Source organism: Ruegeria sp. D7 (genome assembly GCF_056534355.1).
In genome coordinates, this window is the sequence record NZ_JBQFPG010000009.1 from 57,194 (window position 1) to 111,174 (window position 53,981).

61 protein-coding genes (1 of these 61 cut by a window edge) are annotated in these 53,981 nt (G+C 57.7%); 34 read left to right on the top strand and 27 right to left on the bottom strand.

From position 1 onward, the window contains the following. The first annotated feature begins 96 nt into the window (after positions 1 to 96). Entirely contained in the window at positions 97 to 639 is a 543-nt protein-coding gene (gene idi, locus ACRZ9U_RS13650) for an isopentenyl-diphosphate Delta-isomerase (protein ID WP_170394917.1), read from the top strand. A gap of 44 nt (positions 640 to 683) precedes the next feature. Beyond that, positions 684 to 1,166, top strand: a complete 483-nt coding sequence (gene smpB, locus ACRZ9U_RS13655) for an SsrA-binding protein SmpB (RefSeq protein ID WP_170394914.1) — start codon at positions 684 to 686, stop codon at positions 1,164 to 1,166. On the opposite strand, the gene glpK is transcribed toward smpB, so the two are convergent. The 3 genes from glpK to panB form a co-directional block, all read right to left on the bottom strand. Next, positions 1,163 to 2,641, bottom strand: coding sequence for a glycerol kinase GlpK (gene glpK, locus ACRZ9U_RS13660; protein WP_170408561.1), 1,479 nt, complete (start codon positions 2,639 to 2,641; stop codon positions 1,163 to 1,165). The two genes, smpB and glpK, sit on opposite strands and share 4 nt — an antisense overlap. A gap of 70 nt (positions 2,642 to 2,711) precedes the next feature. Further along, positions 2,712 to 3,563, bottom strand: coding sequence for a pantoate--beta-alanine ligase (panC, locus tag ACRZ9U_RS13665; RefSeq protein ID WP_170408560.1), 852 nt, complete (start codon positions 3,561 to 3,563; stop codon positions 2,712 to 2,714). Further along, entirely contained in the window at positions 3,560 to 4,399 is an 840-nt protein-coding gene (gene panB, locus ACRZ9U_RS13670) for a 3-methyl-2-oxobutanoate hydroxymethyltransferase (protein WP_170408559.1), read from the bottom strand. Before panB ends, panC begins: the two co-directional genes overlap by 4 nt. Before the next feature lie 171 nt (positions 4,400 to 4,570). Here panB and ACRZ9U_RS13675 point away from each other — a divergent pair, with 171 nt between their 5' ends. The 5 genes from ACRZ9U_RS13675 (at position 4,571) to ACRZ9U_RS13695 (ending at position 11,056) form a co-directional block, all read left to right on the top strand. Then, complete coding sequence (locus ACRZ9U_RS13675) at positions 4,571 to 6,058, top strand: ABC transporter substrate-binding protein (RefSeq protein WP_170408558.1); 1,488 nt, start codon at positions 4,571 to 4,573, stop codon at positions 6,056 to 6,058. A gap of 155 nt (positions 6,059 to 6,213) precedes the next feature. After that, positions 6,214 to 7,161, top strand: coding sequence for an ABC transporter permease (locus ACRZ9U_RS13680; protein ID WP_170408557.1), 948 nt, complete (start codon positions 6,214 to 6,216; stop codon positions 7,159 to 7,161). Further along, positions 7,158 to 7,973: an ABC transporter permease gene (locus tag ACRZ9U_RS13685; protein ID WP_170408556.1), complete on the top strand. Its 816-nt coding sequence runs from the start codon at positions 7,158 to 7,160 to the stop codon at positions 7,971 to 7,973. The genes ACRZ9U_RS13680 and ACRZ9U_RS13685 overlap by 4 nt, the downstream gene beginning before the upstream one ends. After that, positions 7,970 to 9,568, top strand: coding sequence for an ABC transporter ATP-binding protein (locus ACRZ9U_RS13690; protein ID WP_480887490.1), 1,599 nt, complete (start codon positions 7,970 to 7,972; stop codon positions 9,566 to 9,568). Before ACRZ9U_RS13685 ends, ACRZ9U_RS13690 begins: the two co-directional genes overlap by 4 nt. 36 nt (positions 9,569 to 9,604) lie before the next feature. After that, positions 9,605 to 11,056 (top strand): aldehyde dehydrogenase family protein, encoded by a 1,452-nt coding sequence (locus ACRZ9U_RS13695; RefSeq protein ID WP_170408554.1) that lies wholly within the window; start codon positions 9,605 to 9,607, stop codon positions 11,054 to 11,056. Here ACRZ9U_RS13695 and pncB read toward each other — a convergent pair. From pncB to pncA, 3 genes are all read right to left on the bottom strand, one after another. Next, positions 11,053 to 12,345 carry a nicotinate phosphoribosyltransferase gene (pncB, locus tag ACRZ9U_RS13700; protein WP_170394888.1) on the bottom strand — a complete coding sequence of 431 codons (1,293 nt, stop codon included), beginning with the start codon at positions 12,343 to 12,345 and terminating at the stop codon, positions 11,053 to 11,055. The genes ACRZ9U_RS13695 and pncB overlap by 4 nt on opposite strands. Before the next feature lie 338 nt (positions 12,346 to 12,683). After that, a complete protein-coding gene (locus ACRZ9U_RS13705) occupies positions 12,684 to 12,854 on the bottom strand; it encodes a hypothetical protein (RefSeq protein WP_480887488.1) in 171 nt (56 codons plus the stop codon). A gap of 189 nt (positions 12,855 to 13,043) precedes the next feature. Then, entirely contained in the window at positions 13,044 to 13,637 is a 594-nt protein-coding gene (pncA, locus tag ACRZ9U_RS13710; protein WP_170408552.1) for a bifunctional nicotinamidase/pyrazinamidase, read from the bottom strand. Between the two features lie 96 nt (positions 13,638 to 13,733). Here pncA and trhO point away from each other — a divergent pair, with 96 nt between their 5' ends. Further along, positions 13,734 to 14,639: an oxygen-dependent tRNA uridine(34) hydroxylase TrhO gene (gene trhO / locus ACRZ9U_RS13715; RefSeq protein WP_170408551.1), complete on the top strand. Its 906-nt coding sequence runs from the start codon at positions 13,734 to 13,736 to the stop codon at positions 14,637 to 14,639. Between the two features lie 64 nt (positions 14,640 to 14,703). Beyond that, entirely contained in the window at positions 14,704 to 15,204 is a 501-nt protein-coding gene (locus ACRZ9U_RS13720; RefSeq protein ID WP_170394876.1) for a potassium channel family protein, read from the top strand. 6 nt (positions 15,205 to 15,210) lie between these two features. Here ACRZ9U_RS13720 and ACRZ9U_RS13725 read toward each other — a convergent pair whose 3' ends face one another. Next, the gene (locus ACRZ9U_RS13725; protein ID WP_170394874.1) at positions 15,211 to 15,540 is read right to left on the bottom strand and encodes a hypothetical protein; all 330 of its coding nucleotides are present in this window, start codon (positions 15,538 to 15,540) and stop codon (positions 15,211 to 15,213) included. 191 nt (positions 15,541 to 15,731) lie between these two features. Between ACRZ9U_RS13725 and betB the strand changes: the two genes are divergently transcribed. Beyond that, positions 15,732 to 17,186, top strand: a complete 1,455-nt coding sequence (gene betB, locus ACRZ9U_RS13730; RefSeq protein ID WP_170408550.1) for a betaine-aldehyde dehydrogenase — start codon at positions 15,732 to 15,734, stop codon at positions 17,184 to 17,186. 680 nt (positions 17,187 to 17,866) lie between these two features. Here betB and ACRZ9U_RS13735 read toward each other — a convergent pair. Genes ACRZ9U_RS13735 through ACRZ9U_RS13755 form a run of 5 tightly spaced genes read right to left on the bottom strand, consistent with a single transcriptional unit; the run spans position 17,867 to position 22,536 of the window. Continuing rightward, positions 17,867 to 20,014: a hypothetical protein gene (locus ACRZ9U_RS13735; RefSeq protein WP_170408549.1), complete on the bottom strand. Its 2,148-nt coding sequence runs from the start codon at positions 20,012 to 20,014 to the stop codon at positions 17,867 to 17,869. Further along, positions 20,011 to 20,880: a flagellar motor stator protein MotA gene (gene motA, locus ACRZ9U_RS13740; RefSeq protein ID WP_170408548.1), complete on the bottom strand. Its 870-nt coding sequence runs from the start codon at positions 20,878 to 20,880 to the stop codon at positions 20,011 to 20,013. Before motA ends, ACRZ9U_RS13735 begins: the two co-directional genes overlap by 4 nt. A 46-nt stretch (positions 20,881 to 20,926) precedes the next feature. After that, positions 20,927 to 21,520 (bottom strand): MotE family protein, encoded by a 594-nt coding sequence (locus ACRZ9U_RS13745; protein ID WP_170408547.1) that lies wholly within the window; start codon positions 21,518 to 21,520, stop codon positions 20,927 to 20,929. After that, positions 21,517 to 22,029 carry a hypothetical protein gene (locus ACRZ9U_RS13750; RefSeq protein ID WP_170408546.1) on the bottom strand — a complete coding sequence of 171 codons (513 nt, stop codon included), beginning with the start codon at positions 22,027 to 22,029 and terminating at the stop codon, positions 21,517 to 21,519. The genes ACRZ9U_RS13745 and ACRZ9U_RS13750 overlap by 4 nt, the downstream gene beginning before the upstream one ends. Positions 22,030 to 22,038: 9 nt before the next feature. Beyond that, entirely contained in the window at positions 22,039 to 22,536 is a 498-nt protein-coding gene (locus tag ACRZ9U_RS13755) for a flagellar basal body-associated FliL family protein (protein WP_170408545.1), read from the bottom strand. Positions 22,537 to 22,655: 119 nt separating this feature from the next. Between ACRZ9U_RS13755 and fliF the strand changes: the two genes are divergently transcribed. The 4 genes from fliF to fliP are packed head-to-tail and all read left to right on the top strand — an operon-like array spanning position 22,656 to position 25,846. Next, the gene (fliF, locus tag ACRZ9U_RS13760) at positions 22,656 to 24,245 is read left to right on the top strand and encodes a flagellar basal-body MS-ring/collar protein FliF (protein WP_170408544.1); all 1,590 of its coding nucleotides are present in this window, start codon (positions 22,656 to 22,658) and stop codon (positions 24,243 to 24,245) included. Next, entirely contained in the window at positions 24,245 to 24,841 is a 597-nt protein-coding gene (locus ACRZ9U_RS13765) for an ABC transporter ATP-binding protein (protein ID WP_170408543.1), read from the top strand. Before fliF ends, ACRZ9U_RS13765 begins: the two co-directional genes overlap by 1 nt. Beyond that, positions 24,834 to 25,121, top strand: a complete 288-nt coding sequence (locus ACRZ9U_RS13770; RefSeq protein WP_170394848.1) for a FliM/FliN family flagellar motor switch protein — start codon at positions 24,834 to 24,836, stop codon at positions 25,119 to 25,121. Before ACRZ9U_RS13765 ends, ACRZ9U_RS13770 begins: the two co-directional genes overlap by 8 nt. After that, positions 25,118 to 25,846 carry a flagellar type III secretion system pore protein FliP gene (gene fliP, locus ACRZ9U_RS13775; RefSeq protein WP_170408542.1) on the top strand — a complete coding sequence of 243 codons (729 nt, stop codon included), beginning with the start codon at positions 25,118 to 25,120 and terminating at the stop codon, positions 25,844 to 25,846. The genes ACRZ9U_RS13770 and fliP overlap by 4 nt, the downstream gene beginning before the upstream one ends. On the opposite strand, the gene ACRZ9U_RS13780 is transcribed toward fliP, so the two are convergent. Together ACRZ9U_RS13780 and ACRZ9U_RS13785 are read right to left on the bottom strand one after the other, a co-directional pair. Continuing rightward, a complete protein-coding gene (locus ACRZ9U_RS13780; protein WP_170408541.1) occupies positions 25,847 to 27,289 on the bottom strand; it encodes a sensor histidine kinase in 1,443 nt (480 codons plus the stop codon). It abuts the gene before it with no gap. Continuing rightward, positions 27,286 to 28,023, bottom strand: coding sequence for a response regulator transcription factor (locus ACRZ9U_RS13785; protein WP_170408540.1), 738 nt, complete (start codon positions 28,021 to 28,023; stop codon positions 27,286 to 27,288). The genes ACRZ9U_RS13780 and ACRZ9U_RS13785 overlap by 4 nt, the downstream gene beginning before the upstream one ends. A 217-nt stretch (positions 28,024 to 28,240) precedes the next feature. Between ACRZ9U_RS13785 and ACRZ9U_RS13790 the strand changes: the two genes are divergently transcribed. The 5 genes from ACRZ9U_RS13790 to ACRZ9U_RS13810 all read left to right on the top strand — a co-directional run bounded on the left by ACRZ9U_RS13790 (position 28,241) and on the right by ACRZ9U_RS13810 (position 33,328). Next, positions 28,241 to 29,485 carry an ABC transporter substrate-binding protein gene (locus ACRZ9U_RS13790; protein ID WP_170408539.1) on the top strand — a complete coding sequence of 415 codons (1,245 nt, stop codon included), beginning with the start codon at positions 28,241 to 28,243 and terminating at the stop codon, positions 29,483 to 29,485. Between the two features lie 57 nt (positions 29,486 to 29,542). Next, positions 29,543 to 30,415 (top strand): carbohydrate ABC transporter permease, encoded by an 873-nt coding sequence (locus ACRZ9U_RS13795; protein WP_170408538.1) that lies wholly within the window; start codon positions 29,543 to 29,545, stop codon positions 30,413 to 30,415. Continuing rightward, positions 30,408 to 31,307, top strand: coding sequence for a carbohydrate ABC transporter permease (locus ACRZ9U_RS13800; protein WP_170408537.1), 900 nt, complete (start codon positions 30,408 to 30,410; stop codon positions 31,305 to 31,307). Before ACRZ9U_RS13795 ends, ACRZ9U_RS13800 begins: the two co-directional genes overlap by 8 nt. A gap of 5 nt (positions 31,308 to 31,312) precedes the next feature. Further along, complete coding sequence (locus ACRZ9U_RS13805) at positions 31,313 to 32,410, top strand: ABC transporter ATP-binding protein (protein ID WP_170408536.1); 1,098 nt, start codon at positions 31,313 to 31,315, stop codon at positions 32,408 to 32,410. Between the two features lie 108 nt (positions 32,411 to 32,518). Further along, positions 32,519 to 33,328: a methyltransferase domain-containing protein gene (locus tag ACRZ9U_RS13810; protein ID WP_170408535.1), complete on the top strand. Its 810-nt coding sequence runs from the start codon at positions 32,519 to 32,521 to the stop codon at positions 33,326 to 33,328. A 59-nt stretch (positions 33,329 to 33,387) separates the two neighbouring features. Here the strand turns inward: ACRZ9U_RS13810 and ACRZ9U_RS13815 are convergent, their stop codons facing one another. After that, on the bottom strand, positions 33,388 to 33,996 hold the full coding sequence (locus tag ACRZ9U_RS13815; RefSeq protein ID WP_170408534.1) for an MlaC/ttg2D family ABC transporter substrate-binding protein: 609 nt from the start codon (positions 33,994 to 33,996) through the stop codon (positions 33,388 to 33,390). Then, positions 33,986 to 34,801, bottom strand: a complete 816-nt coding sequence (locus ACRZ9U_RS13820; protein ID WP_170408533.1) for an MlaA family lipoprotein — start codon at positions 34,799 to 34,801, stop codon at positions 33,986 to 33,988. Before ACRZ9U_RS13820 ends, ACRZ9U_RS13815 begins: the two co-directional genes overlap by 11 nt. 297 nt (positions 34,802 to 35,098) lie before the next feature. Here ACRZ9U_RS13820 and ACRZ9U_RS13825 point away from each other — a divergent pair, with 297 nt between their 5' ends. Genes ACRZ9U_RS13825 through ACRZ9U_RS13840 form a run of 4 tightly spaced genes read left to right on the top strand, consistent with a single transcriptional unit; the run spans position 35,099 to position 37,856 of the window. Beyond that, positions 35,099 to 35,554, top strand: coding sequence for a RidA family protein (locus tag ACRZ9U_RS13825; protein ID WP_170394820.1), 456 nt, complete (start codon positions 35,099 to 35,101; stop codon positions 35,552 to 35,554). Beyond that, entirely contained in the window at positions 35,551 to 36,321 is a 771-nt protein-coding gene (locus tag ACRZ9U_RS13830) for a glycerophosphodiester phosphodiesterase family protein (RefSeq protein WP_170408532.1), read from the top strand. Before ACRZ9U_RS13825 ends, ACRZ9U_RS13830 begins: the two co-directional genes overlap by 4 nt. Positions 36,322 to 36,366: 45 nt before the next feature. Further along, on the top strand, positions 36,367 to 37,554 hold the full coding sequence (locus tag ACRZ9U_RS13835; protein WP_480902096.1) for a GNAT family N-acetyltransferase: 1,188 nt from the start codon (positions 36,367 to 36,369) through the stop codon (positions 37,552 to 37,554). Next, a complete protein-coding gene (locus ACRZ9U_RS13840) occupies positions 37,551 to 37,856 on the top strand; it encodes a 4a-hydroxytetrahydrobiopterin dehydratase (RefSeq protein WP_170394812.1) in 306 nt (101 codons plus the stop codon). The genes ACRZ9U_RS13835 and ACRZ9U_RS13840 overlap by 4 nt, the downstream gene beginning before the upstream one ends. Here ACRZ9U_RS13840 and ACRZ9U_RS13845 read toward each other — a convergent pair. The 4 genes from ACRZ9U_RS13845 to ACRZ9U_RS13860 all read right to left on the bottom strand — a co-directional run bounded on the left by ACRZ9U_RS13845 (position 37,839) and on the right by ACRZ9U_RS13860 (position 39,369). Beyond that, on the bottom strand, positions 37,839 to 38,147 hold the full coding sequence (locus ACRZ9U_RS13845) for a hypothetical protein (protein WP_170408530.1): 309 nt from the start codon (positions 38,145 to 38,147) through the stop codon (positions 37,839 to 37,841). The two genes, ACRZ9U_RS13840 and ACRZ9U_RS13845, sit on opposite strands and share 18 nt — an antisense overlap. 28 nt (positions 38,148 to 38,175) lie before the next feature. Continuing rightward, a complete protein-coding gene (locus tag ACRZ9U_RS13850) occupies positions 38,176 to 38,523 on the bottom strand; it encodes an EF-hand domain-containing protein (RefSeq protein WP_170394805.1) in 348 nt (115 codons plus the stop codon). Between the two features lie 11 nt (positions 38,524 to 38,534). Further along, positions 38,535 to 38,780, bottom strand: coding sequence for a glycine zipper 2TM domain-containing protein (locus ACRZ9U_RS13855; protein ID WP_170394802.1), 246 nt, complete (start codon positions 38,778 to 38,780; stop codon positions 38,535 to 38,537). 103 nt (positions 38,781 to 38,883) lie between these two features. Continuing rightward, positions 38,884 to 39,369 carry a peroxiredoxin family protein gene (locus tag ACRZ9U_RS13860; RefSeq protein ID WP_170408529.1) on the bottom strand — a complete coding sequence of 162 codons (486 nt, stop codon included), beginning with the start codon at positions 39,367 to 39,369 and terminating at the stop codon, positions 38,884 to 38,886. A 99-nt stretch (positions 39,370 to 39,468) separates the two neighbouring features. Between ACRZ9U_RS13860 and ACRZ9U_RS13865 the strand changes: the two genes are divergently transcribed. Genes ACRZ9U_RS13865 through ACRZ9U_RS13880 form a run of 4 tightly spaced genes read left to right on the top strand, consistent with a single transcriptional unit; the run spans position 39,469 to position 42,076 of the window. Continuing rightward, positions 39,469 to 40,680, top strand: coding sequence for an FAD-dependent oxidoreductase (locus tag ACRZ9U_RS13865; protein ID WP_170408528.1), 1,212 nt, complete (start codon positions 39,469 to 39,471; stop codon positions 40,678 to 40,680). Further along, entirely contained in the window at positions 40,677 to 41,234 is a 558-nt protein-coding gene (rsmD, locus tag ACRZ9U_RS13870) for a 16S rRNA (guanine(966)-N(2))-methyltransferase RsmD (RefSeq protein WP_170408527.1), read from the top strand. The genes ACRZ9U_RS13865 and rsmD overlap by 4 nt, the downstream gene beginning before the upstream one ends. A 1-nt stretch (position 41,235) precedes the next feature. Beyond that, entirely contained in the window at positions 41,236 to 41,871 is a 636-nt protein-coding gene (locus tag ACRZ9U_RS13875) for an HAD family hydrolase (RefSeq protein ID WP_170408526.1), read from the top strand. A 25-nt stretch (positions 41,872 to 41,896) separates the two neighbouring features. Further along, positions 41,897 to 42,076, top strand: coding sequence for a hypothetical protein (locus ACRZ9U_RS13880; protein ID WP_170394788.1), 180 nt, complete (start codon positions 41,897 to 41,899; stop codon positions 42,074 to 42,076). Here the strand turns inward: ACRZ9U_RS13880 and map are convergent. Together map and sfsA are read right to left on the bottom strand one after the other, a co-directional pair. Next, a complete protein-coding gene (gene map, locus ACRZ9U_RS13885) occupies positions 42,064 to 42,876 on the bottom strand; it encodes a type I methionyl aminopeptidase (protein ID WP_170408525.1) in 813 nt (270 codons plus the stop codon). The two genes, ACRZ9U_RS13880 and map, sit on opposite strands and share 13 nt — an antisense overlap. 109 nt (positions 42,877 to 42,985) lie before the next feature. Then, entirely contained in the window at positions 42,986 to 43,687 is a 702-nt protein-coding gene (gene sfsA, locus ACRZ9U_RS13890; protein WP_170408524.1) for a DNA/RNA nuclease SfsA, read from the bottom strand. A gap of 51 nt (positions 43,688 to 43,738) precedes the next feature. Here sfsA and ACRZ9U_RS13895 point away from each other — a divergent pair, with 51 nt between their 5' ends. The 5 genes from ACRZ9U_RS13895 (at position 43,739) to ACRZ9U_RS13915 (ending at position 47,611) form a co-directional block, all read left to right on the top strand. Then, positions 43,739 to 44,461 (top strand): molybdopterin-binding protein, encoded by a 723-nt coding sequence (locus ACRZ9U_RS13895; RefSeq protein ID WP_170394779.1) that lies wholly within the window; start codon positions 43,739 to 43,741, stop codon positions 44,459 to 44,461. Then, positions 44,458 to 45,168 (top strand): GNAT family N-acetyltransferase, encoded by a 711-nt coding sequence (locus ACRZ9U_RS13900; protein WP_170408523.1) that lies wholly within the window; start codon positions 44,458 to 44,460, stop codon positions 45,166 to 45,168. The genes ACRZ9U_RS13895 and ACRZ9U_RS13900 overlap by 4 nt, the downstream gene beginning before the upstream one ends. A 25-nt stretch (positions 45,169 to 45,193) precedes the next feature. After that, a complete protein-coding gene (locus ACRZ9U_RS13905; protein ID WP_480887475.1) occupies positions 45,194 to 45,751 on the top strand; it encodes a peroxidase-related enzyme in 558 nt (185 codons plus the stop codon). After that, positions 45,748 to 46,647 (top strand): OmpA family protein, encoded by a 900-nt coding sequence (locus ACRZ9U_RS13910; protein WP_170394770.1) that lies wholly within the window; start codon positions 45,748 to 45,750, stop codon positions 46,645 to 46,647. The genes ACRZ9U_RS13905 and ACRZ9U_RS13910 overlap by 4 nt, the downstream gene beginning before the upstream one ends. A 148-nt stretch (positions 46,648 to 46,795) precedes the next feature. Then, positions 46,796 to 47,611: a DUF2189 domain-containing protein gene (locus tag ACRZ9U_RS13915; protein WP_170408521.1), complete on the top strand. Its 816-nt coding sequence runs from the start codon at positions 46,796 to 46,798 to the stop codon at positions 47,609 to 47,611. A gap of 67 nt (positions 47,612 to 47,678) precedes the next feature. Here ACRZ9U_RS13915 and ACRZ9U_RS13920 read toward each other — a convergent pair whose 3' ends face one another. Next, positions 47,679 to 48,584, bottom strand: coding sequence for a LysR family transcriptional regulator (locus tag ACRZ9U_RS13920; protein WP_170394766.1), 906 nt, complete (start codon positions 48,582 to 48,584; stop codon positions 47,679 to 47,681). Between the two features lie 228 nt (positions 48,585 to 48,812). Between ACRZ9U_RS13920 and ACRZ9U_RS13925 the strand changes: the two genes are divergently transcribed. Then, positions 48,813 to 49,253, top strand: a complete 441-nt coding sequence (locus tag ACRZ9U_RS13925) for a DUF4399 domain-containing protein (protein ID WP_170408520.1) — start codon at positions 48,813 to 48,815, stop codon at positions 49,251 to 49,253. A gap of 26 nt (positions 49,254 to 49,279) precedes the next feature. Here ACRZ9U_RS13925 and ACRZ9U_RS13930 read toward each other — a convergent pair whose 3' ends face one another. The 3 genes from ACRZ9U_RS13930 to ACRZ9U_RS13940 all read right to left on the bottom strand — a co-directional run bounded on the left by ACRZ9U_RS13930 (position 49,280) and on the right by ACRZ9U_RS13940 (position 52,041). Further along, positions 49,280 to 49,669 carry a hypothetical protein gene (locus ACRZ9U_RS13930; RefSeq protein WP_170408519.1) on the bottom strand — a complete coding sequence of 130 codons (390 nt, stop codon included), beginning with the start codon at positions 49,667 to 49,669 and terminating at the stop codon, positions 49,280 to 49,282. Then, positions 49,666 to 49,917, bottom strand: coding sequence for a hypothetical protein (locus ACRZ9U_RS13935; RefSeq protein WP_170408518.1), 252 nt, complete (start codon positions 49,915 to 49,917; stop codon positions 49,666 to 49,668). The genes ACRZ9U_RS13930 and ACRZ9U_RS13935 overlap by 4 nt, the downstream gene beginning before the upstream one ends. Before the next feature lie 96 nt (positions 49,918 to 50,013). Beyond that, complete coding sequence (locus ACRZ9U_RS13940; protein ID WP_170408517.1) at positions 50,014 to 52,041, bottom strand: NADPH-dependent 2,4-dienoyl-CoA reductase; 2,028 nt, start codon at positions 52,039 to 52,041, stop codon at positions 50,014 to 50,016. Positions 52,042 to 52,178: 137 nt separating this feature from the next. Between ACRZ9U_RS13940 and ACRZ9U_RS13945 the strand changes: the two genes are divergently transcribed. After that, complete coding sequence (locus ACRZ9U_RS13945; protein ID WP_170408516.1) at positions 52,179 to 52,664, top strand: RNA pyrophosphohydrolase; 486 nt, start codon at positions 52,179 to 52,181, stop codon at positions 52,662 to 52,664. Positions 52,665 to 52,670: 6 nt separating this feature from the next. Here ACRZ9U_RS13945 and ACRZ9U_RS13950 read toward each other — a convergent pair whose 3' ends face one another. Continuing rightward, on the bottom strand, positions 52,671 to 53,981 hold the 3' portion of the coding sequence (locus ACRZ9U_RS13950; protein ID WP_170408515.1) for a serine hydrolase domain-containing protein. It continues 27 nt past the right edge of the window; 1,311 of the gene's 1,338 nt are visible here — the last part of the coding sequence; its start codon lies off the right edge, out of view — the gene reads right to left on this strand; the stop codon is at positions 52,671 to 52,673.

The window sequence follows — 53,981 nt, forward strand, 5'->3', positions numbered from 1 at the left end:
GGCCTTTCGTGCGATTGATTGACATTGTAATCAGCGCCACTTTGGGGAAAACCGGTAAGGCCATGTGCACCGGAGATCGCCAACAGGAGACGACAGATGGGAATCTTGATCCCGGCTTGGGTTGAGGGCGAACTGACACCCGTCGACAAGCTGGAGGCGCATGAAAAGGGGCTGCGACACAAGGCTGTGTCCGTGTTTGCCGTGCGCGGGACCGAGATATTGCTGCAACGCCGGGCGATGGGCAAATACCACACGCCGGGTCTATGGGCGAATACCTGTTGTACGCATCCGGATTGGGACGAAAGCGCTTCGCATTGTGCCGTCCGGCGCCTGCGCGAAGAATTGGGCATCACCGGACTTTACCCCGAATACCGGCATCGATTGGAGTATCACGCCGATGTCGGCAACGGAATGGTCGAGAACGAGGTGGTCGACGTCTTTCTGGCCCATGTGCGTGGAGCCTTGAAAATCGAGCCTAACCCGGAAGAAGTGATGGATATCCGCTGGGTCGATTACCACGATCTGCTGGCCGAGGTGAAGCGGCACCCCGACCGTTTTACCCCGTGGCTCAAGATTTATCTGCACAATCACGCTGACACGATATTTGGACCTGACCTGATAATCTCGGCCAATTCATAACCCTGCCTTGCAAGGCGGACGCAAGCGGCATACATCAACGCGTCATGGCCAAGCAGAAGCAGAACACTGACCCGAATTACAAAGTGATCGCCGAAAACCGGCGTGCGCGCTTCGATTATGCGATCGAAGACGATCTCGAATGCGGTATTGTCCTGGAAGGGTCCGAGGTCAAATCCCTGCGTGCCGGTGGGTCGAACATTGCTGAAAGCTATGCGTCGGTTGATGACGGAGAGCTATGGCTGATCAACAGCTATATCGCGCCCTATGAGCAGGCCAAGGTCTTCAAACATGAAGAACGCCGCCGCCGTAAACTGCTGGTGTCACGCAAGGAACTGTCGAACCTGTGGAACGCGACCCAACGCAAAGGCATGACGCTGGTGCCGCTGGTGCTTTACTTTAATCACAAGGGTCGGGCGAAGCTGAAGATCGGCATCGCCAAAGGTAAGAAGCTGCACGACAAGCGCGAAACGCAGGCCAAGCGCGACTGGTCACGGCAGAAACAGCGCTTGATGAAGGACCACAGTTAGAACGCCATGGCCGCCTGAACCGCGCGTTGCCAGCGCGAATAGGCCGCGTCTCGGTCAGCAACGGGTTTTGCAGGCTCAAACCGCCGGTCCAGATCCCAGGTTTCGGCGAATCCGGCCTGATCCGGGTAGACACCCGCTTTCATGCCCGCCAGCCATGCGGCACCAAGCGCGGTGGTTTCCTGCATCACCGGGCGGTCGACTGGGGCGCCCAGAATGTCGGAAAGCCCCTGCATGGCCCAGTCCGAGGCGCTCATTCCGCCGTCGACGCGCAGGATCACGTCAGTCTCTGCGCCCCAATCGCCCTGCATGGCGTGCCACAGGTCGCGGGTCTGGAACGCGATGCTTTCCAGCGTGGCGCGCGTGATTTCGGCGCGGCCTGAATTGCGAGTCAGGCCAAAGATTGCGCCCCGGCAATCGGGTTTCCAATAAGGCGCGCCCAGCCCAGTAAAGGCAGGGACGAGAACAACGTGCTGGTTTGGATCAGCTTTGGCGGCCAGTTCACCGCTTTGCGGTGCGGTTTCGATGATTTGCAACGCATCGCGCAGCCATTGCACCGCCGCACCGGCAATGAAAATCGAGCCTTCAAGCGCATAGGTTTTCTGCCCGTCCAACTGATAGGCAATTGTCGTTAGCAGCCGGTTTTTCGATTCAACTGGCTGCGTACCGGTGTTGAGTAGTGCGAAACAGCCCGTGCCATAGGTGGATTTCATCATGCCCGGCTGGAAACAGGCCTGTCCGATGGTGGCAGCTTGCTGATCCCCCGCCACGCCGAGAATTGGAGTGTTACCGCCAAACAGTGAGGTCGATCCGAAGTCTGCGGCGCAATCGCGCACGTCGGGCAACAAAGCTTGGGGGATGTCCAGCAAGTCGCAGATCTCGGTACTCCATTCCCCTTTGTGAATATCGAATAGCAATGTGCGGGCCGCATTGGTGGCATCGGTGGCGTGCACGCGCCCTTCTGTCAGTCGCCAGATCAGGAAGGTATCGATTGTGCCGAACAGCAGCTCTCCGGCGGCGGCACGGTCGCGTGCGCCGGGGACGGTATCAAGCAACCATTTGACCTTGGTGCCTGAAAAATAAGGATCTAGCAGCAGACCGGTCTGGGCAGTTACGTCATCCTCGCATCCCGCTTTGCGAAGACGCTCGCAAATCTCAGCGGTGCGACGGTCCTGCCAGACGACTGCGTTGTGAATGGGGGTCCCGGTGGCGCGATCCCAGATGACAGTGGTTTCGCGTTGGTTGGTAATCCCGATACCAGCGATCTGTGCCGCGGATACACCTGTCGTTTGCATCACTTCACGGCAAACCGTCAGAACGCTGTCCCATATCTCCTCGGCATCATGCTCAACCCAGCCTTCCTGTGGGAAATGCTGTGTAAACTCGTGCTGCGCAGTGCCGACGCGCTGCATTTGCGCGTCGAACAGGATTGCACGAGACGATGTGGTGCCCTGATCGATTGCCAGTATATAGGTCATTCCTGCGCCCCTCCCGCTTTGGTTTTGCAGGACTTTAGCGCAAACACAACCAAACGTACCAGAGGGGAAATCAGACCGGAGACACCGGTAGATTGTCGATCAGCCGCACGCCGTCGACCAAGGCTGCCGCAAACAGTCGTGCGGGTCGTTTGGCATGGGTCATAGGCTCCAGCGTTTCAGCGCAGCGTAGTTGCAGATACTCCACTTCGTTGAAGCCGGCGGCCAAAAGATCGGCCTGTGCCTGAGAAGCCAAAGCTTCGAATTCTTCGCCGTTTTCCAGCGCCTGAACAACTGCACGCATGATACGATGTTTTTCGGCTGCGATGGCCAGACCATCCTCGGATAGCCTTTGATTGCGCGAAGACATTGCGAGGCCCGAAGGTTCACGCACCGTGGGGCAACCAATCACCTCGATCGGAATATCGAGGTCGCGGGCCATCCGGCGGACGATCATAAGCTGCTGATAGTCTTTTTCCCCGAAATAGGCTCGATCCGCTTGCGTTTGCAGGAACAGCTTGGCGACAACTGTTGCCACACCATCGAAATGACCCGGGCGGAATTCTCCCTCCATCGCGACGGTCAGTCCCGAGACCGAGACTGTGGTGGCGAAGCCATCTGGGTAAATCTCATCCGGGTCGGGCGTGTAAATCGCATCGACGTTGTAAGGCGTGAGTTTTTTTGCGTCTTCTTGTTCGGTGCGCGGATAGTTGGCGAGGTCTTCGGGGTTGTTGAACTGCTTGGGGTTTACAAAGATCGTCACGATCACCCGGTCGCAAGCCGTCTTCGCGGCTTCGGCCAGCGACAGATGCCCCTGGTGCAGCGCACCCATGGTGGGGACAATTCCGATCACCTCACCATTCAGATGCCAATCACGAGTCAGCGCACGCAAGTCTGCCAGTCGACGCAGAATAGGCGCGGTCATGACTTGGGTCCTTTGACGGGTACGGCATCGGCAAAGACATGTTCGTCTGCCGGGAAGCTTCGCGCACGAACCTCGGCTGCGTATTCAGCAATGGCGGCTTCGGCCAACGGGCCAAGATCAGCATAGCGTTTGACGAATTTCGGTTTGAAGGCGGTGAAAAAGCCAAGCATATCGTCCACCACCAGAATTTGCCCGTCGCACCCGGCCGAGGCACCAATGCCAATTGTGGGGATCGCAATCTCAGCGGTAATTCGGTTTGCCAAACCCTGCGGAACTTTCTCTAACACGACCGAAAACGCGCCTGCTTCGGCGACGGCCCGGGCGTCGGCCAATACGGCATCGGCCTGTTCGTCGCGCCCTTGTACCTTATAGCCACCCAAAGTGTTTATCGACTGCGGTGTCAGGCCAATATGTGCCATCACCGGGATCCCGCGTTTGACCAGAAACCGGATGGTTTCAGCCATCTCGAAGCCACCTTCCAGCTTAACCGCCCCAGCTCCTGTTTCCGACATCAGCCGGGCTGCATTGCGGAATGCCTGAGCCGGGTCATGCTCGTAGCTGGCGAAAGGCATGTCGATCACCATCATTGCCTTGTCCAGACCACGGGCAACGGCCTGGCCGTGCATGATCATCATCTCCATCGTCACACCAAGAGTCGACGTCAACCCGTGCAACACCATGCCGACGCTGTCACCGACCAGAACGAAGTCACAATGCGCATCCATCAACTGCGCCATCGGTGTTGTGTAGGCGGTCAACGAGACCAGAGGATCAGTACCTTTCCGGGCGCGGATATCCTCGGCGTTCGGGGCTTTCTTGCGGGCGGTGGCGCTCATGCTCGCTCCTCGCAGGTTTCATGTTGCAGCGCGGCATAGCAGATGCGGCAGGCGCAAAGAAACCCCGGTTGCGCCAACAATTCCTTGATTGACCTCGGGTTTGCGAGGACATTGGTCGCAGATCGGCCCGAAAAAAGCAGGGCTAGCCAATTTCAGTGGGGAGAGATTTTCATGACAAAGCAGCGCTTTCGCTCGTTCGCGTCGGCCCTGGTCCTTGGCGCGGGCCTGTTTGCCACGCAGGCCATGGCCAAATCTGACATCACCATCGCCATGCAGCTTGAGCCACCGCATCTGGACCCGACCAGCGCTGCGGCGCAGGCTATCGATTCGGTTGTCTACACCAATATCTTCGAAGGCCTGACCCGGTTCATGGGGGATGGCTCGGTGGTGCCGGGGCTGGCCGAAAGCTGGGAAATCTCGGATGACGGTACCGTTTACACATTCAAGCTGCGCGACGGTGTGACATTTCACGATGGCACAACGATGGATGCCGAGGACGTCAAGTTCACCCTTGATCGCGCCACGGCAGAAGACAGCGCCAACGCGCAGAAGGCTTTGTTTGCGGGCATTAAAAGTGTCGAGGTGGTGGACCCCCTGACCGTTCAGGTGACGTTGAATGAGCCGAACGGGAACTTCCTTTTCAATCTCGCCTGGGGTGACGCGGTGATCGTTGCGCCCGAAAGCATCGAGAATATCAAGACCAATCCGGTTGGCACGGGGGCCTTCACCTTCTCTGACTGGCTGCAGGGTGACAGCATCATCCTGAATCGCAACCCCGACTATTGGGGCGAACAGCCCGCGTTAGAGACCGCAACGTTTAAGTTTATCTCGGATCCGACCGCCGCCTTTGCCGCCATGATGGCCGAGGATGTAGACGTGTTCGACAACTTCCCCGCACCCGAGAATCTGCCGCAATTCGAGGCTGATCCGCGCTTTCAGGTTCTTGTCGGCTCGACCGAGGGGGAAACCATTCTGTCGACCAACAACAAACAAGCCCCGTTTGATGACATATTGGTCCGACAGGCATTGGCCCACGCGATTGACAGGCAGGCCATCATTGATGGGGCTATGTTCGGCTATGGCACACCCATCGGTACGCATTTTGCTCCGCATAATCCGGCTTACGTCGATCTGACCGGCAATTCGGCCTATGACCCGGAAAAAGCCAAGGCGCTGCTGGCCGAGGCCGGGTATCCCGATGGGTTCGAGACCACGCTGCACTTGCCGCCGCCTTCCTACGCCCGACGCGGGGGTGAAATCATCGCTGCCCAACTGGCCGATATTGGCATCACCGCCGAGATCATCAATGTGGAATGGGCGCAGTGGCTGGAAAGCGTGTTCAAGGGCAAGGAGTTTGGCCTGACCATCGTCAGCCATACCGAGCCGATGGATATCGGTATTTATGCCCGGCCCGACTATTACTTCCAATATGACAGCACCGACTTTCAGGCATTGATGGACACGCTGAATTCGACCACGGACCCTGATGAGCGCACACGTTTGCTGGGTGAGGCACAGCGCTTGATTTCGACCGATTACGTCAACGGGTACCTGTTTCAACTTGCCAAGCTTGGCGTGGCCAAGGCCGGTGTTGAGGGGCTATGGGAAAACGCACCCACGGCAGCGATCGATCTGACCGGGATCAGTTGGTCCGAATAGAAGAACAGAGTTGGACCGGGGCGATGGCCAGCGCCCCGGCGCGAACTGTTGCACCATGAAACCCACAAGGATTCTGGTTTGGCGGGTTTCTTTTTGTCTATCTTCTCGTGCCTTAGGCGCTGGACCCTCACGGGATGTGACCCTAACGTTTCCAAATGCTCCGCTACGCCCTCAAACGTCTGCTGTCGCTGATCCTGAGCCTGGCCGTCGCCTCGGTTGTCATCTTTGCAGTGATCGAGGTCGCGCCCGGCGATCCGGCGTCGTTCATGCTGGGCGTGAATGCGCAGGCCGATACATTGACTGCGCTGAGAGCTGAACTGGGCCTCGATGTCTCGAAGATCGAGCGGTACTTCAACTGGGTCGGCGGGATGTTGGTTGGGGATTTTGGTACGTCCTACACCTATCGCACACCCGTGTCGCAGATGATCGCAGATCGATTGTGGGTGTCATTGCCGCTGGCTTTATACGCGCTGACCCTGTCCACGCTGATTGCTTTCCCCGCCGGTATCTACGCAGCCTCACGGCGGGGCAAACCGGGTGATCTGACCGTGATGTGTGCGACTCAGCTTGGTATCGCGGTGCCGAATTTCTGGTTCGCGATGATGCTGGTGCTGGTCTTTGCCATCAATTTGCGCTGGTTCAATGCCGGCGGTTTCGCGGGTTGGGAGAACGGCATTTGGACCGGTCTACATTCACTGACCCTTCCAGCCATTGCATTGGCCCTGCCGCAAGCGGCGATCCTTGCGCGGGTTATGCGCTCGGCTCTGTTGGATATTCTGGCCGAGGATTTTATGCGCACTGCACGCGCCAAGGGCCTTTCGCGTCGGCAGGCGCTTTGGCGACACGGAGTGCGGAATGCTCTGATCCCAGTACTGACGATCATTGGACTCCAATTTTCCTTCCTGCTGGCGGGTTCGATCATCATCGAACAGGTGTTTTATCTACCCGGCCTCGGGCGGCTGGTTTTTCAGGCCATATCGGCGCGCGATCTGATCGTCGTGGAATCGGTCGTTATGCTGCTGGTCTTTGCCGTCATCATGGTGAACTTTTTTGTCGATCTGGCCTATGCCGCAGTCGATCCAAGGCTGAGGAGCAGGACATGAGCCGCAACCTGATCCTTGGCGCGACGCTGTCCTCACTGGTGGTGCTGGCAGCGCTGGTGTCCTTTGTCTGGACCCCATACGACCACGCCGCGCTGAGCATTCCGGCCAAGCTGCAGCCACCCAGCGCACAGCACTGGTTCGGTACCGATCATTTCGGACGCGACATGTTCTCGATGATCATGGTTGGTGCGCGCACCTCGATTGCGGTGGCGCTGGTCGCGGTCGGGATTGGCATGGCGCTGGGCGTTCCCTTGGGTCTGGCTGCCGCTGCGCGCAGTGGATCGTGGCTAGATGAATTCATCATGCGCGGCAATGATCTGGTCTTTGCATTCCCCTCTCTCGTCATCGCCATTCTGATCACCGCCGTCTTTGGTGCCGGGGCCATAAACGCGATCATCGCCATCGGTATCTTCAACATCCCCGTTTTTGCCCGCATCACCCGAGGCGCAGCTTTGTCTCTTTGGGAGCGCGAGTTTATCCTTGCCGCCCGCGTGTCAGGCAAAGGCGCGGCACGGATATCGGCTGAACATATCCTGCCCAATGTCGCCAATCTGCTGATTGTTCAGGGAACAATCCAGTTCTCACTTGGCATTCTGGCCGAGGCTGGGCTGTCCTATGTCGGTCTTGGTGCGCAACCCCCTACGCCAAGCTGGGGCAGAATGCTGGCCGATGCGCAGACGATGGTTAGTTTTGCCCCGCATTTGGCTCTGATTCCAGGTCTTGCCATCATCGTGACGGTTCTGGGCCTGAACCTTCTGGGAGATGGCTTGCGCGATTGGTTGGACCCTCGGATACGGGTGGCCCGCGCATGAGTCTTTTGCAAATCAAGGACCTCTCGTTGGCTATCCATGGCACGCCGATTTTAAAGAAGATCAACCTGTCGATTGCCCCTGGGCAGATCGTGGCTGTGACCGGAGAAAGCGGTTCGGGCAAATCAATGACAGCCTTTGCCGTGATGCAGTTGCTGCCAAACGATGCCGAAGTAGATGGGGTGCTAGAGTTAGAGGGCCAGAACCTACTGAACCGGTCTGAGGCCGAGATTTGTGCGTTGCGGGGCGCTGCGATCGGAATGGTTTTCCAAGAGCCGATGACTGCCCTGAACCCGGTGAAGACCATCGGCGATCAAGTTATGGAGACTATCCTGATCCACAAGGCCATGCCCCCGGCCAAAGCGCGCGCTCGGGCCGAAGAGGTTCTGGCCCGGGTTGGATTGCCAACCGACAGGTTTCCGTTGAAGCGTTATCCTCACGAACTGTCAGGCGGTCAGCGCCAGCGAGTGGTGATCGCCATGGCGATTGCACTGCGCCCCCGACTGTTGATCGCGGATGAGCCGACAACGGCGCTTGATGTGACCACGCAGGCGCAAATCCTTGATCTGCTTAAAGGGCTCGTGTCGGAGTATGGCATGGGTCTGCTGATGATCACGCATGATTTGGCGGTGGTTGCAGACATGGCGGATCAGATTGTGGTCATGCGGCATGGGGAGGTTGTTGAAACGGGCGCAACAGATCATCTCCTGCGCCATATGCAGCACCCTTACACCCGTATGCTGTTCGAAGCTTCGGGGCATCAAGTCAACCTGCCGACCTCTCCTGCACCGCGAGCGTTGCTTGAGGTCGAGAACGTGGTGCGGGACTACCGTCTGCCCCGAACGCGCCTGTTTGCCACGCCCGGTCATCATCGGGCCGTCGATCAGGTCAGCTTTACCCTGAATCGGGGGGAGCGTTTAGGGCTGGTTGGAGAGTCCGGTTGTGGAAAATCGACCCTAACACGAGCCATTTTAGGCTTGGAGGAGGTGCAGCAAGGCCGCATTTCCCTTGATGGCCAGCCTGTTTTCACCGGCCACAAACCCAATCTGGCAGTGCGACGCAAGATGCAGGTGGTGTTTCAGGACCCCTATGGCAGCTTCAATCCTCGCCACCGGGTCGCGCGCCTGATCACCGAGCCATTTCATTTGCTGGACACCCCGCCAACCGGTTCTGAACGGCAGGATCGCGTCGCTGAGATGCTTACCGCCGTTGGCCTAAGCCCCGATGATGCGGGCCGCTACATTCACGAATTCTCGGGTGGGCAGCGGCAACGTATCGCTATTGCGCGCGCTCTGATTATTCGACCCGAGTTGATCCTGTTTGATGAGGCTGTCTCGGCGCTGGATGTCTCGGTCCGCGCCCAAATTCTCGACCTGCTGGCCGAGCTTTGTGCGGCTTACGATCTGACTTACCTGTTCATCAGCCATGACCTGAGCGTGGTTCGAACCATCACCGATCGTGTGCTGGTGATGCAGGCCGGCAAGATTGTGGAACAGGGTGAAACCGAGCAAGTCTTCACAGAGCCTCAGCATCCTTACACACGAACTCTGATCAATGCGGCGCCGAAATTGCCGGAGACAGGACGAGGCGCTGCATGAAAAACCCCCGTATAGAGCCTGATATTGGAGCTTCCGATGACTAACCCCCTCTGGTTCGATCCCAACCTTTGCCTGATCGGCGGAGAATGGAAAATGCCCGCATCAGGTCAAACCTTGCTGCTGGTGAATCCCTCGGACGGTTCCGAGATCTGCCAGATCGCTCGAGGTGGCCAAACCGATATCGACGCTGCGGTGCGGGCCGCCCGATCCGCGTGCGATGGCGATTGGGGTCGCATGACGGCCCTGGAGCGAGGGCGTATCCTCACCCGGCTGGGGCAACTGGTTCTAGACCGAGTGGATGATCTGGCACAGCTAGAGGCGATGGATGTCGGCAAACCGCTGACCCAAGCGCGGGCAGATGCGGTAGCATTGGCGCGGTATTGCGAATTTTATGGTGGTGCTGCGGATAAAGTGATGGGCGAGACCATTCCCTATCTGGATGGCTATACCGTCTACACGTTGCGCGAGCCGCATGGTGTGACCGGCCACATCGTGCCGTGGAATTATCCGATGCAGATCATTGGCCGTTCTGTCGGGGCGGCGCTGGCAATGGGTAACGCCTGTGTTCTGAAACCGGCGGAAGAGGCCTGCCTGACCGCACTGGCCTTCGCGCATCTGGCGATACAGGCGGGCCTTCCGCTTGGCGCCCTGAATGTGGTGCCTGGCCTGGGGGCTGAGGCGGGCGCGGCCCTGTCGGAACACCCGGGTGTGGATCACATCTCATTCACCGGTTCGGTCGCGACAGGCGCGTTGGTTCAGCAGGCGGCGGGACGAAACGTTGTTCCAGTGACACTGGAACTGGGCGGCAAGTCGCCGCAACTGGTTTTCGATGATGCCGATCTGGATGCCGCGCTGCCGTATCTGGTGAATGCGGGTATACAGAATGCGGGCCAGACCTGCTCGGCCTCTTCGCGCATTCTGGTGCAGCGCGGTGTTTATGATGCGGTGAAATCCCGTATGGCGACTGCCTATCAAGAACTCACCGTTGGACCGGCGGTCCAGGACTTGCGCGTTGGTCCGCTGATCTCAACACGGCAAAAAGAAATCGTGACCGGTTTCCTTCACCAAGGCTCGGACTTGGCGATTGCCGCCGAGGGCCAGATTGCGGCTGGCGCACCCGAATCCGGCGCATATGTCAGGCCCACATTGTTCTCGGATGTGCCGCCCGATCATGCCTTGGCGCGGGATGAGATCTTTGGCCCCGTACAGGTTCTGATCCCGTTTGACACCGAAGAACAGGCTCTAACCATAGCAAATAGCACCGAATATGGCCTTGTTGCCAGCGTCTGGACCCGAGATGGTGGGCGTCAAATGCGGCTGGCTAAGGGTTTGCGTTCGGGGCAGGTGTTCATTAACAACTACGGCGCGGGCGGAGGTGTCGAGCTGCCTTTTGGCGGCGTTGGAAAATCCGGCCATGGCCGCGAAAAAGGGTTCGAGGCGCTTTATGGGTTCTCGCAGCTTAAGACGGTTGCGGCCTACCACGGCTAAACGATCACTTCGATCGGCTCCTGCGCTCCAACGCCAAAGACGCGCTTGTACCGCTCAATCTGCTCGGCGGGTCCCATCGCCTTTTCCGGGTTGTCAGATAGTTTGACCGTCGGGTAGCCATTGGCCGAGACCGCCTTGCAGACTAGCGAAAAGGGAGCCAATGCGTCATTCGGTACAAGTTCGCGGAAGTCATTGGTCAGCAACGTACCCCAGCCGAACGAGACATTGGTTTGATCCGCGAACTGAGCGTGCAATTCGCGTATCTTGTCCACATCTAACCCGTCCGAGAAAATAACCCGCTTCTGCGTCGGGTCTTCGCCGCGTGATTTCCACCAGTCTATTGCGATTTTTGCGCCAGTTGCGGGGTCGCCGCTGTCAACGCGAATGCCGGTCCAGCCTGCCAGCCAGTCAGGCGCGCGGTCCAGAAACCCTTTGGTGCCATACGTGTCGGGCAGAATGATCCGCAGATTTCCATCATGTTCCTCGTGCCAGTCGCTGAGGACGTCATAGGGCGCCTGCGCAAGCGCGGCGTCGTCTTCGGCGAGCGCAGAATACACCATAGGTAGTTCATGTGCGTTGGTGCCAATAGCCTCAACTTCGCGTCGCATTGCGATCAGACAGTTGGACGTTCCGGTAAAGGACGAGCCCAAACCTTCAATCATGGCCTGCACACACCAGTCCTGCCAAAGGAAGGAATGCCGCCGCCGCGTACCGAAATCCGCGATCCCAAGCCCCTCAATAGTGCGAAGCTGGGCTATCTTTTCCCATACGCGTGTCATTGCACGGGCATAGAGCACCTGTAGTTCGAACCGGCGCATATCGTTCAGAACCGCGCGTGAGCGTAATTCCATCAGTACGGCCAGCGCCGGGATCTCCCATAGCATGACCTCGTGCCACTTGCCCTCAAAGGTCAGCTCATACTGATCACCCTTACGCTCCAGATGGTAAGGGGGCAGGCGCAGGTTCTCGAACCATTCCATGAAATCCGGGCGGAACATCTGACGCTTGCCGTAGAATGTATTGCCCCGCAACCACGTGCTTTCCCCACGACTCAGACTTAGCGAGCGGATGTGATCCAACTGCTCGCGCAGTTCGCCTTCATCGATCAAACGGGCCAATGGCACGTGATTCGACCGGTTGATCAGCGAAAACACCACATCGGTTTGGGGCTTATTTCGAAACACTGACTGGCACATCAGCAGTTTGTAGAAATCTGTGTCGATCAATGACCGGATTATCGGGTCAATCTTCCATTTATGATTGTAGACCCGCGTCGCGATATCGACCATGGGGACCTCCTGCAATTTCCGTTGTTAGATCAATCGGAGCACGAAATGGCAAGAGTCGCGGAATTGGGAACAATGCCCACGACAGAACACATTACGGGCTTATTGTGGGTTTCCTTCACGCTTTAGTGAGGGGTGGGGATGGAACTGAAGGTTGAAGTTAGTGAATGAGTCTCGAGTACGATTTTGACATTGTTGCAATAGCTCCGGATGAGGTTGATCCTGAGCATGGGCAAACATCGATAACTGGGCGGCCCCCGGTGCGGGCGCGGTTCAGGGATATCAAGACGGCAGACGCTTTGCGCGCTGCATCGCCCAAGATTCGCAGAATATTTCTGGAATCAGGATTTAGCCTGGATGAGTCGGATGGGCATCTTGCCCGAGGTTATTTTCGGCCAGAAGAGGCTGAAGATCGCCTCCTGATCATAAAGCGGCTTTTTGCGAATATCCGGAATATGGGTGTCCAGGGAGAGTATAGTGGTGAGTTCGATTTCCATCACTTCTTGGGCCATATCAGGACCGCAAAGCCCGGGACCGTGAACCGGAAAATGCCCGAGCGACCATTGCAAGCGCCACGCCCAAGACCAGTGCGTCCAAAGCGTCGCACGGTTTCTGGGCGTATCGGTTTCGCGTTAGGTCTTGCCGTGATCCTGTTTGTGTTTCTGAAACTGCTGGCCGAGCACGGTGCCGCGCTTTGATCCTTAGGCCAGTGTCACACCTGCTGCGCGCATGGCCTGCTCTGCGACAGCCAAAGATCCGTCCATATCAATGGCGCGGCACAAGTTGCTTAAGACAGTGACATCAAACCCCAGCTGTGCCGCATCTACCGCCGAATAATGCACGCAGAAATCTGTCGCCAAACCGACCATGGTCAGCTGCGTGATCCCGCGCGTCTCAAGATAGCCTTTTAGACCAGTGGGCGTGGAATGGTCGTTTTCGAAAAACGCGCTATAGCTGTCGATAGCGCTGCGAAATCCCTTGCGGATGATCAGATCGCCATCTGTTCGCAAATCCGGATGGAAGTTCGCGCCTGCGCTGCTCTGAACACAGTGATCGGGCCACAAGACCTGAGGGCCATAAGGCATGTCGATCATCTCGAACGGCGCTTTGCCAGTATGAGAACTGGCGAATGAAGAATGCCCCGCCGGGTGCCAATCCTGTGTCAGGATCACCGTATCGAACGTATCCATGATCGCATTGATCGGTGCGACGATCTCGTCCCCTCCGGCAACGGCAAGCGCGCCGCCGGGGCAGAAGTCATTTTGAACATCGATAACGAGCAGGGCGTGGGACATGCTGGCCTCCTAAAGTCGTGTTATCGGTATGGTGCGCAGCGGGTATCGTCAATGCGGTCTCTTGTGTGTTTTTGCCAAGGGCATTAGATCGCCCACATGTACACAATCGCTGCCCTCTATCATTTCACGCGTTTTCCCGACCCCGATGCGCTACGCCCGGCTTTGCACGAGCTTTGCCGCGCGCAGTCGGTGAAAGGCACCTTGCTGCTGGCGCAAGAAGGGATCAATGGCACCATCGCCGGACCCCGCGCAGGTATCGATGCGGTTCTGGCGCATATCCGTGCGTTGCCAGGATGCAGTGATCTTGAGTGGAAAGAGGCGACCTCGGACAATCCGCCCTTCGGCAAGATGAAGGTGCGGTTGAAGAAAGAGATCGTGACGATGGGCCAGCCCGATGTCGATCCCCGCGCAAATGTCGGGAATTACGTCGAGCCTGAGGACTGGAACGCGCTGATCCGATCAGATGATGTGGTGTTGATCGACACCCGCAACGATTACGAGGTGGCGATTGGCACATTCGAGGGTGCAATAGACCCTAATACAGCCAGTTTTCGCGATTTCCCGGCGTGGTGGGAACAGAACAAGGAGCGCTTTCACAACAAACGCGTTGCCATGTTCTGCACCGGTGGCATCCGGTGCGAAAAATCCACCAACTACCTGCTGGGGCAAGGGGTCGAGGATGTCTATCACCTGAAAGGTGGCATCCTGCGGTATCTGGAAGAAACGCCACCCGAAGACAGCACTTGGCAGGGTGAGTGTTTTGTCTTCGACAACCGCGTTTCAGTTGGTCACGGGCTGGTCGAAGGCCCACACAAGCTGTGCCATGGTTGCCGTCGCCCGATCCTGCCCGAAGATGTGAAACGCCCTGAATACGAGCATGGCGTATCCTGCCATCGGTGTATCAATGAGACTTCAGAACAGGACAAGTCGCGGTTTCGCGAGCGGCAAAAGCAGATACAGCTGGCCCGCGCGCGGGGCGAGGAACATCTGGGCTCTGACTGAAATCAGCTTGCAGGCCGCGTTTGAAATCGGATGATTGTGCGCAAGCCCAACCGACGGAGCGCTCATGACCCACGAACCCAGAACCCTGGAAGAATGGAAATCAACTTTGCTGGCGGCGCTTGGGCTGGTCTTGGCAAGCTTTCTTGCGTGGTACGGTCTGTCGCGCCTGAACGAAGCTACTGCAGGCGACACCATTGGCACGCTTTCCTCGGTAGGCCTTCTAATCTGGATCGCCTCGCAGTCTTGGTACTACATGACCCAGGTGAAATCCCCCCGGAGGTTGTTGTTCCTGATGGGGGTGTCCTTCATTCAGGTCGTGCCATTCCTGTTCGCAGCCGTCTACGGCGCGTTTGGATATAACGATCATTGTGTGATCGGCGCTGAAGGGCCAGCCGATATTCTGTATTTCTCATACGTCACCTTCACAACGGTCGGATATGGGGACATGTCCCCAACTGGCTTTTGCCGTGGGCTGGCTGTGGCCGAGGCTGTGACGGGTTACATCCTGTTGGGCATGTTTGTGGCCGCCGCCGTCGCGCTATACGCGCGCAACCACGGCAAATAGAGCGATCTATTTATTATGATCGATCCAGCGCGACATCATTTGTTTGTCGCGGAAACATTCGGACGGGATCGGGCGGCGCTTGCTACGCGAGATACGTTCGGCAAAAGCAACCTGCTTACCTGTTGGGTAGTTTGCAAAGGGCGACGGATCATGCGGCTTATGGGCTGAAATCCAGTCCGACAGGGATTTGCGGTCACGCTGCGCCTCGACCGGAATCTCAAGCGCTGATTGTTGCGCGATGGCGCGGGCAAAGCGCATCTGCCGATCTGTAACTGGCAGCAGGTGATAGTCGTTTGTCGGGCCGCTCAGGGCGGAATTTCGCATGTTCTGGGCCATCGGGTAATCCTCTGACTGTGCAGAACATAAATAGAACATTAACCTTTCGTTTCAAGGGAAGACCCTTTGTATTAGGCGAGATCCTGCCAATTTGCGACTTGATTGACTGATCAGTCAATAATCGATAGTTCGATCCTCAACGTACGCGATCTCTTTGCCTAAAGAGATTTCTGAACACAAAGGGAACCGGCATGAAGTTTCAACCCAAGGCCAGCCACTTCATCAATGGCGAGTATGTCGAGGACACCAATGGCGCGCCCATCGACGTTATCTACCCCGCCACCGGAGAGGTCATCGCACGGCTGCATTCCGCCACGCCTGAGATTGTTGAAAAGGCTCTAAACAGTGCAAAATCGGCCCAAGCGGCCTGGGCTGCCCTATCGGGCACCGAGCGAGGCCGTGTGCTGCGACGCGCGGCCGACATCATGCGGGATCGCAATCGTGACTTATCGATTATCGAAACCCATGATACCGGCAAACCTCTGCAGGAAACGCTGGTGGCCGACGCTACCAGCGGCGCGGATGCGCTGGAGTATTTTGGCGGTCTGGCGGCCTCGCTGACCGGCGAACATATCCCTCTGGCAGACGGGGATTTTGTCTATACCGTCCGCGAGGCGCTGGGCGTTTGTGTGGGCATTGGGGCATGGAACTACCCGACGCAGATCGCTTGCTGGAAGGGTGCCCCGGCGTTGGCGTGCGGAAACACAATGATCTTCAAGCCTTCCGAGACTACTCCGCTGTCGGCATTGCAAGTAGCCGAGATTTTGATCGAGGCAGGTGCACCCAAAGGCGTCTATAACGTTGTTCAGGGCTACGGTGATGTAGGCGCCAGCCTGGTGACCGACCCCCGAGTGGCCAAGGTCTCGCTAACAGGGTCGGTTCCAACGGGTCGCAAGGTGTACGCTGCTGCCGCCGATGGCATGAAACATGTCACCATGGAATTGGGTGGCAAGTCCCCGATGATCGTGTTCGACGACGCCGACATCGAAAATGCCGTGTCAGGCGCCATTCTGGGAAATTTCTATTCCTCGGGACAGGTCTGTTCCAACGGCACTCGAGTTTTTGTGCAAAAGGGAATCAAGGAAGCGTTCCTTAAGCGCCTGTCTGAACGCCTTGCTACGGCGAAAATCGGCGACCCGATGGATGAAGAGGTCAACTTTGGCCCGATGGTCAGCGAAAACCAGATGAATATCGCGCTTGGCTATGTCGAAAAGGGTAAGGCTGAAGGCGCGCGGCTGATCTATGGCGGCGAACGGGTCCAAGGCGATGGTTTCTACATGCAGCCCACGGTTTTTGCCGATGTTAAGGACGATATGACAATCGCGCGCGAAGAGATTTTCGGCCCGGTGATGTCGGTGCTGGACTTCGACACCGAAGAAGAGGTTTTGGCCCGTGCCAATGACACTGAATTCGGTCTGGCCGCCGGCGTCTTCACCAACGACCTAACCCGCGCCCACCGCATCGTGGCAGGTTTTGAGGCGGGGACTTGTTACATCAACACTTATAACCTGGCCCCGGTTGAGGCACCGTTCGGCGGATCTAAGATGTCGGGCGTCGGTCGCGAGAACTCGAAACTGGCAATCAACCACTTCAGCGAGATGAAGACAGTCTACGTCTCGATGAATGATGTGGAGGCCCCATACTGAATAAATCCGGTTGAATAGTCTCTGTTCTTGATGGTTCACGTCGGGGGCAGAGCACATGCCGGCTCGTACATATGACTAAATTCCTCAAGACGCCTCCTCCGCAAACCGGAGATCAGCCTGTGAAAACACACGCCCAAGCTTATGTGATCGGTGCAGTTTGATCCTTTATCAACTGGCCAAGTTTGGTTGGATTGACGTGGCGATGCTGGAAAGGGCGAGCTAACTTGGGGCCAACCCCAGACCATGTCCCCGGCACAATACGCAATGCCAATTGTAGCGGCTGTTTTGGCGGTGCATGTTCACATCTGGGCTGAACAAATCTCTGGGGCGGGTCTGCAGGATCCCGATGTGGCAACCGTAATGCCCTGGAATACGGTTTCAGAAAGTCTGAGTCACTCGGCCTGGATTACCAAGGGCAGATGTGGTGATCGTAATTTCAGATAGAGTTGTCCAAGAACCAGCACACTTGAACGCGTGCGGTGGTCCTGAATGATCATTGAGCCAGCTGTAGATCTTCGACACGTTCACTGAGTTTACCGCCACTGTCCCATGGGCATCATGGATTAACGCATAGGAAGTCCAAATGAATTCAATACCTTTGTTAGAGGCTGATTTTGGCGTCTATCAGCCTACAGGCCAAATCAGTTACACCTGTCCCTGCAAGAACAGACTTCCAAGGTTCAGTTCGGGTCAATTGTGCGCACTGTCTCAAGCATTTCAATGATCTGCGCGCGTGCGATGGTGCTGTCCTGTATTAGCATTGCGGCGTCCGACAACGGCTTGTCCGGCTGCCGCGCAACGGGCTTGATCAGGGACGTTCGGATGCGGGACAAATCGGTGAAGGTGTTTGACCTCTCTTCATCCGCACCGCCGGAGCCCGCCAACCAGTTGTATCGATCGGCCATCTCGTGCTTCCCGCCTGCCTGCAATGCGCGCGCGGCGGCATCGAAATCCTGTGTTTGCATCATGGCCTGGGCGCGCAACTCTTGCGCTGTGTCCGAGGAATCGTCCGCGATTTCCAGCAGCGCCTGACGGGGACGGTTGCCCAACAGAGCCGCCTTTGCCCGAAGCCGAGCACGATCACGGCTGCGTTCCCGATCTTGCGGTCGGTTTGCCAGCGCGTAAGCCTGCGCTGAAAACCCAAGGTCAGCCAATCGCTCTGCCATGGACACGGCAGTTTCGACCGCCAGCGCGTTGCGTCGCTTGTCCTTCAATTCCATCACATGGCGCAGGAAAGTAATGTCGTCCGCCCGCTCCGCCAGCAATTGGAATACCTGATCTCGTGTCCTCTGCCATTCGTCGGAATCCGAGACATCCTCAAAACTGGCAAGAGCTCCGGTAAAATCCTGCGACAAAGCCATCGCCAAAGCGTGTGCACGCGCCAACATCGGGCCAAGATCGGACTTCCGAAGCTCGCGCGCATAACTTGCAGCTAAATCGAGGTCGCGGGGCGAGACCGTACCCCGGTCCGACCACCGCTTTTCGATCAACCGCGCAAGTGCCAACGGCGCATCGGTCGCGGCATCGGGCGCCGATATGACCTCGGTCAACAGCGTTTCTGCGGTATCGGTATCCCCTGCAGCATCCGCGATTTTGGCTTGGGCAAAGGTTACATCAGCGGGTTCGTCCTCTAAGACCCGTTCGACCGCACGCAAGATCCGGCGCGATACTTCAAGTCGGCCTGCCGAGACAAACATCTCGGCGATATCCGGGCCGAGATGTTGCCTGAGATGCCACGGCAGCCGACCAAAACTGCGTTCGATCGCCTTCACATGCGCATCGGATTGAAGTTTACCCTTACTCAAAAGCGCCCAGAGTGCGGCGGCACCATCACATCTTTGCTGTCCTTCCAAAGGGTTCGGCGTCGGCGCAGGCAACCCGTCCATCACTGATGCGATGGCCGCTACTCTGCGCTGCTCAACCGAGGTCTCCGACAACAAAGACAGGGCTTGGTGCGCTTCTACACCGAACCCGAAATACGTATAGAGCTTCGCCAAATCCATTGCATGCGCCTGGTCGACACGATCGAATTCCTGAAATAGCCCGACCCGCAATTCGGCCACATCCTCGGAAAATGATCGAGCGCCCGACCATGTCCCAAAACCCAGTTCGCTGTCCGTGATACATTCCGGTTTGCTATCAATCTGAGGAACTGCCAGATTGCCTAGCCCCGAAACCTCATCGAGCACCGAAGACAGTCGCAGATTTGGTACCAGCTTTTCCGAAGATCGCAGCGACCCAAAACTGGACGATTCCCTGCTTCCGACACCTGCCAGTTCAAGATCAACAACCTCTCGATCAGCGCTTTGCAATATACGTGATGCCAACTGCTCCTCAAAATTTCGTTGATTTAATTGCAGCAAAGGCAAGGCCAGTTCGGTGGCTGGAATATCAGTAGGTAAGGGTTTTGGGGCCGGGATACTTGCAGTCCTGGGAAGCGCCTCTGGCTCTACCGGGTCATTTGCAGGTGTACCCTGGTCGGGTGCGATATCTATGACCACCATAGTTTGGCGATGCAGAAATGCCGTTGCCACGCAGTCGCACCCAAATGTCATCTCCAACGCTGCACCTGGCCCGGCCTGTTGAAGCGATTGCAGACGGTTCCCCGACAGGCGGTCGAAGACAGCTGCAGTGTTGAATGTCGCATTATCGATGCCAATGCTCAGCCGCGCGCCGTTCTCGACCGGATCCAACATCCAACCGGTGCCAGAGGGGACCTGTACCACCAGTCGCGTGTATCCCTCATGCTCGCCCGATCGCACGGTCAAAGCCTGTGCTGACGCGCTTGTGCCCCATGCGAGCAAGACCAAAGACAATGCGCGGATCATGCTGCAGCCTGCTTGAGTTCCTTAAGCGCGTCTTCAAGTTCCGAGAAACCGGGCCGGTTGTGGGTCGGTGTGTTCTGGCGGCCGACCTCTATACACATGGCCGCGTTGTGGTTGTGAAGATTAGCCACCAGAACCTCTTTGATGAGTTGGTAAAAGTGGTTGTCTTCTTCAACAACAGATTTCAGCTTGCCCGCGAAAGGACCCACCAATCCATAAGCCAGAAAAACCCCCAGAAACGTCCCAACCAACGCGCCGCCGATCAGCTTACCCAGAACTTCCGGTGGTTGGTCGATTGATCCCATCGTCTTGATCACACCCAGAACGGCGGCCACGATCCCCAAGGCGGGCAACCCGTCAGCAACGGTTTGCAGCGCGTGGCTTGAATGCATGGCATGGTGGAAGTTCGCCTCCATCCGCTTTTCCAGCACCTCCTCAACCTGGTGCGGGTCGTCATAGTTCATCGCCGCCGAGCGCATGGTGTCACAGATCAGGTCCACCGCTTCTTTGTCGGCTTGAATCTTGGGATATGCGGAAAATAGCGATGAGCTTCCTGGCTCTTCAATGTGCTGCTCTACCTCGACCGGGTTCGCGCGTGCGATCCGGATCAGAGAGAATAACAAGCACAACAGATCGCGATAATCCTCGGGCTTCCATTTGGGTCCTTTAAAAACTTTCGCGATATCCTTGGCAGTGTGTTTTACGCCGCCGATATCATTGCTGATCAGAAATGCGCCGACTGCGGCCCCTCCGATCATCATCATCTCGAAGGGCAGTGATTTCATAATGATGGCCATCTTGCCGCCTGCGGCAAGGTAGCCGCCGAATACCATGACAAAGATGACGGCAATTCCGATGAGCCCGATCATGAAAGGTCTCCAGCGTTGAGGGTGCAGATAGATATGGCCATGAGGGTCATTCCTGTGGGGCACGTGCATTGCGCCCGGCCATGATCACGCTGATGGTGTAAGCAGCCTCGGGGCTGAGACCGGCCATAACTTCAGCGGCAGCTTCAGGTGGCATGCGAGACAGGAAGCCAGCGGCGAATACCGCGTCCATCGTTTCGAACAACGCGGCGGCATCTTTGGGCTTCATGCTCTGATACACGTCAGTCAGTTGTGTCAGATCGTTTTCGGCGGCCTTTTCGGCAATCGCCACCGTTTCACGCAGAGCGTTCTCGGCGTCCTCCAGCATGGTGAGCCGGGTTTCGATGGCCTGATCGGCAATGTCGAGCGCCCGTTCCCGGTCCAAAATCGTGCTTTCACGCTGGTTTAGAGTCTTTTCACGGCGCAATAGTTCCGTAAGCAGCAATTGTAGATCTGCCGCATTCGCCTCTTTGCGTTCACCACCGACGGGCGAGGCCATGTTTGGTTCCGCGCCGCGGGCAAGTGCAGGCCCGGCCTCAAGCCCGATGCGAATAATCGCAGAGCCGACCATCAGCAAGGAAATGACGGTCAGAACACCGCCGCGCGCTCGGCGATCAGGCGCTTTTGCCCGGTTGCGACTCATTTCGCTGCTCCGTCAGATGGTGCGGCGTGCCGAAAGAACATCAGGCCTTCTGGTTTCTTTGCGGGCGGCTCTGGTGGTGCTTCCGATGGCTCAGTCGAGACCTCAGTTGGTTCACCAGACGGATCGGATACAGTTTCTTTTGCTTCGCCGGGCTGCTCAGACCTGCCCTCAGCAGGTGCGTCATCTGGCTGATCCATGGGAACTTCCGGCTCAGAGGGCTCTTCCTGAACGACGTCGTGCATCGAGGCCATCATAAGCTCCAACCGTTGTGCGACGGTTTCCGCCCGTTCGGTCAGCGTCTGCATCGCGGTGCCGGAATCATCCGAAGCCTGACGCGCGCTATCCAGCGATTTTCGCAACTCTTCTGCTTGCGAGGACAGCACGGAAACGGCGCCACCCACACCCTTCTCAAGATCGGTAAACCGCTTCAGGCGTCGCGACAGAACGAAACAATACAGACCAGCCCCAAGAGCGCCCGCAACCAGAAGAATATCGGCAATCAACTCCACCATCGCCTCCTAATTCAGTACAAATTCCATGACCAGAACGTCACGCACGCGGCCTTCGCCCACGACGATCCCAATGCGTCGTAGCAGGTGTCCGCGGATCCTCATCAAAGCCAGAGAATCTTCCAGATCGGTTAACTCAAGGGCGCGCAAATAGCTGTTCAGAACGTCCATGATTCGCGGCTGCATCTTTTCAACCTCGGCGGCGTAGCCCGCGTTCACTTCAAGCTGCGCGTGAAATTTCAAATGTCGCGAATCATCTGACTTGACCGAGATGATCACCGGCGGAAGATCGACAAATTTCACATCGGGAAGTGCCTTTACGGAAGCGTCTTCGCCTTTCTTTTTGGCCTCTTTCACCATCTCGGACCCACCTATGGGAAGCAGGCCGGATGCAGTTATGAAATAGCCACCAACACCGCCCGCGATAGCCAGAATCAGTCCAAGCAGAAGGCCCTTTTTCCCTGATTTTTTAGGGGCTTCCGCCTCATCTGCAGTTGCGTCGGTCATGCGGTCCTCATGAATCTGTTCGGCAACCGTCATAACCCCTCAGGGACTAACCGATTGTTAAGGGCAATCGTCCAAACAAGGGCAGAGCCGCACAGAATGTCGGTGAGTCGGAGGTAAGCGTGCAGCAGATCGGAACTGTCTGGGCAAGTTTGGACAGGCGCAAACAAATTATCGTGGCCGGTGCCGTGGCACTGGTGTTTCTGGGTGTGCTTGCGATGTCACGGATTGTGACAGCGCCGTCGATGACGCTGCTTTATGCGGGGCTCGAAAGCGGTGCAGCCGGGGATATCGTGCGGGCGCTGGACCAGCGTGGTGTGAACTATGAAATAAGGGGTGGCTCGATCTACGTCCCCGGCGTTCAGCGGGATGAGTTGCGGATGACTTTGGCTAGCGAGGGCCTGCCTGCGAACGGCAATCGCGGTTACGAACTGCTGGATTCGCTCAGCGGCTTTGGCACTACGTCGCAGATGTTTGATGCCGCCTATTGGCGCGCAAAAGAAGGAGAGCTGGCGCGCACGATTGTGGGCAGCCCGCATGTCAGCAAGGCCCGGGTGCACATCGCCAACAGCTCCTCCAACCCGTTTCAGCGCAGCATAGCGCCAACCGCTTCGGTTTATCTGGTCCCGTCGGGTGCACCGATTAACGGAGATCAGGCAAAGGCGATCCGGTTTTTAGTGGCGTCGGCGGTTAGCGGGCTGGCACCGGAAAACGTCACTGTGATTGATTCGAACGGGGCTGTGATTGGCGCGCAGGACACGGCGGTGGCAGCCGATACTGCAGATGATAAGGCGCGCCAATTGCGTGAGAAAGTTCTACGTCTGGTCGAAGCCCGGGTCGGGGCCGGCAACGCGGTGGTTGAGGTCAGCGTAGATACGGTGACCGAAACCGAGTCTATACGGGAACGTCGCTTTGACCCCAAAGGCCGTGTTGCGATCAGCACAGATGTTGAAGAACGGTCGGACAGTGCGCGTAATCAGTCAGCGGATGTGACAGTGGCGTCGAATCTGCCGGATGGCGACGGGGCAGGAGGCGATGAATCCAATTCGAATGCCACTCAGACCCGCGAACGGGTGAATTATGAGGTGTCAGAGACCGAGTTGGAAGTTCATCGCGCGCCAGGTGCGATCAAACGTCTGACTGTCGCGGTGCTGGTCAATGGTGTTCGAGCGGCAGGCACAGATGGCGTCGAGATTTTTGAACCCATGCCGCAGCCCGAGCTTGATGCACTGCAAGAGCTTGTGGCTTCTGCGGTCGGGTTTGATGCTGAACGCGGCGACGTCATCACACTGAAATCGCTCGACTTGCCCATGGTTGAACCCCAGGGCGAGTTGGTGTCCGGGTCGATCTGGCAGAACATGCATATCGACGCTATGTCGCTAATCCAGATGGTGGTTTTGGCGCTGGTTTCCCTTGTTTTGGGTCTGTTTGTCATACGGCCAATTCTGACGAAATCTGCGGCATCGGCGCTGCTGCCAGCAGGTGCACCGGTCGAGGTCGCCCCAGCGCCTTCCCTGACCGGGGAAATTGCGACCGCAGATGCGCCGGACTTTGCACCGCTCGCGGATGCGGCGCAGCCGAATGTTCCGGCGATTGCCGCTGCGCGAGGGGAAGATCCTGTCGACCGTTTGCGCGCCATGATCGGCGACAAGCAGGAAGAGACGGTAGAGATCCTGCGCAGCTGGCTCGAAGAAGGCGAGGAGAAGGTGTGATGTCGATCGCTCATCTTCTTGAAGACTTCACCGCCCCTGCGGCTGGGGTGGCCGTACATCTACTGGATGAAGACGCACTGGAAGAACAGCGGCTTGCTGCATTTGAACAAGGCTATGGGGCGGGCTGGGAAGATGCGGTTCAGGCGCAGGAACAGACTGGCACACAGCTAAGCTCCGATCTGTCGGCGACGTTATCCGACCTGTCCTTTACCTATCAAGAAGCATTGACCCGCATGACCCTGTCGCTGGAACCGATGTTCCAAAGCCTGGTTCAGACTATTCTGCCTGAGACGATCGAGCATGGCTTTGCGAAGCGATTGACCGAGCAGCTTTGCGACATGGCGCGTGAGCAGGTCGACCAGCCACTGCAGCTGACTGTTCCGGCGGGTACTTCGGATCAGGTCGAGGCGATGCTGCCGCAGGATATCTCGCCGCGTCCCCAGGTTATCGAGGATGTCTCGCTCCAGCCGGGACAGGCGCGATTGCAGGTGGGGATCGCCCAACGCGAGGTGGACTGCGCTGCCTTGCTCTCATCCATTGCTGCAGCGTTCGACGCATATCTGTTTGAAGCAAAAGAGGCTTTGTCAAATGAGTGATCCTCAACCACCGAAACCCGAAAAACCCAACCCGTTCGAGACTGTTCCGATCGAAGTCACCGTCTCGGTCGGGCGTGCGCGGCCTTTGATCCGTGACCTGTTGAGCATGGGCGAAAATGCCGTACTGACACTGGACAAGCGGATCGAGGATCCGGTTGACCTCTATGTCGGGGACCAATTGGTCGCGCGCGGTTTGTTGGAAGAGATGGAGGGCGATCAGTCCGGGCAACTGGCTGTACGGCTGACCGAAATCTCGGATCTGCAGAACGGGATCGGATGATGCGCCACCTTTTTTGGCTGGCATTTTTGCTGGTCATACCCTCCGGTGGCGCGGCGCAAGAACTGTCGCTGTCCCTGGGCGAAGGCGGGTCGATCTCGGCCCGGACCATACAGTTGATTTTGCTGATCACGGTGCTCAGCCTGGCACCGGGACTGGCGATCATGATCACCTGTTTCCCGTTTTTGATCACGGTTTTGGCGATCCTGCGGCAAGGAATCGGCTTGCAGCAGTCACCGCCAAATATGTTGATCGTCAGTCTGGCGCTGTTTCTGACCTATTTCGTCATGGAGCCGGTTTTTACCGAGGCGTGGGAGACCGGGATTCAGCCGATGGTCGAGGAAACGCTTGACCTAGAGCCTGCGCTGGAACGCGCGCTGGTGCCGTTTCGCAGTTTTATGGCAGCGCGTATTGATGCCGACACGTTTCAGGCCATGGCAGACCTGCGCCCGGATGGTGCTGCGATTCAACTATCGCCCGAGGCCCCGTTATCCGTGCTGATGCCGTCTTTCATGTTGTCGGAAATCGCGCGGGCCTTTCAGATCGGGTTCCTGATTTTCCTGCCTTTCCTGATTATCGATCTCGTTGTCGCAGCGGTTTTGATGTCGATGGGAATGATGATGGTGCCTCCGGCTACGGTCTCGCTGCCGTTCAAATTGGCGTTTTTCGTCATCGCTGATGGCTGGGCCTTGATCGCCAGCGCCTTGGTGCGCAGCTATGCGCCATGACTATTGCCGTGTGATCTGTAGTCGCGCGCGCAGACCCTGATCTCCGGCCTCGAAACTCAGCGTTCCGCCATGTTGTTCGGCAACGGTGCTGACAATTGTCAGGCCCAATCCGAACCCGTCCGAAGATCCGATGTTTGATCCGCGCTGGAACGGTGCCAACAGCGCCTCGATATCCGCGACCGATAGGTCGGTGCCCTTGTCTTCGACGATGATCGTGGCGGTCTGAGCATCAGTTTCCAGTTCAACCTCGGCGTGACGACCGTATTTCAGCGCATTGTCGATCAGATTGGACAACGCTCGTTTCAATGCGATCGGTTGACCCGTCACCAGGATGCGCCGCGTTTCCGGCAGCGACGCATGCCCACGGCGTGACATGAAAACAGACGACGCGCTTTCGACGACAACGGGATCAACGGCTTTCAACGACACAGGCCGGTCCATATCCTGATAATCGGCCACAAGCGACTCAACCAGCGAGGTCAGCGATATCTGGCGCGGTTCCTCGACGCTGAGTTCCGATCGCGTGTAAGTAAGCACGCTTTCGATCATGCCGGTCATCTGGTCCACATCGGCCTCGAGCTTTTCGCGCAACTCTCCATCGGGAATCAGCGCCGCACGCAGCCGGACGCGGGTTGCAGGTGTCCCCAGATCGTGGCTGACACCCGACAGTACAATGGCGCGTTTCTCAAGCTGCGCACGTTCGGCATCGAGGTGATCATTCACCGCAGTCACGATATCGCGCAGCTCTTCGGGCCCGTCCGCGTCATAGCTTTGCGGCCCGCCGCGACGTCGGCGGTCGCCTAGTGCCTGAGCAAAGCGTGCGAAACTGTCAGAAACATTCCCGACCGAGGTCAGAAGCACCGCCAAGGACACAATGCCCAGTAATATCGCGGGCAAACGCAGATCAACCGGCGCAGCCTTACAGCCCCAGATTTCGGTGCCGTCGACTTGCTGCCAAACTCCGCGCCCGAATTGCGCGATCAGGATAGGTTCGCTGCAATATGTGGCCAACAGACGGGTCAGGTTCCCCATCTTCTCGGGGCCGGTCTGATCGCTGCCGGAGACGATGTCTGAAACCGGATAGACCAGTCGATCCGATAACACCGCAAGCGTCAATTCGCGGCCACTCAAGGGAGCTGAACTGTCGGTCAGGATCGACAGATTGGTGACAAAGCGGCGATCCGCAAAGCCGGGCATTTGCTGGAACGCTCCCCTGTCAGCAAGAGCGGCTGCCTCGGTTGGCAATGGGTTGATCAACAGGCCGGGTGGCGGCGCCATCCCCGCTCGCAAATCTTCGTATATGGTGAAACCAGCAACAAATGCTGCGGTCTGGTACCGGTTCCACGCCTGTGCCGAGGTGAACCACATCCCGGCAGCGACCAGCCCCGCGACAAAGGCGGACAGGGTCCAGAGCCAGCCAAAACTGCGCAGGCGCAGGGTCATGCGTCCTCATCCACCATAACGTCAGCGGTAAACAGATAGCCAACACCGCGCTCGGTGCGCAGCATCTGGGGGTCTTTTGGATTGGCCTCGATTTTCGACCGCAACCGCCCCACCAGCATATCTATGGCACGGCCTTGCGCCTCGGGCTTGTCGGCCTCACCGGTTACATCCAGTGCGGCGGCGATCTCATCACGGGTCAGCGGAATATGCGGGTTCGCCAGCAAAACCTTCAGCAGGGCGGTCTCCCGTTGGGACAGGGAAACCAGATAGCCTTCGGGCGAATGCACCTCGTCCCGTTTGCCGTCAAAGACCCAGCCGTCAAAGTGAAAGGTGCGCGTGCGGCGGCGGTATGCCAGCGAAGGCGTGCGTCGGGCGCGTTGCATCACCGCACGGACGCGGGCCAGCAACAGTTGCGGGTTGAATGGTTTGGCGATGTAATCGTCTGCTCCAACCTCATATCCTGCCATGCGCTGATGATCCGCCGACAGGGCCGAGACCAGAATGATCGGTACATCCTGTTCGGCCCGCAACCGGGCACAGATCTCGACGCCGTTTTCATCGCCCAGCATCACGTCCAACAGGATCAGGTCGATCCGCCCCGACGTTAGATGCGTGCGTATTTCACTTTCGGAACTGGCAGGCAGAGCAATATACCCGTTCTGCTGAAAGAACTGGGTCATCATCGACCGCATCTCCGAATCGTCGTCCACCACCAGGAGCCGGGGAATGCCCACTCTGTTTCTCCTCCTCAGGGTTCTCCGTCGCCGCCAATTGTAACGAATGGAAACGGATTCAAGGCCAACGTAACACGGGGTAACAAAAGCGGTGAAAATTTCCACCTTGTCAGGATATTGCATCGCATTCTGCGTTGCCATGCGGCAATCCGTTAGCGCTATATCACCTATGGCCGCCCTTGGGGTGGCACCGAATTCTCAGGGAGGAGAACAAAAAATGAAGCGTTTTGCATTTGCCACCGTGTCGACCTTGGCCGTAGTGGCCGGGTCGGCTGTTGTGGCTGAACCAAAGGCCGAAGTTCTGCACTGGTGGACATCCGGTGGTGAGGCGAAATCGGTCGCGGTTCTGCAGGAAGAGTTCGCCTCGAACGGCGGCACATGGACCGATATGCCGGTCGCAGGTGGCGGCGGCGATGCGGCCATGACTGCGTTGCGGGCCCGGGTTCTTGCGGGTAACGCGCCGACTGCTGTTCAGCTGAAAGGACCTGCCATTCAGGAATGGTATGAAGAGGGCGTTTTGGCAGACATTTCATCCGTGGCAGAAGCCGAAGGCTGGGCCGATGTGCTGCCAGCATCGATTGCAGGCCACATGATGTGCGAAGGTACGTGGTGCGCAGCACCTGTGAACGTGCACCGCATCGACTGGATTTGGGCCAATGCTGACGTTCTGGCCGCCAACGACATTGAAATGCCCACAACATGGGAAGAGTTCAACGCCGCTGCCGAAAAACTGCAGGCTGCCGGAGTGATCCCTTTGGCCCATGGTGGCCAGGCATGGCAAGACGCCACAGTGTTCGAAGCGGTTGCGCTGGGTCTGGGTGGCCCCGAGTTCTACCAGAAAGCCTTTGTCGATCTCGACCCCGAGGCGCTGACCTCGGACACCATGGTGCAGGTCTTTGACCAGATGCGCAGCCTGCGCGGTTATGTGGACGAAAACTTCTCAGGCCGCGATTGGAACCTTGCCACCGCTATGGTTATGAATGGCGAAGCAGCCTTCCAAATCATGGGTGACTGGGCCAAGGGCGAATTCCTGGCGGCTGGCAAGAAGCCCGGCGAAGACTTCCTGTGTGCCTCGACCCCCGGCGACGGATATCTGTACAACGTCGACAGCTTCGCCATGTTCGAAGTGGAAGGTGACGACAACCGCGCTGGTCAGGAATTGCTGGCCAAGCTGATCGTCGCGCCGAAATTCCAGGAAGTGTTCAACCTGAACAAGGGCTCGATCCCTGCGCGGACTGATGTGGCGCTGGATGCGTTCGACATCTGCGCGCAAATCTCGGCCGAAGATATGGGTTCGACCTCGGCAGGCGGTTCGCTGCTGCCGTCTTACGCCCATGGTATGGCGCTGCGCGGGTCGCAGGCCGGTGCGATTACGGATGTTGTGACCGCACATTTCAACTCGGATATGTCCTCGGCTGACGCGGTTCAGCAACTGGCGGACGCGGTAGCAAACAGCTACTGATCCAATACGCTCTGCCCCCTATAGTGAGGGGCAGAGCATCTTTCCCCGGAGGCTAAAATGTCCGAATGGCTGGAAAACCACCTGCCCAAGGTGGTGCTGGCACCGTCGTTCATCGCCGTATTGATCTTTGTCTACGGATTTATCGGATGGACCGCATGGGTGTCGCTAACCCGATCGAAACTACTGCCGAAATACGAGATCAAAGGCTTCATTCAGTATGAACGCCTGTTCGACTCTCCCCGCTGGGATACGGCGATCAACAACCTGTATATCTTTGGCGCGCTGTTCATCGTGATCGCGATGGTACTGGGCCTGTTGCTGGCCATCCTGCTGGATCAGAAGATCCGCGTCGAAGGCGCGATCCGGACGATCTACTTGTACCCGATGGCGCTGTCGATGATCGTGACAGGTACGGCGTGGAAGTGGATTTTGAACCCGGGCCTGGGCATCGAATCCATGGTGCGGGGCTGGGGCTTTCCGAATTTCGAATTCGACTGGCTGGTGAACCCCGACTACGCGATCTACACTATCGTGATCGCCGCGATCTGGCAGAGTTCCGGCTTCGTCATGGCGTTGTTTTTGGCCGGTTTGCGTTCGGTCGATGGCGAGATCATCAAGGCCGCACAGGTCGATGGCATCCCCACGTGGCGCATTTATACGGCGATCATCATCCCTTCGATGGCACCGATCTTCCTGTCTGCTTTCATCGTGCTGGCGCACCTCGCAATCAAAAGCTTCGACCTTGTCATCGCCCTGACTGGTGGCGGTCCGGGCTACGCAACCGATCTGCCCGCTACTTACATGTACGCCATGGCCTTTTCGCGCGGCGATATTGGTCAAGCAGCCTCGTCCGCGATGATCATGATGCTGGTCGTCTTTGCCATCGTGGTTCCCTATCTTTACTCAGAGCTGAGGGCGAAAAATGACTGATCTGTCGATGCCCCAAACACAAACCCGCACCCAAAGCGCTACGGGCAAGATTGCCCTGCGTTGGTTGCTTTATGTCCTGCTTGGCCTGTTTGCACTGTATTATCTGATGCCGCTCTTCGTGATGTTGACGACATCATTGAAAAGCCTTGAGGAAATCCGCACCGGCAGCCTGATTTCGCTGCCGCGAGAGGTCAGCTTTGACGCTTGGAAAACCGCATGGTCCGGCGCTTGTACCGGTATCCAGTGTGAAGGTTTGCGACCCTATTTCTGGAACTCGGTTCTGATCGCGGTGCCTGCGGTATTTTTGTCGACCCTGTTGGGTGCGCTGAACGGCTATGTCGTGGCGCAATGGCGGTTCAAAGGGGCCAATATCATCTTCTCGCTGATGCTGTTCGGTTGCTTCATCCCGTTCCAAGTTGTTCTGCTGCCAATGGCACGTCTGCTGGGTATGATGGGGATTGCCGGAACCATTCCGGGCCTGATCTTTGTCCATGTGATCTACGGGCTGGGCTTCACCACGCTGTTCTTCCGCAACTACTATGTCACCATTCCGGCCGAGCTGACCAAAGCGGCGCGGGTTGATGGGGCTGGGTTCATGCGGATTTTCTGGTCGATCTTTCTGCCGCTGTCGCTGCCCATCATCGTGGTGACTGTGATCTGGCAGTTCACGCAGATCTGGAACGACTTCCTGTTTGGCGTGTCGTTCAGCCAGGCGGGGACACAGCCCGTGACTGTTGCGCTCAACAACATCGTAAACTCCACCACCGGCGTCAAAGAATACAACGTCGACATGGCTGCCGCGATCATCGCGGGGCTGCCGACGCTGCTCGTCTATGTCGTTGCCGGTAAGTATTTCATCCGCGGCCTGACCGCTGGCTCTGTGAAGGGATAAGACCCATGGCTCCCATCCTTGATATCAACAAACTCTACAAGAATTACGGCGCGACCGAGATTCTGAAAGACATCAACATCTCGATTGAACCGGGCGACTTCCTGGTGCTTGTCGGCCCCTCGGGCTGCGGTAAGTCTACGCTGCTGAACTGCATTGCGGGACTGGAAGAGATCACCGGTGGCACATTGTCCATCGGCGGCAACGACATGACCCATGTCAGCCCCAAGGATCGCGACATCGCGATGGTGTTCCAGTCTTACGCTTTGTACCCGACCATGTCGGTGGCCAAGAACATCACCTTCGGCATGAAAGTGCGCGGGGTCGATCAGGCCACGCAGGAAGCCAAGCTGAAAGACGTCGCCTCCTTGCTGCAGATCGAGCCATTGCTGAACCGCCGCCCCAGCCAACTGTCGGGTGGTCAGCGTCAGCGGGTCGCGATGGGCCGGGCGTTGGTGCGCGACCCCAAGCTGTTCCTGTTCGATGAACCGCTGTCGAACCTTGACGCCAAGCTGCGGGTCGAGATGCGGACCGAGATCAAGAAGCTGCACCAGACACTGGACGCATCCATAGTTTATGTTACCCACGACCAGATCGAAGCGATGACGCTGGCCACCAAGATCGTAGTCCTGAAAGGCGGGGTCGTGCAGCAGATCGGTACTCCGGCCGAGATCTACAACAACCCGGCCAACCTGTTTGTGGCGGATTTCATGGGCTCACCTGCGATGAACCTGATCCCGGCACAGGCATCGAACAATGGCTCGGGGACGCAAATCTCGATCGCGCGCGAATCCGGTGAAACGCTGGTTCTGAACGATGCACGCGACTTGTCTCTGCCGCAGGATGTCATCCTTGGTCTACGCCCTGAAGATATCGCCGAGGCGGGGTTCCGCGCTGGCGCAGGCGTGCAGGAAGCCGCCTGCATGGTCGATATGGTCGAACCCGCAGGGGCAGATACCTATGTTGTGTCGGAATTGGGTGGCAAGCAGGTCACGGCGCGGCTGCATGCTGAAACCAGCGCGCAGGCAGGTCAATTGCTGAACCTGGCGTTCGACATGAGCAAGGTGTCCTACTTTGCCAAGGAAACGGGTGAACGGCTGAATTAAGTTGCCGTTGGCCCGCACCAACCCGGGGTGGGCCATACCAATCACAGTCGGTTTTGGCCGGTAAATTTGAAATATGCTATCTTGGGACGTAGCGAAGGGAGGCGCGCTATGTCCGATCCGTATTCCGATCTGGCCGGGCAGGATATCTCGGTCCAAGAGCGTATCGCCGAAGCTATGGAAGCGCGGTGTCTGGAGCCGGCGCAGAAAGATATCAGGGATAGCTATCTAAGTGATCTGATTGTCCCTGAGGGCGGGTTCGCGGTTGAGCTGGGTTCAGGCACCGGGCACATCACGCAAGAGCTGCTGTCAGTTGGCGGGGTGGAGCGCGCGCTCGGCATTGAGCCCTCACCGGTTATGGTCGAACGTGCGAGAAACAGCTTCGCCAGCGAGAGCAATCTTGTTTTTGAAACCGGCGATGCAAAGGCAACCAGGCTTGAAGATAGCTCAGCAGACCTTGTTCTGGCGCATACACTGTTGTGCCATGTACCCGGCCCCGAAGATGTGGTTTCCGAGGCCTTTCGGATACTGAAACCGGGCGGGATATTTGCGATTTGCGATGGGGACTACGATACCGCCACAGCGCAGATTGCCGATTTTGATCCTCTGGATCAACTCATTCGGTTCATGATCAATCAGAACGTCACAAACCTCTGGATCATGCGCCAGATTGGCGGTGCACTCTCTCAAGCAGGTTTTGAGTTGGGCCGTCGCCGGGGACACGGTTATGTGGCCGAAGGAGAGGCGACTTACTTTCTGACCGTTATCGACCGTGGTGCGGATCGAATGGCCGAGACCGGGTTGTTGGCGCCTGAAACGGCACAGGCGCTGAAATCCGAGGCCCGGGCGCGTGTGTCTGCAAGCACGTTTTTTGGCTACATGTCTTATGTCAGCCAGATCGCGCGCAAGCCTGCAACCTGAACAAAAAAGCCACCGCGCGAACGGGTCGAGCGGTGGCCGGCGTAGGATAATACCTCTGATCAGCCAGTCTTTTTCAGATCCTTGATCAGGCGATTCAGGTCGCCGCCGCGCGCATCCAGCATTGCGCCAATCTCTGTGCGCTCGGTCAGCAACAAATTCACACCTTCGATGAACATGTTGTAGAACTTTCCACGACCCGATTTGTCGGACACCAGGAATGTCACTTCGAACGGGGATGAGCCGCGCAATTTGACCGAGGTTCTGACCTCGTATCCGGTCTTGATCTTGCGCGCGTTACGCACGGTGACCTCACCGCCGATGAACTCGCGGAACCGGCGACCATATTTGCGCGAAATATAGCCTTCGAACGCTTTGGTGAACTGACGCAGCTGTGCGGATGAGGCTGTGCGTGCATCCGCCCCCAGCGCATAGCGGGCCATGATCGGCACATCACCGTATTGCACAAAGATCTTTTGAAAATCACGCAGCATGGCATTTTCGGATTTACCCGAGTCAATGATACGCGTGATATCGGCCACAACGCTGTTGACCAGCTGTTTGGCCTGCGCTTCGGTCAGCGCGAACGCGGGCAGAGGCAATGCGGCAACTGTCATCCCGGTCAGGGCGGTGGCCACAAAACGGCGTCGGTTCAACAGGTTATTCGGCATAGGGGTCCTCGTACGGGTCAAGATAGGGGTCTCTGACAGGGTCGGTCCCGGTGGTGGCGTAGGGATCGTCATACAGACCCAGATAGGCGTCTTCATCATCCCTTGCCAGTTCAAAGCGGCGATTTTGCAGGTAGATCGTGCGCGCTTGCGCGTAACTGTCTGCACTTTCGTACAGAATCGAATCAACTGTATCCGAGAACCGACCGCGATCTCCCATCCGCCGCACGACCTCGGCATAGACACCAATATTGTCGACCGGGCGGGTCGGGCTAAAGTTGATCGGATTCGAGAACAGGTTGACCACAACGCCGACCGCATCGCGCGCGGTGGACGGGCCGTAGAAGGGCAGTTCCACATAAGCACCTTCGCCCACGCCCCAGACATGCAGGGTTTCGCCGAAATCAGTATCAACAGGCGGCAGGTTCAGCTCATCCGCCGGGGCTGACAGGCCAAAGCCGCCCACGGTCGAGTTGATCAGAAAGCGCAGCAGCGCATTGCCGGACTGTTTCAGATTGCCTTGCAGCAGATAGTCCAGCGCCTGCCCGGGCATCGTCAGGTTTTCGGCAAAGTGATTGAAACTGGTAACCATCGGATCTGGTACGATCTTCACATAGCCTTTCGAGGCCGGTCGGAACAGGAATCGGTCCACACCCAGATTGAACTTGTGAATGCCCCGGTTGGTCCCTTCATAGGGGTCAAAAATCTCACCCCGCGCCGCTGCGTCCTGAGGCTGCGTCGCGCATGCCGATAGGACCGTCAGGATGCCGAATATGATCAGGTGCTTCAGACGAATGTAACTTGGCACTGTCTTCGTTACTCCGAAAATTGCCCAGCGGTATCCGGGCCTTCAATCAATACAGCCTTTGCACCCTTGGTGGCGCAATTGGTCTCACATAGAGGTTTCGCGCAGGATTTGAAACAACAACTCGCGTTTACCTCAGCCGATGGGGCGACGTAAAGTGACACGAATTCAACACTTCCTGAATAAGAGAAGACCTGCCCAGTTTGCAGGCAATGGGAAAAATCCCGCTTTCCCGCTTTCGGAAACAGGTTTTCCCGGGTAGCGTCCGCGCTGAATCACTACGAGATGAGGATCAATCATATGAGCATCGCAGCAAAACTGGACAGCCTGGGTGTCAGCCTGTCGGACGCACCTGCTCCGGCAGCGAACTACGTTCCTTTCGTGCGCATCGGCAACATTGTCTACGTGTCGGGCCAGATCTCCAAGGCGGATGATCTGATCACTGGTAAGCTCGGTGATGATATGGATGTTGAGGCAGGCGCCGCTGCAGCCAAAGTCTGCGCCATCAACCTGTTGGCTCAGGTCAAAGCGGCTTGTGGTGGCGATATCGACAAGCTGGTGCGCGTGATCAAGCTGACCGGTTTTGTAAACTCGACCGCTGATTTCACAGAACAGCCGAAGGTGATCAACGGGGCCTCTGACTTCCTGGTCGAAGCGCTGGGCGACGCCGGTCGTCATTCGCGCTCGGCCGTCAGCGCAGCCTCATTGCCTTTGGGTGTTGCCGTTGAAATCGAGGGTATTTTCGAGGTTCAATGAAACCGTCCCTTCCGTCTGAGTTCCTGCAGCGCCCGATAGCACATCGCGCGCTGCATGACATTTCTGATCAGCGGCCCGAGAATAGCCGGGCCGCCATTCGTGCCGCAATAGACGCCGGTTATGGGGTCGAGATTGATCTGCAACGCACCCGCGACAATCGGGCCATGGTGTTTCACGACTATGACATGACACGTCTGACCGGGCAGCCCGGACCGATCCAACAGATCACCGAAACACAAGCGCGGGCCCAGACGCTTCTGCATTCTGACGGTGAAGGTATCCCCTCGCTGGAAGAGGTGCTGGCCATTGTTGCAGGACGGGTGCCCTTGCTCATCGAGCTGAAGGATCAAGATGGTGCAATGGGCCCCGATATCGGCGCTTTGGAAGCAGATGTTGTAAGCGCACTGAAAGACTATGAAGGCCCGGTCGCGCTGATGTCGTTCAACCCGCATTCAGTCGCAGAGATTGCACGCCTTACGCCACATTTGCCGCGCGGTCTCGTTACCAGTTCTTACGAGCCCAAAGTCGAGCTTCTGCCGCAAGCCGTCTGCGATCATCTGCGCAACATCCCGGATTTCGACCGCGTTGGAGCCAGCTTTATCAGCCATGAAGTCATCGATCTTGACCGCCCCCGGGTCGCTGAGTTGAAGGCACAGGGTGTGCCGATCCTGTGCTGGACCGTGCGCTCGCTTGAACAAGAAGCAGAGGCACGCAAGGTTGCCGATAATGTTACGTTCGAAGGCTATCTGGCCGAACATCCCGCTTGATCCCGGCGCGCGCGATCACAGATAAAGGTGCAGCGCGGAGGGGATATGGATCAGGCACAGATTGAGGTTCGGGTTCTGACATCGGTCTCGCAGATTTCCGCGAGCGACTGGGACAGTTGCGCCTGCCCCGAGGTTGCCGATGGCGGGCGACCGTTTGATCCGTTCACGACACATCGGTTTTTGCTTGCCCTGGAAGAAAGCGGCTCGGTCGGGCGCGGTACTGGCTGGCAGCCGCAATACCTGACAGCCTATCTGGACGGGATGCTGATTGCGGCAGCCCCGATGTTTGCCAAGTCGCACTCCCAAGGTGAATACATCTTCGACCATAGCTGGGCTCATGCCTATGAAAGCGCGGGCGGGCGATATTATCCCAAGCTGCAGATCGCGGTGCCCTTCACACCCGCGACTGGCAGGCGTTTTTTGGTGCGACCCGGCTACGATGCTGTCGGGATCTCGGCGCTGGTGCAAGGAGCGGTGCAACTGGCCGCCGAGAATCGAATTTCATCGCTGCACGCTACTTTCTGCACCGAGGCCGAAGCGCTGGCAGGTGAGCAGATGGGCCTGATGGTCCGCCACTCGCAGCAGTTTCACTGGCTCAATGATGATTACGCCGATTTTGACGAGTTTCTGGCTGCGCTGTCCTCGCGCAAACGCAAGAATATCAAGAAGGAACGCACGCAGGCCTGTGATTTCGGTGGGCAGATTCGAACAATCACCGGCGATGATCTGCGACCCGAGCATTGGGACGCGTTCTGGCGGTTCTATCAGGATACCGGCGCGCGAAGATGGGGCTCGCCCTACCTGACGCGACAATTCTTTGATATCGCTCAGGAAACCATGACGGATGACATCGCCTTGGTGCTGGCCGAACGCAATGGATACCCCGTCGCCGGTGCGTTAAATTTTGTCGGGCGGGAAACGCTGTATGGCCGGTATTGGGGCTGTGTCGAACATCACCCCTGCCTGCATTTCGAACTGTGCTATTATAGGGCGATCGACTTTGCCATTGCGGAAGGTCTGGCGCGGGTTGAGGCCGGTGCGCAGGGCGAGCACAAGCTGGCGCGCGGCTATCTGCCAACCCGCACGCATAGCTTGCATTGGGTTGGCGATCCGGGTTTTGCTGATGCGGTTCAGAAATATCTGGACGCCGAGTCCCACGCAGTGGGAGAAGAGATCGAGATTCTGACGGATTATGGCCCGTTCAGGAAATCGAACCCGGAGGAACAGCAATGACCGAACTTCTGTCAACCGAGACCCGCGGCCCGCTGCTGGACCCGCTGTTCAGAAATGGCTGGACCATGGTCGAAGACCGCGACGCGATCACCAAGACCTTCATCTTCGATAACTTTGTCGCCGCCTTTGGCTGGATGACGCAGGTGGCGATCTGGGCCGAGAAATGGAACCACCACCCCGAATGGTCGAATGTCTACCGCACGGTAGAGGTGGTCCTGTCGACCCATGATGTTGGCGGTCTGTCTGCACAAGACGCCAAGCTGGCGCGTAAGATGGACAGCCTGCTAACGGTCTCCGCGTGAACCCGTCCCACCGGCCAGCAATGTTGCCGTTCCCAGCTGCTTGAATTCTGCCGGAGTGATCGTGCCGTCGCTGACATTGATATTGCCCGGAATTCTGATCGTACGGGTGCCGACGGACCGCACGCTGCGGGCCGCCGGATTGATGTCGAGACACCGATTTTCATAACAGGTCAGACCGCTGGTATTGATCTGAATCTGCACCTGACCATCAGGGCCGCTGATCACCGGGGATTGCTGTACGTCACATGCGGCCAAAGCCACCAGGCTACCGAGGCAGATCCATTTATTCATGACACGCTCCTGCCAACCAAGTTGGCGTTTAATCTAAGAGACCGTTGCCATCCTTATCCGCAGCGTCAAAATCGTTCTGCATTTGGCTGACATACTCTGCCTTTGAGATAAGACTGTCGCCATCCCGGTCAACGGCTTCGAACTGTTTGATATCCAAAAACGGTTTTGCTTCGCTCAGGCCCAGAGTGCCGTTCTTGTCTTCGTCCATTGCCTGAAATGCATAGTCCGAGAAGGCGTTGAATTCGTCTTTGGACAGGAAGCCGTCATTGTTGGTGTCGATGTTATTCAACTCGGCCTCGTGCAGTTCTGCGACGGTCTCGGCGTTTGCAGCAGCAGCCATCAGGAATGCGGTGGTGATAATCAATACTCGTTTCATCTCAAATCTCCTCAGCACGCGTAACGTTCGCCAGACACGCCACCCGCAGCGGCGCCCGCCGCCGTCAGGATGGTCTTGCCTGAACCACCGCCAAATTGATTGCCGATCACTCCACCGATTAGGGCGCCGCCTATGGTACCACTCAGGCAGGCGATCTCGTGCTGTCGGGCAGCCTGTTGTTGGGGTGTGGGTGCAGGTCCGCACGCCGCCAGGGCCCCGGCGGTGCCAAGAAACAATGTAAGCAATTTCAGTCGCATCAATGAACTCCCCAGTTGTATGGGCCAAGTATTGGCGCATCGGGGCGTTGCATCAAGTTAAATGCGTTTCACGTGGCCCCGGTCAAACCGGGGCCGACAGGGATCAGATACTATCAAGCAGGCCTTCACCAGCCGAGACCTCACAGACACCGGGGTTTTCTTCCAGATTCATCGCCACGACCTTGCCGTCTTCAACCAGCATTGCATAGCGTTTGGAGCGTGCAATCAGGCCTACGGGCGGGGCGTCGAAATCCATGCCGATGGCCTTGGTAAACTCGGACGCCGCATCGGCCAGCATGGTCAGCCCGGCCGCTGTTGCACCGGTGCTTTCTCCCCAGGCGCCCATCACGAAAGGGTCGTTGACCGAGATACAGATGATTTCTTCTACACCCTTGGCATCGAACTGGTCCTTGGTCCGCATGAAGCTTGGTACATGAGCGGTTGTGCAGGTTCCGGTGAACGCACCGGGTACAGCGAAGATCACAACCTTGCGCCCTTTGGTCTTGTCTGAAATCCGAACCTCCTCGGGGCCTTCGGCACCCATCTGGATCAGCGTGGCCTCGGGCAGCATGTCACCTGTTGCAATCATTTTTACGCTCCTGTCATTTGGATTTGCAGAGTCGGGCTTTGCCGCAATATAGGTGGTCGAAACAAAGTAACCACGTGAATTCTGCAGGGTGAGCGAAACATGAGCCATATTGTCGTGATCGGGGCAGGGCAGGCCGGTGCTTCTTTGGTAGCACGGCTGCGCAAGGACGGGTTCGAAGGTGACATCACCCTGATCGGAGCCGAGCCGCATTTGCCCTACCAACGCCCGCCCTTGTCCAAGGCTTACCTGTTGGGCGAGATGGAACTGGAGCGCCTGTTCCTGCGGCCCGAGAGCTTCTATGCCGAAAACAATATCACCCTACGGTTGGGTCAACGTGTGACGGCGATTGATCCAAAGGCCAAGACGGTGACCCTCGGCGATGAGGTGATCACCTATGATGAACTGGCGCTGACCACTGGGTCCGACCCACGCCGCCTGCCCGCAGCGATCGGGGGCGATCTTGAGGGTGTCCATGTGGTGCGAGATCTCGCCCATATCGACGAGATGGAACCTCGGGTATCGGATGGCGCCCGCGCGCTGATCGTTGGTGGCGGCTATATCGGGCTTGAAGCCGCCGCCGTTTGTGCCAAGCGCGGGGTCAGGGTGACCTTGGTCGAGATGGCCGACCGCATCCTTCAGCGTGTCGCGGCCAAAGAGACAAGCGACTACTTTCGCACGCTGCACACCGAATACGGGGCCGACATTCGTGAGGGCGTCGGGTTGGATCGTCTGGTTGGTGAAAACGGCAAAGTGAAGGGTGCTATTCTGACCGACGGCACCGAGCTTGAGGTGGATTTCGTCGTGGTTGGCGTCGGCATCGCTCCGTCGATTCAATTGGCTGAAATAGCTGGGTTAGAGCTGGATAACGGCATCAAGACCGACGCCCATGGCCGCACCTCAGATCCGTCGATCTGGGCGGCGGGCGATTGCGCGTCGTTCCCGCATGGCGAAGGCCGTATTCGCCTGGAAAGCGTGCCGAACGCCATTGATCAGGCCGAAATCGTGGCCCAGAACATGCTGGGTGCAGCTAAGGATTACACCGCAACACCTTGGTTCTGGTCGGACCAGTATGACGTCAAGCTTCAGATCGCCGGGCTGAATACCGGCTATGACCGTGTGGTGACTCGCAAGGGTGAGGGCGCGACGGTGTCCTTCTGGTACTACAAGGGCGATCAGCTGATCGCGGTCGATGCGATGAATGACCCGCGTGCTTATATGGTCGGCAAACGCCTGATTGATGCGGGAAAGACCGCTGATCCTGTTGTCGTTGCCGACCCAGAAGCGGACCTGAAACCGCTGCTCAAAGCGTGAGGATCATCGCCGGAGACTTCCGGGGCCGGGCTCTGACTTCGGTTGGCAAAGGCGATGCCGGTGCGCATCTTCGCCCGACCACTGACCGGGTAAGGGAAAGCCTGTTCAACGTTTTAAATAATCAGATCGACTTCGACGGCTTGCAGGTTCTCGACCTGTTTGCGGGCACCGGTGCATTGGGACTTGAAGCGCTGTCTCGCGGCGCGTCCCACGTCACGTTTGTCGATGATGGGAGGGTCGCGCAGGGTCTGATCCGCAAGAATATCGCCCTGACCGGAAGCGCCAGCCAGACCACTTTGATCCGGCGGGATGCGACCCGTTTGGGCGAAAACCCGGGCGCTGTTTGTGATCTGGTTTTTCTGGATCCGCCTTACGGAAAAGCTCTGGGTCAAAGGGCACTGGCCGCGGCTACCCAAGTTGGTTGGCTGTCTGATGACGCTCTGATCGTCTGGGAAGAAAGCACCCCAATGACTGCGCCCGAGGGCTTTACGCTGCACGACACGCGGAAGTATGGCGACACGCATATCTCGCTGATGTGGCGCACAGGGGGCTGAGATGCACGATCTGGTTATCTTTGATTGCGACGGCGTTCTGGTCGATAGCGAGGTTTTGTCCAATCAGGTCATGGTCGACAATCTCGCCGGCCATGGCCTGCACTTGTCCTTAGCCGAATGCATGTCCCTGTTTGTTGGTGGCACCATGACCGGTGTGCGCGACAAGGCGCGCGAGCTGGGGGCTGATCTGCCGGATGACTGGACTGATCAAATCTATGCGGAAATCTACGAGACGCTGAAAGCAGGCACGCCTCTGGTCGCGGGTATCCGTGAATTGCTGGCGCAACTGGATGCAAGCGACATTCCCTACTGTGTCGCCTCAAATGGTCGGCCTGAGAAAATGAAGATCACTTTGGGCCAGAATGGTCTTTGGGAGCGTTTTCAAGATGTGATGTTTTCGGCTCAGGTGCTTGGAACGGGCAAGCCCGACCCGACCCTGTTCCTGACCGCTGCCCAGCATTTCGGCGCAACGGTGCCGGTTGTGATCGAAGACAGCGAAAACGGTGTCACCGCAGCAATGCGCGCCAATATGCGCTGCCTGGGCTATGCGGCCCATGATGATGGTGCGCGATTGGAAGAACTAGGGGCCGAAGTGTTCTCCGACATGTTACATGCGCCCAAGCTTTTGGGACTTTGAGCCATAAACGTGTTATGCTTGGTCCATGGACCGCGCTATCACACCTCCGCTCTGGGCTTTTTCGAAAGACGCTGACACCACAACTGGGCCTCCGCCCAAACCGATGCGCGCGCCGGTGTTCATTCACGACGCGGTCATCCCGTGGCGGGATGAAACCTTGCTACTGAAGCTACTACGCGATCAGGCGACCGATCAGGACGAATAGGTCGGGTGATATTTGCCGCCCGGTGACAAGGTGAAAATCTCAACCCCATCTGCGGTCACACCGACCGAATGCTCGAACTGCGCCGACAGCGATTTGTCGCGGGTCACGGCAGTCCAGTCATCGGACAGTGTCTTGGTTTCAGGACGCCCCAGATTGACCATCGGCTCGATGGTAAAGAACATGCCCTCTTCCAACACAGCTCCGGTACCCGGACGCCCATAGTGCAGGACATTTGGTGGCGCGTGGAACACCCGGCCCAGACCGTGGCCGCAGAAATCGCGTACAACGCTCATCCGATGCGCCTCGACATAGGCCTGAATGGCGTGGCCGATATCGCCGAAAGTATTGCCCGGCTTGACCATCTCGATACCTTTGAACAGTGCGTCGTGGGTCACCTGAATCAGCCGTTCGGCCTTGCGCGGCAATTTACCCGCCACATACATGCGCGACGTATCACCGAACCAGCCATCGACGATGACAGTGACGTCGATATTCAAAATATCGCCGTCCTTCAATTTCTTCTCGCCGGGGATACCGTGACAGACCACGTGGTTCACGCTGATGCAGCTGGCGTGCTGATAACCCTTGTAGCCAATGGTTGCCGATTCCGCACCTGCATCCTCGACCATCTGAGTGATCAGCCCGTCAATCGCACCGGTGGTCTGGCCGACAAAAACATGTTCAGCAATGTCATCCAATATCCGCGCAGCCAGCGCCCCTGCCGCATGCATGCCGGCAAAGTCACTCTGTTCATAGATGCGGATACCGTCTTTGGTCAGACGGCCACGATGTTCTTTCATCGGTGCGGGACTCCAAATATTTCACGCAGCACTTCTTTTACGCTGCTTGTGCAGAAAGTACCAGAGGGCTCGGTTTTCAACTAGTAAATAGGGTCTATCAAAGAAGTTTCTAGCCCGTGCCCCATTGCCGAGCGGGCTCAACCCAGACGCCTTCGGGCGTGATCCGAGTTCCAACGACAAAGCGTTCAACACCTATCGCCGCCTCAAACGCCGCCGCATAGGCTGGGTCAATATCATCGGCCAGTGCAAACCGATTGCAATCGGTCCTTTGCACCAAATAAAGCATGATCGCCCGGTGGCCCTGTACGGCCATCTTTGCCAGTTCACCCAAATGTTTGGTGCCGCGTGCGGTGACGCTGTCGGGAAACTCGGCGAGGCCCGCTTGGCGTGAGAGGGTGACGCTTTTGACCTCGACATAAGCATCGGGTAGGCCCGGCCCAGTCAGCAGGAAATCGATACGGCTGTTTCCACCGTATTTGACCTCGGGGCGCACGGTTTCATAGGCGGCCAGCTCGGGGATTTCACGCGCCTCGAGCGCCACCCGAAGCGCCTTGTTGGGGACTGATGTGTCGACCCCTGTGAAATGCCCGTTCTCATGATCGACCAGCCGCCAGCCGTATTTCAGCTTTTTCTTCGGATCGTCGTTGGGCTCCAGCCAGATTTTCTCACCCGGTTCTGCCAGCCCCATCATTGAGCCCGGATTGGCGCAATGGGCTGTCACCTCGCGCCCGTCTTCCAGCCTGCAGTCTGCCAGAAAGCGTTTGTAGCGGCGGATCAGTCGAGCGGGGACAAGGGGGGTTTCAAATCGCATGGCCAAGGGCCTATACCTGCCCTAACGGTCGATCAAGAGGGAGGGCGCGTCATGGCCAATCCAACCGCTGCAATGTTGGTGATCGGGGATGAGATCCTCTCGGGCCGCACCCGCGATGCCAATATGCATTATCTGGCTGGAGAGCTGACCAAACACGGCATTGACCTGAAAGAGGTGCGCATTGTCAGCGATGATGCACCCGCGATTGAGGCAGCGGTAAGGGCGCTATCAGAGGCCCATGACCATGTGTTTACCAGTGGTGGTATTGGTCCGACCCATGACGACATCACCGCTGACTGCATCGCCCGTGCCTTTGGCGTGCATATCGATGTTCGCGACGACGCGCGTGCATTGCTTGAGGCGCATTACGAGAAATCCGGGCTGGAACTGAACGACGCTCGCCTGCGCATGGCGCGTATTCCGGAAGGGGCCGAATTGATCGACAACCCGGTCTCGACCGCGCCCGGCTTTACCATCAACAACGTCCATGTCATGGCCGGGGTGCCTTTGGTTTTTCAGGCCATGGTTGCGAGTGTTCTGCCTTCGCTCATCGGAGGTAGCCCGCTTTTGTCGCAGACGCTGCGTGTGGATCGGGGTGAAGGCGATATTGCAGCAACTTTGGCCGCACTGGCCAAAGACTTCGGCGATCTTTCGATCGGCTGTTATCCGTTTCAGACGAATGGCGTCTTCGGAGCCAACGTCGTCGTGCGCGGCACCGAGGGTGGACGGATCGATGCCGCCATGACCCGCCTTGCGAAAGAGATCGAGCTTTGAATCCCGATTGGGCCGCTGTTGTCGATGGCACATGGCCTGCCGCCGGCTATCAAACGCAAGGCCCACTTCGACTGCGGCAAGGACAGGGCGGAGGTTCACGCGTTTCTGCCGCCAATCGCACCGGGGACGTCACCAGCGCCGATATCGATGCGGCCGAAAGCGCCATGCAGGCGATGGGTCAAAAACGCATCTTCTGCCTGCGTCCGGGGGATGAGGCGCTGGATGCAATGCTTGCGCAACGCGGCTACGACATCCTTGATCCGGTCAATATTTATTCCTGCCCGGCGCAGCAGTTGACCGATATCCCGATCCCGCGCGTGACTGTTTTCAACATCTGGGAACCGCTGGCCATCATGCGTGAGATCTGGGCGCAGGGCGGTATCGGCCCCGAACGGATTGCGATCATGTACCGGGCACCGGGCCCAAAGACCGGCCTTTTGTTGCGCCACAGCGATCAGCCCGCAGGAACAGGCTTCGTGGCGATCCATGAAGGTATCGCGATGGTTCACGCGCTCGAAATCCTGCCGGATCACCGCCGCAAGGGGTTGGGCCAGTGGGCCATGCGCGCCGCGGCCTTTTGGGCGCTGGACAATGGCGCGCAGACGCTTAGCGTGATCTGTACCAAGGCGAACGCGGGGGCCAATGGCCTCTATCACTCGCTTGGGATGAAGATCGTCGGAGAATACCACTATCGCCAGCGCGTCTGAGGAGGACGAATTGACAAAACAGGACATGCCCACTGCCCTGGATCTGCCAATGGTGGACCCACTACCGTCAGAGACGCAGAAATACTTTGATATCTGTGTTGAGAAACTGGGAATGGTGCCGAATGTCCTGCGCGCCTATGCCTTCGATATCGACAAGCTGAATGCCTTCACTTCGATGTATAATGATCTGATGCTGGCCGATAGCGGGCTGGCCAAGCTGGAACGCGAGATGATTGCGGTCGTGGTGTCCTCGATCAACAAATGCTTCTACTGCCTCGTGGCTCATGGCGCAGCGGTGCGGCAGCTTTCGGGCGATCCGCAGCTGGGTGAGATGCTGGTCATGAACTACCGCGTCGCCAAATTGGACGCGCGCCAACGTGCAATGCTGGATTTCGCAGCCAAGATGACTACCGCCAGCACCACAATCGAAGAGCCCGATCGCCAGCTTTTACGTGATGTCGGGTTTTCGGATCGCGATATCTGGGACATTGCCAATGTCACCGGTTTCTTCAATATGACCAACCGCGTGGCCAGTGCCACTGCCATGGTCCCGAACCCCGAGTATCACGCACAGTTCCGATGATCCGTTTCCTGTTCCTTAGCCTCCTTTTGGCCGTGCCTGTGCAGGCGCAGGAACTGACGTTGCCCGCCAGCGCCCGGCAGATTTCGGATCGCACCAGTGCATTGGACAGCTACGACCTGCCAACCGGCGTGTTTGCCGACGGCGCAGTTCCATCCCGCACTGTCGAAGGGCGTGTCGAGCGGCTAACATGGCGTCTGCAGGCCGGGTCTAGCACGACGCTGCAAATTCTTGCACCGCTTCGGGATCAGCTTCAGGCGCAAGGTTTCGAGATCACGTTTGAATGCGAGGCACGCAATTGTGGAGGGTTCGATTTCCGCTTTGGCACCGAAGTGGTGCCGACGCCTGACATGTATGTGGCGATCCACGATTACCGTTTTCTATCCGCCTCCCGCGGTGACGAAGTGCTGAGCCTGCTGGTCAGCCGCAACCCGCCGGATGGCTATGTGCAGATGATCCGGGTAACCCCGCAAGGTACGCAGCCTGCGCAGCCACTTGTGATCGAGGAAACCGTTGAGGGCCCTGCCGGTTTGCTAAACGATCTCAGCAGTACCGGACATGTCATCCTTGATGACCTGCACTTTCGCACCGGCGAAGTCGCGCTGGGCGAAGGGCCGTTTGCCTCGCTTGCGCTGCTTGCGGGCTATCTGGCCGACAATCCTTCGACCCGTTTGGCGCTGGTAGGGCACACGGATGATACGGGCGCATTGCAGGCCAATATTGCGGTCAGCACCAAACGGGCGGAAGCCGTGCGTGCGCGCCTGATCGAAGCGCACGGTGTTGCCGCCGACCGGATCGAGGCGCAGGGCGTAGGCTATCTTGCGCCCATCACCTCTAACGCTACGCCCGAGGGCCGCGATCTCAATCGCCGGGTCGAGGCGGTGTTGCTGGTCAACTAACAGGCGCGAGCACCGCGGACGCCCTGTGTCCCCCTTGCCCTGATGGCGCGGCCTGATGCACACTTGCAGCTAATCGGTGCGTCTGTCTTGCCATCAGGCCTGTTGGCAGGCAGTCCCACCAGCCACCATGCTTTGGGAGGAATGCGTCATGGCATCCAAAACCGAAGATACCACTCCGCCGGATAACACGGTCCCACAGCAATCCATGCCCGAGGTTAACAGGCTGACGGCCGAGGATATTACCGCATCGCTGAAGGCCGGGTTTTCCGACTTCCTCGCACACCCGGTCATGAGCGGCTTTTTCGGCCTGTTCTACGCGGTTTTCGGCATCCTGTTCGTTTGGTGCCTGGTCGGGCTTGGCAAGATCTGGATGATCATTCCTGCCGCCGTAGGCTTTCCGCTGGTTGCCCCATTTGCGGCCGCCGGGCTTTATGAAATGTCCCGTAGGATGCAGAAAGGGGAACGCTTCGGCTGGTCCGAAATCCTCAGCGTCATGGCCCATCAACGCAAGCGCGAGATGGGTTGGATGGCCTTTGTCACCCTGTTCATTTTCTGGGTATGGACCTACCAAATCCGCCTTTGGCTGGCGATCATCCTGCAAAAGGCGTCCTTCTCGGATTTCGAAGGGTTCATGAACACCATCTTCTTCACATCGCAAGGCTGGATCTTTCTAGCGGTCGGCACCTGCATCGGCGCGTTTTTGTCTGCGGTCCTGTTCTCGGTGACTGTGGTGGCCATGCCCATGCTTCTGGATCGGGAAACCAACTTTGTTTCCGCCATGCTCACGTCCATTCGCGTGGTCGCTGAAAGCCCGGTGGTAATGCTCAGTTGGGCGGCGATCATCTCGGTCACCATGCTTTTGTCGCTGGTTCCGGCGTTTCTGGGGCTGATTTTCACGCTGCCGATCCTGGGCCACACCACGTGGCACCTGTATCAGCGGGCCGTATCACCAGAGACTAACTGATGCATCGCTAAACAAAAAAAGACCCGTGCTATTCAGCACGGGCCGTTTAGGTGCCACAGGGAGAATTCTACCAATCCATCGGACCCTTTTCGGCAAAGGACTCGACAAGAAAATCAATGAAAGCCCGCACCTTGGGCTGGGTGAACCGGCCCGGCGGGTAGACCGCATAGACGCCCTGAACCTCATCCGGCAGCGATGGCATGGCGTCTACCACCTCGCCCGATTTCAGTGCTTCGGCATATAGATAGCTGGGCAGATGCGCGATCCCAAGCCCCGAGATCGCGGCGTTCAGCAGCGACTGCCCATCATTTACGCTCAGCCAGCCAGCAGTGCGGACCTGACGCTTCTCGCCCGAAGGCGCCGTCAGCTTCCACACGCTGCCCGAGGATTGGCTGGAGTAATGCAGCAGTTTGTGTTCGTTCAGATCGTCGATCTTCTGCGGGCGTCCAAACTGCTCGATATATCTCGGCGACGCGACCATGCGTTTCACTGTTTCGGTCAGCTTACGGGCGCGCAGCGTGCTGTCTTCCAGCTCACCAATGCGCACGGCCACGTCAAAGCCTTCGGAAATCAGCTCAACATAGCGGTTGTTCAGAACCATGTTCACGGTGATGTCCGGATAGGCCGACAGGAAGTCCGACAGGACCGGCGACAGGTGATTGACGCCAAAATCTGTTGCCACAGAGATCCGCAGCAGACCAGAAGGCGCAGATTGCATCGAAGTCACCAGCGCATCCGCTTCGCCTGCGTCGTTCAGCACGCGACGGGCGCGATCATAATAGGCCAACCCGATCTCGGTTGGCGAAACCCGGCGCGTTGTCCGGTTCAATAGCCTTGCCCCCAACCGCGCCTCGAGGCTCGAGACGTGTTTAGACACGGCTGATTTGGAGATGCCCATTTTCTTGGCCGCGTCGGTGAAACCACCCTGGTCCACCACGTTGGAAAAGGCCTCCATTTCAGTTAGTCGATCCATTCTCGTTCCCCAGGTCTTCCGTTCGTTGTCTCTTTATCGCGATCAATCTGGGCAAGAACTGGGCAGACATGGGATAATATCAGGGTTTTGAATCGGATCGTTTGCAACTAGGAAACGCCCGGGCCTATATGCCGCGGACCATGCCTTTCGATACAAAATCCCGTTTTCTGGACTTTTTTCCAATCGTGCTATGATGAGAATGGCATTTTTGTGACCACGGAGGAGACTATGAAAGCCCTATTTGCTGTCATTACCCTGTGTCTGATCGCCAGCCTTGCGTGGGCCGGAGGGGAAACACCATCGAATCCAGATGCGAAGGTCTATTTCGTCAACCTGTCTGACGGGGACACCGTGCAATCACCTGTGATCGTAGTCTTTGGCCTCAGCGGCATGGGCGTTGCCCCTGCAGGAACCGACAAGGAAAATACAGGGCACCATCACCTCCTGATTGATCGCCCACCACTTGGGCAGGGAGAAGACGGTGCGGACGAACTGTCATACGGTCTGCCCGCAGACGACAATCACATTCATTTCGGTGGCGGTCAGACTGAGGTGACTTTGGAACTTGCTCCGGGTGAGCATACTTTGCAGCTGGTGCTTGGGGATGCAGGCCACGTCCCTCATGCGACGCCCATTGTGTCCGAGGTGATTACGATCACTGTTGAGTAACAATTCACCTTCGCCGCAAAACACGATTATGCGGCGGCAGGCAGCAGGAATATATCGCGGGCAAGCTGCGTGTTGAGACGTTCCGCAGAATACCATTGGTTGAGTACTGACTTGGCCATCAGGTCGGAGTTTTCCTGTGCGAAACTCTTAAAGTCAGTAGCTTGCGTGTTGGCCAACTGCTCTGCGATAAGGCTCATGAATGCGTAGGTGATTGTCAGATTGAACTTGTCCGGTGCGCCTGCGTTCGCTGCTAACGCGCGAATACCCTTGGCGTAGATCGCTGCGGCATCGATGAAATCATACTTGCGTAGCAGGTCATAAGCGACTTGCACATGTTTGGCGTGTCCGAACGTTGCGTTGTCGATTGCGTGTGCTTCAAATGCGATGGTGACGTCGGCGTATCGCGATGCGCTCATTCTTCATCCTCCTTGAAACGGTGGCTGTCTTCAGCTGTCCAATCGAAGTCGTAGACACTTTTGAGCTGTTTGATCTTCTTCAGCGTCTCTTCAGAGAAGGCTGGCTTGTTCTCAAAGCTGTGCAGCGCGATGCCCTCAATCAGGTCGCCAAGGGTCATGTCCAGCGATTCTGCCAGCCCTTTGAGAACCTTCAAAAGTCGCTTCTCGATTCGAATTCCTGTTTGGGTGCGTTCTATATTCTGACTCATGTGGTACCTATGTACTTAAGTACCACTTGAGTCAAGAGGAACTAAAAAAGCCGCCTCTTCCGGGGCGGCTTTCTCCAGCGCACTGGCATTACAACGTCAGAACGCTGCCGCCAGACGTGTGCCCTGATTGATCGCACGTTTGGCGTCCAGCTCGGCTGCCACATCTGCGCCACCAATCACATGCGGGGTCATTCCACGTTCGATCAGCTCATCCGCCAGCGACCGGTCCGAGACCTGCCCGGCACATAGGACGATCGACTCGGCTGCGATGACGGTTGGATCATCGCGGGTTTCGCCAAAGCTGACATGCAGGCCGTCCTCGTCGATGCGCTCATAATTCACACCACCAACGAAACTGACGTCCTTCATCTTTAATGTCGCGCGGTGGATCCAGCCCGTTGTCTTTCCCAGCCCCTTGCCGTGACGCTGCGCCTTGCGCTGCAGCAGCGTGACCTGCCGTGCTGGTGCTTCGGGCTGCGGGCCCTCGGGGGCCAGGCCCGAGCGGTGTTCTGCGGGGTCGGTCACGCCCCATTCCTTCATCCACAATGGAAGGTCCGTGGTTGGGCTGTGACCGTCTTCCAGCAGGAATTCGGAGACATCGAACCCGATGCCTCCGGCCCCGATCACGGCGACGGTGCTGCCGACCTTGGCCTTGTCGCGCAGCACGTCGATGTAGCTGAGCACATTGTCCCGATCCTGGCCGGGAATCTGTGGATCACGAGGAGTGACACCGGTGGCGATGACCACCTCATCATAACCGATCAGATCATCTGCGCTGACTTCGCGGTTCAGTTCGACCGTCACGCCTAGGTCGTCCATCATGGTGCGATACCAGTCGACCAGTCCCCAGAACTCTTCTTTCCCTGGCACCTGTTTGGCCATGTTCAACTGCCCGCCTATCTCGGCGGCGCGATCAAACAGGGTTACATCATGGCCGCGCTGGGCAGCTGTCATCGCGGTGGACAAACCTGCAGGGCCAGCGCCGACAACGGCCACTGTCTTGCGTGTCTCGGCCTTGCCGATCACCAATTCGGTCTCATGACAGGCGCGCGGATTGACCAGGCATGAGGTCAGCTTGCCGCTGAAAGTGTGGTCCAGACAGGCCTGATTGCATGCGATACACGGCGCGATCTTCGCGGCCTCATCCGCAATCGCCTTGTTCACGAAATCCGCGTCGGCCAGCATGGGCCGCGCCAGAGACACCATATCGGCGCAACCGGTCGATAGAACTTCTTCGGCAACCTCAGGCGTGTTGATCCGGTTCGAGGTGATCACTGGAATCCCGACTTTACCCATCAGCTTCTTGGTAACCCACGCAAACGCTGCACGGGGAACGCTGGTGGCAATCGTCGGAATCCGCGCCTCATGCCAACCGATACCGGTGTTGATGATCGTTGCCCCGGCCTGTTCAATCCGCTGCGCAAGTTCAACGACTTCGTCATGGGTCGACCCATTGGGCACAAGATCAATCATCGAAAGGCGATAGATGATGATGAAATCGCTCCCCACGGCTTCCCGCGTGCGGCGCACCACCTCGATAGGCAGACGCATCCGGTTCTCGTATGACCCACCCCAGCGATCCTCGCGCTTGTTGGTGTGGGTCACGAGGAACTGGTTCAGGAAATACCCCTCGGACCCCATGATCTCGACCCCGTCATAGCCCGCCTGTTGGGCCAGAACAGCCGCGTTGACGATGTCGCTGATTTGCTTCTCGATACCCTCTTCGTCCAACTCATGCGGCGGAAACGGAGAAATTGGGGATTTCACCGGGCTGGGGGCAACGCATTTCGGACCATAGGCATAGCGCCCCGCATGCAGGATCTGCATCGCGATCTTGCCGCCTGCCTCATGCACACGTTTGGTCACAATGGAATGGTTCGCCACCTCTTCATCATTGGTCATCATCGAGGCCCCGGGCAGCACCGAGCCCTCAAGGTTCGGGCCAATCCCACCCGTCACCATCAAAGCAACACCACCGCGCGCGCGATCCGCGTAGAACTCGGCGACACGGATCCAGTCGCCGGTCTCTTCCAGACCGGTATGCATCGAGCCCATCAGCACGCGGTTCTTCAACGTGGTAAAACCCAGATCCAGCGGGGCCAACATGTTTGGGTACGCAGTCATGGCAAACTCTCCCTCCCGACTTTGACCGTCAGATTGACCTTCGCGTCACCTTTGTCACGCGAAACCTAACGTCATTCCCTTTGCCTTTACTGCGGCGCTTGCTAGAGACGCAGCAAAGCTTAATCACGAGGCCGCGCATGACCCCTGATGAAATCGCCAAACTGCCCTATCGCCCCTGCGTGGGACTGATGTTGATGAATGCCGAGGGTCTGATCTTTGTCGGTCAGCGCAATGATCGCCACAAGGACGCCTGGCAGATGCCTCAGGGCGGCGTGGACAAGGGCGAAGACCCGCGCGATGCGGCCCTGCGCGAGCTTTGGGAAGAAACTGGAGTGACCGCTGATCTTGTGGAAATCATCGCCGAGACCGACGGCTGGCTGCCCTATGACCTACCGCATGACATTGTGCCGAAAATCTGGAAGGGCCGGTATCGCGGGCAGGAGCAGAAATGGTACCTGATGCGGTTTCTGGGCCGGGATGATCAGATCGACATCGCCACCGAGCACCCCGAGTTCACCCATTGGAAATGGCAGACCACGACGCGGCTGGTCGATGAGATCGTGCCGTTCAAAAAGGACGTCTACCAGCAGGTGCTTTCTGCGTTTCAGCCGCATTTCGGGTAGTTCGGGTTAGGAACCAAGCGCCGTAATCACCGCTTTGGCCAGCGGCAGCGGGGAATAACCGGTATCGGACGGTGTAAGCCCCAATCGCACGATCACCAAATCACGCGAAGGGAATATCCCGACCGATTGCCCATCATGTCCGGCCATCCAGACCGCATCTTCGAACGGGGGTTCTCCACCCGGCACGTCGCGCCACAAGTGACCTTTGGCATATGCCCCGCCCGAGACAGCAACCGGTTCGAACATCCAGTCAGTGAACCCTTCGGGCAGAATTTGCTGCCCGTCCCATGTGCCGCCCTGCAGCAGGAATTGCCCATATCGTGCCCAATCCCGCGCTGTGGCGTACATATAGCTTGAGCCGACAAAGGTGTCAGAAACATCAGTTTCAAGTATGGCCGAGGTCATGCCCAGTGGCAGCAGGAGTGCGCGCTGCGGATAGGACAAGCTGTCATCTTTGACCTGATCCTGCCAGACCCGCGCCAAGACGGTGGATGTGCCCGACGAATAGTTGAATTCAGTATTTGGCTCAGCCTCGGCCTCAAGCGAAGTGACAAACCCCGCCATGTCGTCGCTCAAATATAACATCCGAGTCACGTCCGAGACGTCACCATAGCCTTCGTTCCATCGCAGGCCGCTGGACATGGTCAACATATCCTCGACGGTAATGTGCTGCCGGTTGTCCTCTGCCCAATCGGGAAATGAATCGACCAGTGTATCCGTCAACTTCATCTGACCGGATTTTATCAGCGTTCCAATCAATCCAGAGGTTATGGTTTTGGTCATTGACCAGCCCAGAAGAGGGGTATTTTCGTCGAATCCATCCGCATAAGCCTCACCAATGATCCGGCCATCATGCACCACAACTACGGCGCGGAAGCCCTTTCCCAGAATGGTCGGGTCCGACAGAACCATTGCCAATTTGGAGTTCTGCGCTGGGGCCACGGTGGTGCCTTCCGGCCAAAGTGCATCAGACAGCGCGGGCAGAGTGTTTAGCTGGGCGTTGACCGGTTGGGCCTCATGCGTATTCGCACATCCAAGCCCCTCGCGATATTGGCTGGTCGCAGGGGCGAAGATCCCGAGTAGCTTTGCGGATACTGATTGCGCCTCGGGGTCTACCGAGACCGAGACGTGTTTCAGCAACGGATGCCCGGGCGCCTGCACATCAACCGCCAGTACCTCCTGCGCATCCCGCCTGGCGATGAACACGTTAGAACAGACGATCTTGGCAGAATAGTTGGTCCCGACTCGCAACAGGTCGGGCGGAGAGATCAGCAGGTACCCAACGCCGGCCACAAGCCCCAACGCCAATGTTCCTGC

Excerpts from the sequence above, each read along its gene's own strand:
- idi (WP_170394917.1), top strand. The coding sequence starts at position 97 with ATGGGAATCTTGATCCCGGCTTGGGTTGAGGGCGAACTGACACCCGTC.
- smpB (WP_170394914.1), top strand. The coding sequence starts at position 684 with ATGGCCAAGCAGAAGCAGAACACTGACCCGAATTACAAAGTGATCGCC.
- glpK (WP_170408561.1), bottom strand. The coding sequence starts at position 2,641 with ATGACCTATATACTGGCAATCGATCAGGGCACCACATCGTCTCGTGCA.
- panC (WP_170408560.1), bottom strand. The coding sequence starts at position 3,563 with ATGACCGCGCCTATTCTGCGTCGACTGGCAGACTTGCGTGCGCTGACT.
- panB (WP_170408559.1), bottom strand. The coding sequence starts at position 4,399 with ATGAGCGCCACCGCCCGCAAGAAAGCCCCGAACGCCGAGGATATCCGC.
- ACRZ9U_RS13675 (WP_170408558.1), top strand. The coding sequence starts at position 4,571 with ATGACAAAGCAGCGCTTTCGCTCGTTCGCGTCGGCCCTGGTCCTTGGC.
- ACRZ9U_RS13680 (WP_170408557.1), top strand. The coding sequence starts at position 6,214 with ATGCTCCGCTACGCCCTCAAACGTCTGCTGTCGCTGATCCTGAGCCTG.
- ACRZ9U_RS13685 (WP_170408556.1), top strand. The coding sequence starts at position 7,158 with ATGAGCCGCAACCTGATCCTTGGCGCGACGCTGTCCTCACTGGTGGTG.
- ACRZ9U_RS13690 (WP_480887490.1), top strand. The coding sequence starts at position 7,970 with ATGAGTCTTTTGCAAATCAAGGACCTCTCGTTGGCTATCCATGGCACG.
- ACRZ9U_RS13695 (WP_170408554.1), top strand. The coding sequence starts at position 9,605 with ATGACTAACCCCCTCTGGTTCGATCCCAACCTTTGCCTGATCGGCGGA.
- pncB (WP_170394888.1), bottom strand. The coding sequence starts at position 12,345 with ATGGTCGATATCGCGACGCGGGTCTACAATCATAAATGGAAGATTGAC.
- ACRZ9U_RS13705 (WP_480887488.1), bottom strand. The coding sequence starts at position 12,854 with ATGGCCCAAGAAGTGATGGAAATCGAACTCACCACTATACTCTCCCTG.
- pncA (WP_170408552.1), bottom strand. The coding sequence starts at position 13,637 with ATGTCCCACGCCCTGCTCGTTATCGATGTTCAAAATGACTTCTGCCCC.
- trhO (WP_170408551.1), top strand. The coding sequence starts at position 13,734 with ATGTACACAATCGCTGCCCTCTATCATTTCACGCGTTTTCCCGACCCC.
- ACRZ9U_RS13720 (WP_170394876.1), top strand. The coding sequence starts at position 14,704 with ATGACCCACGAACCCAGAACCCTGGAAGAATGGAAATCAACTTTGCTG.
- ACRZ9U_RS13725 (WP_170394874.1), bottom strand. The coding sequence starts at position 15,540 with ATGGCCCAGAACATGCGAAATTCCGCCCTGAGCGGCCCGACAAACGAC.
- betB (WP_170408550.1), top strand. The coding sequence starts at position 15,732 with ATGAAGTTTCAACCCAAGGCCAGCCACTTCATCAATGGCGAGTATGTC.
- ACRZ9U_RS13735 (WP_170408549.1), bottom strand. The coding sequence starts at position 20,014 with ATGATCCGCGCATTGTCTTTGGTCTTGCTCGCATGGGGCACAAGCGCG.
- motA (WP_170408548.1), bottom strand. The coding sequence starts at position 20,880 with ATGATCGGGCTCATCGGAATTGCCGTCATCTTTGTCATGGTATTCGGC.
- ACRZ9U_RS13745 (WP_170408547.1), bottom strand. The coding sequence starts at position 21,520 with ATGAGTCGCAACCGGGCAAAAGCGCCTGATCGCCGAGCGCGCGGCGGT.
- ACRZ9U_RS13755 (WP_170408545.1), bottom strand. The coding sequence starts at position 22,536 with ATGACCGACGCAACTGCAGATGAGGCGGAAGCCCCTAAAAAATCAGGG.
- ACRZ9U_RS13765 (WP_170408543.1), top strand. The coding sequence starts at position 24,245 with ATGTCGATCGCTCATCTTCTTGAAGACTTCACCGCCCCTGCGGCTGGG.
- ACRZ9U_RS13770 (WP_170394848.1), top strand. The coding sequence starts at position 24,834 with ATGAGTGATCCTCAACCACCGAAACCCGAAAAACCCAACCCGTTCGAG.
- fliP (WP_170408542.1), top strand. The coding sequence starts at position 25,118 with ATGATGCGCCACCTTTTTTGGCTGGCATTTTTGCTGGTCATACCCTCC.
- ACRZ9U_RS13780 (WP_170408541.1), bottom strand. The coding sequence starts at position 27,289 with ATGACCCTGCGCCTGCGCAGTTTTGGCTGGCTCTGGACCCTGTCCGCC.
- ACRZ9U_RS13790 (WP_170408539.1), top strand. The coding sequence starts at position 28,241 with ATGAAGCGTTTTGCATTTGCCACCGTGTCGACCTTGGCCGTAGTGGCC.
- ACRZ9U_RS13795 (WP_170408538.1), top strand. The coding sequence starts at position 29,543 with ATGTCCGAATGGCTGGAAAACCACCTGCCCAAGGTGGTGCTGGCACCG.
- ACRZ9U_RS13800 (WP_170408537.1), top strand. The coding sequence starts at position 30,408 with ATGACTGATCTGTCGATGCCCCAAACACAAACCCGCACCCAAAGCGCT.
- ACRZ9U_RS13805 (WP_170408536.1), top strand. The coding sequence starts at position 31,313 with ATGGCTCCCATCCTTGATATCAACAAACTCTACAAGAATTACGGCGCG.
- ACRZ9U_RS13810 (WP_170408535.1), top strand. The coding sequence starts at position 32,519 with ATGTCCGATCCGTATTCCGATCTGGCCGGGCAGGATATCTCGGTCCAA.
- ACRZ9U_RS13815 (WP_170408534.1), bottom strand. The coding sequence starts at position 33,996 with ATGCCGAATAACCTGTTGAACCGACGCCGTTTTGTGGCCACCGCCCTG.
- ACRZ9U_RS13825 (WP_170394820.1), top strand. The coding sequence starts at position 35,099 with ATGAGCATCGCAGCAAAACTGGACAGCCTGGGTGTCAGCCTGTCGGAC.
- ACRZ9U_RS13830 (WP_170408532.1), top strand. The coding sequence starts at position 35,551 with ATGAAACCGTCCCTTCCGTCTGAGTTCCTGCAGCGCCCGATAGCACAT.
- ACRZ9U_RS13835 (WP_480902096.1), top strand. The coding sequence starts at position 36,367 with ATGGATCAGGCACAGATTGAGGTTCGGGTTCTGACATCGGTCTCGCAG.
- ACRZ9U_RS13840 (WP_170394812.1), top strand. The coding sequence starts at position 37,551 with ATGACCGAACTTCTGTCAACCGAGACCCGCGGCCCGCTGCTGGACCCG.
- ACRZ9U_RS13845 (WP_170408530.1), bottom strand. The coding sequence starts at position 38,147 with ATGAATAAATGGATCTGCCTCGGTAGCCTGGTGGCTTTGGCCGCATGT.
- ACRZ9U_RS13850 (WP_170394805.1), bottom strand. The coding sequence starts at position 38,523 with ATGAAACGAGTATTGATTATCACCACCGCATTCCTGATGGCTGCTGCT.
- ACRZ9U_RS13855 (WP_170394802.1), bottom strand. The coding sequence starts at position 38,780 with ATGCGACTGAAATTGCTTACATTGTTTCTTGGCACCGCCGGGGCCCTG.
- ACRZ9U_RS13860 (WP_170408529.1), bottom strand. The coding sequence starts at position 39,369 with ATGATTGCAACAGGTGACATGCTGCCCGAGGCCACGCTGATCCAGATG.
- ACRZ9U_RS13865 (WP_170408528.1), top strand. The coding sequence starts at position 39,469 with ATGAGCCATATTGTCGTGATCGGGGCAGGGCAGGCCGGTGCTTCTTTG.
- ACRZ9U_RS13875 (WP_170408526.1), top strand. The coding sequence starts at position 41,236 with ATGCACGATCTGGTTATCTTTGATTGCGACGGCGTTCTGGTCGATAGC.
- ACRZ9U_RS13880 (WP_170394788.1), top strand. The coding sequence starts at position 41,897 with ATGGACCGCGCTATCACACCTCCGCTCTGGGCTTTTTCGAAAGACGCT.
- map (WP_170408525.1), bottom strand. The coding sequence starts at position 42,876 with ATGAAAGAACATCGTGGCCGTCTGACCAAAGACGGTATCCGCATCTAT.
- sfsA (WP_170408524.1), bottom strand. The coding sequence starts at position 43,687 with ATGCGATTTGAAACCCCCCTTGTCCCCGCTCGACTGATCCGCCGCTAC.
- ACRZ9U_RS13895 (WP_170394779.1), top strand. The coding sequence starts at position 43,739 with ATGGCCAATCCAACCGCTGCAATGTTGGTGATCGGGGATGAGATCCTC.
- ACRZ9U_RS13905 (WP_480887475.1), top strand. The coding sequence starts at position 45,194 with ATGCCCACTGCCCTGGATCTGCCAATGGTGGACCCACTACCGTCAGAG.
- ACRZ9U_RS13910 (WP_170394770.1), top strand. The coding sequence starts at position 45,748 with ATGATCCGTTTCCTGTTCCTTAGCCTCCTTTTGGCCGTGCCTGTGCAG.
- ACRZ9U_RS13915 (WP_170408521.1), top strand. The coding sequence starts at position 46,796 with ATGGCATCCAAAACCGAAGATACCACTCCGCCGGATAACACGGTCCCA.
- ACRZ9U_RS13920 (WP_170394766.1), bottom strand. The coding sequence starts at position 48,584 with ATGGATCGACTAACTGAAATGGAGGCCTTTTCCAACGTGGTGGACCAG.
- ACRZ9U_RS13925 (WP_170408520.1), top strand. The coding sequence starts at position 48,813 with ATGAAAGCCCTATTTGCTGTCATTACCCTGTGTCTGATCGCCAGCCTT.
- ACRZ9U_RS13930 (WP_170408519.1), bottom strand. The coding sequence starts at position 49,669 with ATGAGCGCATCGCGATACGCCGACGTCACCATCGCATTTGAAGCACAC.
- ACRZ9U_RS13935 (WP_170408518.1), bottom strand. The coding sequence starts at position 49,917 with ATGAGTCAGAATATAGAACGCACCCAAACAGGAATTCGAATCGAGAAG.
- ACRZ9U_RS13940 (WP_170408517.1), bottom strand. The coding sequence starts at position 52,041 with ATGACTGCGTACCCAAACATGTTGGCCCCGCTGGATCTGGGTTTTACC.
- ACRZ9U_RS13945 (WP_170408516.1), top strand. The coding sequence starts at position 52,179 with ATGACCCCTGATGAAATCGCCAAACTGCCCTATCGCCCCTGCGTGGGA.